Genomic DNA, 57671 nt, shown 5'->3' on the forward strand with positions numbered 1-57671 from the left:
TTCTCATCGAGAACATACGCTCTTTTTTGAGTATCTTCAACAGCTAGATAATCAGCTACCACACTGGTTCAAAAAGAAATTACTCTTCTTTAACAAATATAAAGAAGGCATTAAGAATTCGTTTCGCTTCCCTTATTCTAATGGTATTACTGAAGGCTTAAACAATAAACTTAAGGTAATCAAACGGATAGCCTATGGCTATCGAAACTTTTATCATTTTCGTTCACGTATTTATATTATTCAAGGTCTTATTTTTTCACAACAATAAAAAAAGCCTGATAAGAATGTTCTATCCTTACCAGACTTAGATTTCTATTCAGTTTTTTGTTCACCAACACAATTTGACGTAGAACCCTTTTTTGCTAATTAATTTTACGTAATTGGAAATATGCAACAATTTCGCCAATTCCCATAAAAATCAAAATACCACCAAATAATTGGAAAAGTACCAGTAAACTACTAAATGGATTAAACGTTAATACTAATCCAGCAATAATCAAAACTACACTATAAATCAACATCGGCATCCAACTAACATTGACATATGTTCGTAAGTTTACGGATTGAATCGCACGAGTCACGCCAATAATCACGATCATAAGACCTAGGAAAATCGGTAAAATACTTACGATTCCCTTCGCAAAAACAAGCACGATTCCTGCAATCACTAATAAGACGATTCCACCTAGAAAACTCATTCCATAGGTACCGGTTGCTTTTTTGACTTTAACACCATCGTAAAGATTTAATACACCGCTGATTGCAATATAAGCTGATATAAAGTAAACAGCGACTTGGAACACACTCCTAGGATTGATCACAATCAACAATCCAAAAATCATATAAACAATTCCTCGTAATAATGCATATTTCCTTAATTGTTCCATCACGTTATTCATTCATTTCCCTCCACTACCGTTTTACTTGTCTCCATTTATATTGTATAGAATTTTTTTAAATAAGACGAGCAATATGAATCAGTAATTGTTATTTTGGAATCTTAGGTAGTGTCTAGCTCTATACAGAGCTAGACCTACAGCGACATTAACCCACGAAAAACCCCTAGAATTTCAATCCACTAGCTCTATACAGAGCTAGACGTTATGTACTCGGACAAAGCAACACCTTACTCATACGATTTCAATCCACTAGCTCTATACAGAGCTAGACCTCAAAACGTACAATACCGCTCTTTCTTTCATTATATTTCAATCCACTAGCTCTATACAGAGCTAGACCTCAAAACGTACAATACCGCTCTTTCTTTCATTATATTTCAATCCACTAGCTCTATACAGAGCTAGACCTCAAAACGTACAATACCGCTCTTTCTTTCATTATATTTCAATCCACTAGCTCTATACAGAGCTAGACACGCAACCACTGAATCCAACGGCTGAATAGCTTATTTCAATCCACTAGCTCTATACAGAGCTAGACGCCCGCAAGGTGGTTGTGGACGAGTTCCCAATTTATATTTCAATCCACTAGCTCTATACAGAGCTAGACAAGGACAAAACAACAGTGTTTACTATTCAAGTGACATTTCAATCCACTAGCTCTATACAGAGCTAGACATTACCGATAATACCAATCGCTAAAATTGGTTTATTTCAATCCACTAGCTCTATACAGAGCTAGACAAGGCGCAAATCGCTTTAAATAAGTCACAGACAATTTCAATCCACTAGCTCTATACAGAGCTAGACGTATATCTATGATGATTGGGAGCGTGCTGAGCAGTATTTCAATCCACTAGCTCTATACAGAGCTAGACGTAAATATAAACACTTATACAATAAAATTAATAATTTCAATCCACTAGCTCTATACAGAGCTAGACCATGATTACATATTCTTCCGCATATTGTCCGATATTTCAATCCACTAGCTCTATACAGAGCTAGACCTATTTATCCAAGTGAGACAGAAATAGACAAAGGATTTCAATCCACTAGCTCTATACAGAGCTAGACTGGGAATATATTGAGGGATCAAAAGAATGGAATATTTCAATCCACTAGCTCTATACAGAGCTAGACCATTAAAAAAATCAGTATGGGAGATACGTCCGTATTTCAATCCACTAGCTCTATACAGAGCTAGACGGGTCGGACTTACTTTTTCTAGCAGAATCAACTGATTTCAATCCACTAGCTCTATACAGAGCTAGACGATTTAGGTTCTACAGCTCCTATCCACTGCCCGTTATTTCAATCCACTAGCTCTATACAGAGCTAGACATCTTTAGTGAGACTATCTGTCATAGTTTGTAAATTTCAATCCACTAGCTCTATACAGAGCTAGACAAGGCAAAATTAGGCGTTGTGTCACTTTAAGCGAGATTTCAATCCACTAGCTCTATACAGAGCTAGACTGCTATTTAATCATGAATGGGAGACTTTTGACAATTTCAATCCACTAGCTCTATACAGAGCTAGACGGAGTATTTATGGATAAAGAATTTACTGGATTTTTATTTCAATCCACTAGCTCTATACAGAGCTAGACCGCGCTGCAGTGTTTGATCATATGCTATTTTAAGTAATTTCAATCCACTAGCTCTATACAGAGCTAGACATTCACTATCTTCTATCAATTCTCTATCTTCTATTATTTCAATCCACTAGCTCTATACAGAGCTAGACACTATCCAAAAACAAAGCGCGTTAACATGTATATATTTCAATCCACTAGCTCTATACAGAGCTAGACCAACCGACAGCACTATCAATCGGTATATCTTGCATTTCAATCCACTAGCTCTATACAGAGCTAGACTTCAAACGATTTTCAGTTTATACAAATGCATGCGATTTCAATCCACTAGCTCTATACAGAGCTAGACGAGAACTTGCGGGAGACATCAACAATCCTAGTTTCATTTCAATCCACTAGCTCTATACAGAGCTAGACCGTGAAAACAGCAAAAATATATGACATATTTTTACTTTCTTACAAAAAAATTCTTTGAAAATTAAATTCACATGAGAAAAAAGCTTTTTATTGATCAAAAATGACGAAATTATGGTGCGGATCCCCCAGTGATTTCATGTGCACTTGGGGTTCGCACCAATTTTACTTAAAATATCAAAGGAGCTTCTACATCAAAGCTTTCTTTTGCACCAATATGCTCTACTTTATTTTGATAATTATTTCCCAAGCGGTAAATACGTAAACTATCTAATTCTTCATCAATTAAATCAACTAGTTCTTTCTTCAACTTAGTTAACTCCGTCGCATCAACAACACACTCAAAAACAGAATTCTGAACACGCTGTCCATAATCTTGGCATTTTTTTGCTACCTTTCTCAAACGGCGAGTTCCATTCTTCGAGCTTGTCGCGACATCATAAGTGATCAACACTAACATACTTTTCACCTACTTCCATAAGAACGGTGGATAACCATCTAAATCATCTCTTAAAAAGCGACTTAATAACAATGCCTGAGCGTAAGGAACTAATCCCCAATTGATTTTCTCACCTAAAAATGGATGCTGAATTTGTTCTTGTTTCTTCTCTTGCCATTTTTGAAAAAAGATACGCCTACCATCATCCGTCAAAATGACTGCACCACTTTCTTTTTTGACAAAATGCTTTTCGGTCACCATTTTCTTATTAATCAACGTTAAAACAAAACGATCCGCATAAATGCCTCGCAACTCTTCCATCAAATCTAGTGCTAAAGAAGCTCTCCCCGGTCGATCTTGATGCATAAAGCCAACATAAGGATCCAGTCCAACCGTTTCCAATGCAGCAGCACATTCTTGCGCTAACAAAGTATATGCTAAAGAAAGCATAGCATTTACATTATCCAAAGGTGGTCGGCGGTTTCTACCATAAAAACCAAAATCACTTTTTTGCTGTAAAATCATTTGATCAAACAATAGAAAATAACGATTTGCTGCTTGTCCTTCAATTCCTCTTAATGTTTCTAAATCCCCGACTTGGCGAATATCTTCAATGTATTTTTTTAATTCTCCAGAAATTTGTTTAAAACGCTCGACATCAATTCTCATCGGGTTTTCTCTAGTCATTCGCTCCAACATCCAACGTTGATTGTACAATTTACCAATAATAAAATGACGAGCAATTTCTAAGCTTTCTGCTTCTGTATCCGATAGACGGTATTGCTTTTTCCGCAATGTGACATTACCAGTTGTGCCGCCAGTCACTCGACATGGCGGTAGTTATGTCGCACCAGAAACACCAACGTGACATTACCAGTTGTGCCGCCAGTCACTCGACTGCCAAACTTACCAGAAGTCGTTAAAAAGGTTATGCCTATATTTTTTTCAGCGCATTTACGCATCAACGCTGGACTAGCACCTAAATAACCAGAAGTGACAATCGCTTCTATATTATGAAGTGGAACTCTATTTTTCTGTTCATCAATTTTGACCACAATATTCTCACCGTCTAAAGCTAAATAGGCATCTCGGGTTGTTACAAATAAGGTATTCAACAGTTTTTTCACTCGCATAACCTCCGATCTAAGTAACCTTTAACGGTTTGAACATTCATTAATTTAGGTAAACAAATATTTTGTAGGGAACATTTTTTGCAAAAGTTTCCAGTTTTTACCTTTGGTGTATAGCGTCTGGTCCAGTACTGATGCATTTCTGCTACATTTTTTTGTAATTCTTCTCGTAAAGCAGGTGTAATTTCGATTTCTTCTCGGCGTTTCGTTTCATGATAATATAAATATCCTTTAGGTACTTCACAGACTAACATTTCTTCTAAGCAAACGGCTTGAGCTGTTAATTGTAATATATCACTAAGCTCTTGTTTGGGTTTACCATGCTTGTATTCAACTGGTACAGGTAAATAAGTTCCCGTTTCTCCGTTTAAAGGTACACCATTTGGATCTTGCACAAATTCCACCACATCACAGATTCCAGTGATCCCTAAAGTTGGTGAATGGATCGGCAATGCGCGAACAATCAAACGATCTTTGCGCTTTTCACGAATTGTTGGTTGATCGGCTTTTTCATGTAAATATTGACCTTCCAACGTCAGCACATTTTCTTGCCATTGCTGCTCAATATGAATCAATGCCCACTGACGACGACAAAAGAGGAAATGTTGAATCCCTGAGATCATCAAATAATCTTGTTCATCGTACATGTCACAAACCTTCGATAACCGTTAACTCGATTCCTTCTAGTGGTTCCACGGTGACTGTATAATCGTCAAATGATTTTGCACGATCAACTTCAGGAATTTTTTCGATTTTTACTGAGCGATGGACTTTCGCGGATGATGCTTTGCCCATTTTGCTCGGATGTTCCCACCAATAAACCTTTTCGACTGCCATACTGCCATCTGGACGAGCGGATGATGCATCGTTTTCGAAAAGAGTGGTTAGGGCTTCTTTGATTTTTTCTGCATCTGCCTCGGTAAAACCTGTTTTTTCTGCTAGTTGGACGTTGATACTGCCGTTGAAGACATAGACGCCAAAATCTACGAAATGTTTGGTTCCCATGGTGTCAGAGCTTTTTCCGCCACCCTCACTGACTGAATTGACACTTTTTGTGATTTGCATTGTATTAATGTCGATTGGTTCAAGGCTGACTGCAGTTTGTATGGAAACTGGACCACGAACACCTACAGAAAGTTCCAATCCTTTAAATGCAAATACCTGCCCAAAACTACGCGTATCGATCCACGTTTCACAAGCTACTTCACTAAACCGGTTCACATCTGCTTTCTTTTTATCAGCAGCAATTTTATTTAATTCTCCAATTGAATCCACACGATCTTTCAAGCTTTTTAGTCCATCATCTGCTCGATCATCTGACTGGACAAAAATTCTTTCCCCCATATCTTGTAGACGATTGCGGATTTTACGTTTGATTGCTACATCCGAAATCTCGCCATAGCCTTCAAAATTTTGGCGTGGTCGGTTTCCGTTTAGTGGATCACCATTTGGATTAGCATTTGTCACTGATGTGATTACTTTAAAGTCGATTTTGTGTGTTAAAACTGTCATGATTTATTCCTCCGTTTTCTCTTCTGTTTTTTTCTTCAAATCTGCTCGTTGGCTGTAATAACCTAATAAATATTTCCCGTCTAAAGCCTTATCTGTATAATGTTCAAACTCAAAAGACTCACCAATTTCGTCTAATAATTTTTGATAATAACTTCCTTTTCCTCTTAGCCTTGCTTGATACGGAATCAAATTTTCTTGAATGATCCTCCAAGTTTTTAACGGATGATTACTAAAAGCATTCATATAGCGAATCGCATTTGTACTTCTATTAATACCTGCTTTATATAAGGCACGTTCTTCCAACACATCAGCAACTGCCAACATTCTTCCAAATAAGTAACTTCTATCTTTCTGATTTTTATCTAGAGCCACATTTTTTTCCTCCTTTTTAAAATTAAAGTGTTTTTTCATTACTGCACAGGCAATACTTAATGTTTTTTCCCATTCCCATTTTTCCATGCTTACAGGATTTGACGCTCTTTGTAGGAGATTTCGAACTAGATTTATTGGAATCCTTTTTCCATCTACAACACAAGGAAATAGTTCATGAATTGTATTTTTTATCAGCGTATCACTCGCTCGTGAACCATAGGCTGCTTCGGCGATATCCCTCAAAGATGGCGCTCCCCAAAAAGTATAACGCTGCTTATTTTTACTGCCATAAGTATGTCGCCAGAAACAAGTTTGATGCCAGTCTTCAATTCGAGCAAAGTATTGTTCTTTTTCAATCGAACGATAGTACAGAATCCCCATTCTGCCTGGAGTAGCTGCATCTAGAATCATGATGTAAATTGGTTCGTGATAAGCAAGCTTTACACTATAACCATTCAAGGCTTTTTTAAACAACTCAGAAAATTGTTGATGGGTTGTGTCTGGGTTTAGTAAAACTTCCGCTTCTTCATCCTTTGCAAAAATAGCATCAAAATCAAGAAAATCAGCACTGGATTCTTCTGGATTAGGAACCTCTGTTTCTTTTTTCCCCCAGGTTAAAAAGACTCGTCCATCTAAAATAAACGCTTGTTTGCCAATCAGCCATTTTAAGGCGTTATGGCCTTTTTGGGAGACTTCGTAACTGATCGAAGCCACTTGATTTTTATCTGTAAAACGACCTTTATACGTGAAATTCACCGAATCATTACCCGAAATTATTTTCGCCATATCACCACCATAACGTACCTTTGAAGGGTGATTTTCTGTCAGAGGTAACATTTCGCCCGTCACATAATCTAGCCCTTCGTTCGTCAGTTCGTTTGTATAATAAGCGACAAAGGAGTCAATGATTTCTGAATCTCCCCAGAGTGGTCGTTTTCCTGTCCCTTGTTCTTGAACAGCAAATCGAATAAAAGAGGTTGCTTGTTCACCAACTACTACACTGAATAATGCTGGTTTCTCGCCAAATTCTGCTTCTAGTTCCTTTGACCATTTGGGAATAAGTTGATGATTTTTCTCAACTATTACCTTTGCCTGTATTAAATCTTCAATTAGTTTGCCTTTTTTTAAATAACTTAAAACACTTTTAACGACTGGCTGAGAATAATCTGATTCACACCAAGCCTGCAAGTTTTCTAAATACATCTGATAAGAATTTTTTCCAGCTTTATTCTTTTTGTAAACACCACCATAGTGCTCAAAATCACCCGCAACATAAACTAAATTGTCATGGATTAAATGTGGTGCAGACGTTGAACCAGCTCTTCCAGCAGACTCAATCGTTACTGGAATCATTGTTTGTGCGTCTTCTTTTGGAACGACGCTTGCTGAATAAAATTCACCTTCTGGCGTTATCGTTACTTCGATTTGAGCATTTTGATACGCATGTGCAATGGGTAAAAGTACAATTTCTTTTCCAGCCGAAGTTCGTTGGACTTTTCCTACTTGGTCGGCATTTTCTCTGTACGTTTCATATAAGTCATTCAACCAACTCATCATTCGACCTCCTGTTCCAAGGATTCAAATAACTGATCGACGGGTTCTATTTCTGAAAGTTCAAATGTTTTAGCTTGCATCGTTCTAAGCGGTCGAACTAAGGTACATGCTTCTGGGCGAGGAAACAGAATAATCCCTTTTTCCATAATCGGGTGCCACAAACGAACAGCTAGTTCGTCTCTCCCTGTTTCATCTGGATAGGATAACCCATGCACCATTGTGCCAAAATGTAGCTCACCTTCATACGCATCATAGTCTCCTTTTGCCACACCAAACTCAACAGGTTCCACATATCCCTGACATTCTCGCGTACCTAGAAAAATATCTCTTCTTCCGCCAGCTTTGATTGAACGTTTTAAAATTTGATAATGTTTATCTTCATTCCAATCGCCTTTTAAATCAGGACGATGTTGATTAAACTCGAAATGGACTTTCACTTCATAAACAGGCTTTTTCAAATACGTATAATAAGCTAAATCACTTGCACTGCTGTCATTGTATTTCATCGGGCGCATGCCTTTAGATTCCATTTGAATTGATTTAATTACACGTACTTCATCAATGTAATAAACAATTGATGGTTTCCAGTAGATACTTTCGGTAATTCCTTTTAAGGCTTGATAGGTAGGAACTTGATAGGTCATCTTTTCTCCACCCATTTTTGTCAAAGGATCAGTAAAAAGAGCATACTCACCTTCAACTCTAAAAGAAATTTGATTTTTATATTTCATTGATGCTTCCTCCTTTTTTAAAATTCTAAATAACCGCTCGCAGCTTCTGCTTCTAAATCGATTCCAAATTTCAAATCGTATGCATTGCTCGTCAGAGCTAAAACATCTCCATTTAGAAGTGGATAAATACTACCCGTTTTTTGAAGTTCCATCAGTTCGTGCTGAAACACATTGACCATATATTGTTGCGCTTTTTTTAAAGTAGGGGCATACTCTTCTGGTCTCAACTCTCCATTTAAATCAGCGATTAGATCGTTACCTTTTTTATACGGAACAAGTACTGATGTTGTTGGGCTATCAATGACCTGAAAATATTTCCCTACTGTTTTAGGACTACTTCTAAAAGCCAATAGAGGAGCAGAGCCATGTGTTCGTTTGTAGTGCTCTAGAGCATTAGCCCCTTCACCTAATAAACTAAATAGATTAAGGGATGTCTTTTTTACGGGATAATTTAATTCATCCTTAAAACAATCATAATATCGATCAAAATACCGTTTCTGAACATCATGAGAAAGTAATTCCTTTTGTTCTAGTTCACTGCTTTCTTTAAGAATATCTAGCGTAATTTCTTGGCCTTGTTTAATTTCTGGTAAATGGGTCAGATTTTCAAGGTCTGCTGAAAGATTGATTAAGTAAACTGGTTGTGGCTTGGTTTCACCATGTCGATTACAACGTCCTGCCGCTTGAGCAATTGAATCTAAACCTGCTACTGAACGAATAACGGATTGGAAACTGATATCCACACCAGCTTCAATTAATTGCGTTGTGATACAGATGAGTTTTGTGTCGCTATTTTTTAGCTTTTCTCGTAGTTCATCCAATAAATTTTTCCGATGCTTGGCACACATTGAGGTGCTCAAATGATACAATTCAACCTTTTCTAATTGCTTATTCTCTAAATATTGATAGAGACTTCGAACAGCTTTTTTTGTATTTAAAATAATCAGCAGGTTTTCTTTTTCTGCTAAAATTTCTTCGCTAAAATCTGCTAACTCTTCAAGCTTCCATGCTTCATTCGTTGTCCGATCAATGACCTCTACTCGTTTAAACTTTGATTCTACTTCTGATAAGTTGGCGACCATTTCGCCATCGGATTCTTTGGCTAATGCTCTACCGACATTTTCTAAAGATGGCTGAGTTGCAGTACATAAAACACTTGTCGTTGTGCCGTAATTTTTTAAGAAGTTCAAGCTTTCATTAAATAAATGAGTGCAGTTTGTTGGAACACCTTGTGCTTCATCAAAAATAATCACCGCATTTGTTAAGTTATGAAAACGACGTGGATTTCGGGTTCCTCGGCTGTATATCGTATTTAGAAACTGCACCATCGTAGTAAAGATTACAGGGCTTTCCCAATTGTCTTTCATTAATGCTTGTTTCTGCTCTAAGGCTTCTTTTTCTGCTTCTGACTCCTCTGTTTGTCTTTCTTTCGTTTCTTCCTGATCCGTAAAAACGTTGGAATGATGCTCTAGAATATTTACCTCATCTTTTAAAATCTCTCGGACTGTCGCAGCATTTTGTTCGATAATCGTTGTGAATGGCACGACATAAATAATGCGTTCTTTTCCATGTTTGATAGCGTGATTCAAGGCAAAACGTAAACTGGCTAACGTCTTCCCGCCTCCTGTTGGAATCGACAGGGTGTAAATCCCTATTTTTCTTTCAGCAAAATTTTTACACTGTTCTGACATTTGACTACGAAGTTGATTGATTGGCGTGTCAGCTGTAAATGTTGAGATAAATTCTTCTAAGCGTTGACTATAAGATTGAAGTAAAACGTCATTTTCATGTTGTTTAAATGTTTTATTTTCTTCAAATAACATCGTATTCGTTCGGTCTGCATCTAGAAGGCAACTATAGATGAATTTTAAAAGAAAAAAGGTGTCGTTTTGTTTGACTCGGCTCTTTCCTTCAGCTTGATAAAACCTTCTCAATTCTTTTGTTGCTTCCAACAGTAATTTCTGAAACTGTTCTTCTGACATCACTTCTTGGAAAAAACGACCTTTGATTAGTTCATACTCAACAACCTCTATTTCATCTACTCGTCTGAGATAATCAGAAGTCGCTTCTCCTTCTGGGGTAAAAAAGTCTTGTAGACCTCGACTGCTATGATGGGAAATAATTGCATTACCTACTAATTCAGCAAGAATATATGAAAATGGATCACGACTATTTTTGTGGCAATAATCAAACAAAAGCATACCGCCAGCTGTTGAATGATCAACACTGCCTCGTGTCACACTTTTAGGATCAGCCACTGCTTTTTTTAAATACACTTGGAATTCATTTGAATATTTTCCTAGATCATGAAGTAAACCAGCTAAATAGCTAGTTTTTCTTAGTCCTATTTTTCCGCCCCAATCGGCGCTTAGTTCGGCGCATTCTGCTAGATGATCCTTTAAAAGTTGCTTTTCTCCATCATATTTTCTCACATGGGCTATATACATACTTAAACTCCTTAATTGATCTCTAAATGTCTTAAATACATTATATCATTTCTAAAAAAAAGAACTATCTAAAAATTTAAATAGTTACGTTAATTTTTTGATTGATAAAGAAAAAAGTAGACGACTAATAAAATTACTAATACTAGTATAAATAAATCAGAAAGATTAATTTGAACTGCCCAAAGTTTATCTACTAAAACTACGATGAGTGCGCTAATAATAACCAATAACAATTTTTTACTATTTTCTCTATCAATCATTTAATTAATATCCTTTCTGATGTATCCGAAAAATTATTTATGTAATAAACACAGAATTGAATAAATATGATATTCAATCGACTTTATTGTACAATTGGAATTATATATTGTCAACTATTTTTCATAATTAGATAAAGTTAAAAAATTATGATATAATTTTTTAAAATAGGTTCTCTAGATAACCTGTCACATTTTGAATGTGTGGATTGAAATAATTCTGTGTTTAGTACTTAATGATATCATCAGCCTAAATTCTAGAATTTAGGCTGATTCTCATTTATATAGATAAATTTCGTTTAGGTAAATAAAGCAAGAAAAACTTGACTATCCAATTTTTTTCATGTATCTTATACGTATAAAAGAAGAATGGTCATACACCAAAGACCCCATCACTTTCGGAGAGTGATGGGGTTTATTTTGGCTTCTAGTCGCTTTCTAGCCTTGTCGATTATCAAGCCAATGTTTGAACAGCCCTAAGACCACTCCGACAATAACCGGACCAATGATCGTTGTAAATAACAGAAGAATGGTCATGCACCTCCTTTCTGCGATACGTATCGCCATCGCAAAAGAGAAAGCGACCATTTTCAGCTTATCAAACTTTTTATCCCTCGCTACTTTTTCCTTATAAATAATTCCGATTTTGTCAAACTTGTCCTATTTTTTGGACTCATTTGATTATATACTCTATTTTACGCTCTGCAGAAATAGTCAGCCAACTCAAAAAAATTTTGTTATTTTTTCTTATATATAAGGGACATGTTTTTCGTGTTATTTAATCCCTTCCCCCAAAAAATTTCGTTGTGAACAAGCCACTCTTTCTGTATAATAAAACGCATAGGATAGAAATAAGTAACATTAAAAATAAATAAATTGGCTCTTCGTGGTCTGGCGCCAACCAAACCAGAAGCCTTGTTTAAACAGTAGCACCTGTCAAACAACTTTGCCAATAGCGTAAGGATCGATCTATTTTTGTTGTACACTTCCATAGTGACGACACATTTTATAGTTTCTTTATCTTGCCTATTTGTAGACGATTACAGGTCACCTGTGGATCGTCTTTTTTTATTTCTATCCTACACATTTTGAGAAAAAGAAAAAAGGCACTTCATTGTTCGGCGCCAACCGTTCAATGAAGCCCTGAATAGAAAGTAGCACCTCTCTATCCAAGTTGCCTATTTGCCAGTACCGTAGCACTAGCTTCTTTATTGTACCTAATTCTTGTAAGAATTTCTAGACACTTTTCGAATTTTTCTCTGGTTACACAAAGAAGTTCCCTACAAACTGGCTTAATTCAACCATAGAGACGAACAGCTTTCATTTTTTCTTTTGTTCTACATCCCAATAAGAAAAGGAGAACTATCATGAAAAATTCCGTCATCTGCATTAAAACTGTCCCGTATCAAGAGATTCTAAATCTTCGAGATTCACTGGAACGCTTAGAATCTTGGAAAGAACCATTGGAAGTTCTTGAAAAGTATTTTACCAATCCAACGACACCAATCAATAAAAAACAGGTCGTTAAACAGTATTACGCTAGTGCCAAATTGTTTGAAATATTTAATAAAGAATTTGAGTTATTGATAGCAGAGTCGCAAAAACAATTGGCTATTATTACACAAAATCAAAATAGTTGATTAAAAAAATGAAAGGAAGGATCTTTTGCGTATTTAGATAGTGTCAGGAACAAAAATATGATTGGACTATTTTAAGTCACATTAAAAATGGGAGGGATTATGTTGGATTTACTAAAAGCAACAAAACAAGGAGAGAGAATTGTTATTATCTTTCCAAAAAAATTAGCTATAAAAGAAAATCAAGAATTCTACTACTATAAAAATAAAGAAGGGATTATTTCATTTATTCCAAAATAGAACGTCTTTCTCACGAAACAATTCATTAAAAATTTTAATAGGCGCTTGTTTTCAAGTAGTTTTCGTATAAAAGCGAAAGACCTAGAAATGAATACTATTTTCTAAGCCTTTCGCTACTATTACTGATAAAGAGTTTTTCTATGCAAAATCACTGTGATAAAAATCGTTATTGTCTTGTTCTATCACAATAAACAACCTGTTCACTTATCATTAAATAAGCTCCTGCATCATTTCAGCATGAGAAATACTTTCGTCATTTATTTGATGCTTTTTCATCAGATTATTGTATGTTTCTAAATCAATCTGATTTTCTAGGCTTTCCAAAATTGTTGTCTTAGCAAGTTCAGATAAGGATATCTCTTTAGAGTCAGCCAGCCTTTGCATAAAATCTTTTTCATCGTTAGATAATCTAAATGACACTGTATTCATTCAGTTACCTCCTCTTCAAACATTCGTCTTACTGATTATCGTAATACATTTACATACATTTTTCAATTGTACTAAAACTACATTTTGGATTGTTCCGCTACTAATAAACACTTTACTTCTCAATCCCATAATCAATCTCAATAACCAAGTTGTCTCCATCTAAAAAATACTTGCCCGTACCTTGAATTCCTGAAAGTTCTTCCGTTCCAGTGTTCTCTTTTATCACTAATTCATTGTGCGGAAGTCCCTTTTCAAAAGTCCCTCGTTCTTCTAAGACAAACGTGCCTTTGCGACCTTTTAGCACCCCTTCAAAGAACAGATACCCTAAATAGGTTGCTTCTGATAGATGAGGGTTTTCTTGATTGTACTGCGAGTAATGCAACAAATAATCTGCTTTGAAACTGCCTGTAATTTCTTGTAAGGCTTTATACCAAGCAGAAGCTTTCGCCACTGGTTGTTCAGTCGGGATATCTGCCAATAATTCTTCCTCCCATGAAACAAGCTCAAAGGTACTTTTAGCCAACATGATCCTCACCAGCAGTTCTTAGTTCTTGTTTGATTGCTTCATAGTAGCCTAACTTGTAAAAGTTATACCATTGTTCCACTTCTTTTTCAGGCATTACTTGAAGTGCCAACAAAATTTCTTTCGCAAACTCTAAATGCCCAGTTCCATTAGCTGTAATCAGGTTGTTTGCTCTTATTACTTGAACTTCTAAATAGTGATTCCCACCAGTATAGCGCTCGCCAGCGTAATCTTGTAAGTCTTGTAGTTGGTTGCTCGTATGCTTGTGATCATTTAGTAACTCTAGACTTCCCAAATAAACAGTCGCATCACAAATCGCTGCAATCAAAGCACCTTGTTGTTCCGCTTTGGCTACTAAAGCATCGACTTCTTTGGCTTTATCCGTTCGCCAAGATTTTCCACCAATTAAAATCAACGCAGCAAACTCTTTTTGACACGCTTCGGCAAGCGTATAATCTGGTAATGTCGAAAAACCACCCATTGAATGAATCGCTTGTTTTTCATTTGAAACAGTTTTAACCGTGAACCCCTCTTGCTGATTCAAGACTGCTGCGATCGATGCTGCTTCCCAATCTGCATAATCTTCTAATAATACAAAAAACACTTCTGTCATGATTTATTCCTCCTTAATTTAAAAGTGAAGCGGGCTCGTTTAACTCTGACAGGAAAATAGGAAAATCTAACTGAGGTGCTTTTTGCCTCATTTAGATTTTATCTTTTTCCCGAAGAGTTAGCCCGCGTAACTAGATAACTTACGGTAACAACGTTCCGCTATGCTACACCTTGTACTTTTCAACATCTTAATAACAAGAGGAAGCAACGTTCCTTTCAGTCACCTTGTACCAATCAATATCAACTCATAACTTCGTTGTATTTCTTGGCATGTTTCAAAGCAAAAGCGAAGCGAGCTCGTTCAGCTCCGACTGGAAAATAGGAAAAATCGATTGTGGTGCTCTTTACCACAAACTATTTTTATCTTTTTCCTGAGGAGCTAGCCCGCATAGCTAGATAACGGTAACAACTTCCCGATTTTATGGAAAAAGGATAAGCTAGATACCTGTTGGAGTTCATCATACAACAGAAGTGTGACAACTGATTGTCAGCTTTTGTAAAGAAAATACATTTCTTCGATTTTCGCTTTGACTGCCTCTACTATGCTCGGCGGTTCAACAACTCGTACCTTATCCTGTAAACGTAAAATGAAATCGACCGATTTTTTATGATTTATCAGTGGAAATACAATCGTTCCAGTAGTTGATTCCTTTTCATGCTCCTGAAAAAATTCTGCCCCTAGTTTATCAATCAAATATAATTTATCTTTTTGCTCATAAGTTAAGACGATTTGCTGCACTTCTGGTGATACCATCGCTTCTAAATAATCAATTTCAGACTCTATGGTTAGCTCTACAGGGTCTAGTGGTCTAGATTCAAATATCTCGCCTAACAGCGCGTATGTTTGAATCCTTGTCAGTTTAAATAAGCGAAATGCCTTTCTTTTTAAACAAAAACCATACAGATACCAATGTGAAGCTTTAAAAATAAGCTTATAAGGTTCTATTTTCCGTTCAGAATAGCCTTTCTTGGAATGGTATTGAATCACAATGATTTGCTGCGTTGCTATCGCTTGTCGTAAATCATCTAATTTATTTTTTCCGTCATTTGGTTTATACCAAGAAGATAGATCGATCAACAAATCACTTTGCGGCTGTTGTACCTTCATATTAGGGGCAATTTTTGCCAGCAAAGGACTAATTTCAGAGGATGTTGAAATACTTTGAATCGCTGAAAGTCCTGTCATAATCGTCGAAATATCCTCAGTTGAGAATACATGTTTACTTACTTTGTAACCATCGACAATACCGTAACCGCCATGAATCCCCGCATAAGAAATAATCGGAATCCCCGCTAAATTTAAGGTTTCGATATCACGATAAATGGTTCGTTTAGATACTTCCAGCCGTTCTGACAACCCTTTGGCGGTCATTCGGTCATTTTCCGTCAATAAATTTACCAAGCTGAGCAAGCGATCTATTTTCATAATTTCTCCTTTTCACTATATCTATACAGATAAAAAAGGAATCCATTTGCTAAATGCTCATCGATTCCTTCTTTCTTGATTTTTCTATTATCATTATACTTCGTAACAGATTATCACACAATTTAATCCAGTAAACAAACAGTCCAAAATCAGAATTTATCTACGTGGCTCTATAAAATAATATTATCCTTCAAAATCTCCAGATCCGTAATCACAATCTTCCGTTCCAGAATCTTGATTGCGCCTAAGTCCTTCAACTGCTGCATCATTCGATTGACGCTACTAGCAGAAGTAATGCCACAAAAATGAGCAATCTCTTCATTTGTCACCACAAAATCAATCAATAATCCGTCATCTATTTGCACACCAAACGTATCATATAACTCATAAATCTGAGTGCAAACCGCACCAAATTTCCCATTCATCAACATCTGCTGCATCTTCTTCATCGAATACATCAAACGCACGCGATAATAATCTTTCACATACATCTGCAGGTCTTTACTCTGGTTGATATCCTTCCAAAACTGTACACGATCGATTTGATACAGCTCTGCCTGGTCAGACTCAATTCGAATGTTAAACGGCGCATCAATAAACTGAGAATATTCATCCCGTAAAAGCGAAACGATTTCCAAGCTATTGATATATCTAAGATTGAATTCTCGTCCATCTGGCGAAATAACGCTAGTTTTGATAATGCCGCTTTTTAAAATATAAGCATAACGGTCTTGTAACCCTTCATAAGTAAGATACGTTCTCTTTTTCTTCACTACGACTGGAAACGAATGATCGTCTAAGTATTCTTGCAACACGTGGCTGTCCATTTAGTAACTCCTCACCATTTATATGAAAATTTCCTGTAAAAGCTATTCTTATTTAAGATGATAACACATCGAAAAGCAACAACAAATGTATATGACTTTTGTTATGCTTTTTTGTTAATAACTTTTTTTTAAAACAAATCCGCATTTTTTTTACTCATTTTTTTCGTATAGTATCTATACAACTAGCTTTCAGAAAAGAATTGTAACTTGCAATTTAAGCTTATCCTAACAAGAAAGAAGGAACGTGCAACAATGACGGAACATTCAGAAGAAAAATTATTCAATAAAGGGTTTATCAGCATTACGTTGATCAATTTTGTGGTCTATCTCGTTTATTACTTATTGATGGTAATCATCGCAGTGATTGCGCAAGATACCCTTCATGCTTCATTAGGTCAAGCCGGTCTGGCTTCTGGTATTTATATTATTGGGACTTTATTTGCTCGGCTATTTATGGGAAAAATGTTGGAGTTACTTGGTAGAAAAGCGGTCTTGCGATATGGTGCTTTATTTTATCTCATCACAACGATTGCTTATCTCTATATTCCAAGTATCGGGATTCTTTATTTTGTTCGTTTACTTAATGGCTTTGGTTATGGAACGGTGTCGACTGCGACAAATGCGATTGTGACGGCCTATATTCCTAAATCAAAACATGGTGAAGGAATCAATTATTATGGATTAAGCACTAGTTTAGCTGCAGCGATTGGTCCATTTATTGGGATGATTTTATTAAATACAACGAGTTTTTATTTTATTATTCTGTTTTCGATCGTGCTGATTTTCTTGACAACGATTGCTTGTTTTATCTTCCCTGTAAAAAATATTCAATTAAGTGCTGCTCACAAAGCTAGTTTATCTCGTTGGACAGTTGATAGTTTTATTGAAAAAAAAGTGCTATTTATTTCGTTTATTGCCTTTTTGATGGGACTTTCTTATTCCAGCGTCCTTTCATTTCTTTCCTCTTATGCCAAAGTGATCGATTTAGTCAGTGCTAGTTCTTTTTTCTTTGTGGTCTATGCGTTGGTGATCACAGCGACTCGTCCAATGTCTGGCAGAATCTTTGATGCGCGTGGTGAAAATGCGGTCATGTACCCTAGTTTTATTTTTCTAACGGCAGGATTACTCTTATTGAGCGTGACCACAAGTGGTTGGATGTTGCTCGTTTCAGGTGGATTGATTGGTTTGGGATATGGTACGTTTATGTCAAATGGCCAAGCGATTTGTTTGAAAGCCAGTCCTAATAGTCATCGAATCGGCATTGCATTGTCTACTTACTTCATTGGTTTAGACCTTGGTTTAGGTGTTGGACCGTACGTTTTAGGCGAATTACGAAGTCTACTTTCCTTCCAAGGGTTGTACTTCGTTGCAGGGTTGATCCCTGTGGTTTGTACGGTTCTCTATGCTTTATTTTACCAGTCAAAAGCACCCACTTACGAAAGTAAATGAAACGAACAATAAAAGGAGCGATAGTATGAATACAGATGAACATATGCTAGAAATGTTACAGCAAACTTTAGTAAAAATTGATGAATTGAATACTCGAATAGGTCATATCGAAAAAGATCTTACATCGATCACTATGCACCAACTAGCTATGGATCATTACGCACAAGCGATTCAAATGGCTACAGAAAATAATAACATCATGGGTTAAAATCAGAGAAGATCAAACGCTCATTGACTCTACTACTTAGCTTTGTTGCATTATCATAAAAAATAAAAATCAGCGTCGCTTATCAGGGTTAACCTGTTGGCGACGCTGATTTTTTAAAATGCAGGTGTTAATGTTTCACTGTATTTTGTTTCCAGTAATTCTCGAACTTTATCGCTCGTCATCGCTTTTTTCAGCGCTTTGATTTTATCTGAATCTTTGTTGTCTTCTCTGGCAACCAAGCTGATTGCAAAACGATCATCTACTTTCTTCTCCAATAAAATAGCATCTTTTGGTGTCAACCCAATTTTCGCAATATAGGTTGGATAATTGTAGACCATCGCAATATTATTTTCGTTATACGCTTCAGCTAGATTTAATAAATCAACAGAAACCCATTCCAATTTTTTCGGGTTTTCAACAATATCTTTGATTGTTCCATTAAAGCCAACGCCATCTTTTAATGTGATCAGACCAGCATCATCTAGGATCGCCAAAGCCCGACCTTCATTTGAAACATCACTTGGCAAGGCGATTTTTGCTCCTTCTGGAAGCTCTTTGATATCTTTATATTCCTTAGAATAAAACCCAACTTTAGCATTGTATATTTTTTGTACGACAACTAAATTACCGTCTTTTTCCTCATTGAATTTTTGCATAAACGGTTCATGTTGCGCAAAGTTCGCGTCGATTTCTTTGGCATTCAATAATTCGTTGTATTGAATATTATCATTTACTTGCACTAATTCTACTTTGTAGCCAGGTTCAACTTCTTTTGCGGCTAACTCAACTACTTCAACGGTTGAGGGAATATGTGAAGCAACTTTGATCACTTTATCTTCTTTTTTCTCTGTATTTGCTTCTTTTTTCTGACCTCCGCACCCGACAATTGCCACTCCAGCCAACACTAACATACTGATCCATACTTTCTTTTTCATGATTTTGCTCCAATCTATTATTTTTTGTTTATTTTTTTAGCTAACCAGCTACCGCTGATTTGAATCACACTGACAAAAACGATCATCAAGACAATTGCCGTATACATGACGGCATATTCATAACGTTGATAGCCATAACGCAAGGCAAAATCGCCAATTCCGCCACCACCGATCACACCCATTACAGTCGAATAAGAAACCATACTAATAATTACTGATGTCAACGCTAGAACTAATCCAGAGCGTGCCTCCACATATAAAAAACGAAAAATCAATTGAACCTTGGTACTGCCTAAAGAACGTGCTAGTTCTAAACTATCGTTTGGCATTTCTAAAAGCACTTGCTCCACAAGTCTGGCATATATTGCAACTGCTACAAAACTTAATGGTAACGCTGCTGCATACGTCCCAAATGCCGTTCCTAGTACAAAGCGAGTAAAGGGAATCAGTGCCACTACAAACAATAAAAAAGGGAATGAGCGAACAATATTAATATAGCCATTCAATAAAATCCCTATCCACTGACTGGACTTACTCGGTAATATTTTCGTTAAATACACAAAGGTTCCAAGTGGTAATCCCAGAGCTACCGCAGCGACGATTGAAATTAAAATCATGATGCCACTTTCAGAAAGAGCTTTTGTAAGTTCTGGAAGGTAGTAACTAATTTTATCTATATATGCTGTCATCATCCCAAACTCTCCCGAACTCTTTCATAATATGTGCCAAATTGTAGCTGTTGTTGCTCTTTTTGAATCGCTAGAGTTTCTAGCACTTTGCCTTTTTCCAAAATTGCCGTTCGATTACATAATTGCTTGATCAATGTTAACTCATGGCTAACAATGACCATCGTTGTCCCAAACGTTTGATTGATTTTTCGTAATAATTCCATGATGTCATAGGCATTTTGGCCGTCTAACGCGGAAGTTGGTTCATCACAGAGTAAGATTTTAGGTTGTGTAATCAACGCTCGCGCAATCCCCACACGTTGCTTCTCACCACCGCTAAGCTGTCTGGGATACTGTTCTCCCTTCTCTGACAGACGTACAAAATCCAGCACTTCCTGCACCCGCTTTTGATCATAGGTTTTATTTAAACGTAAAGGAAGTCCTATATTTTCATTCACCGTTTGATTGTAAAGTAAATTGAATTGCTGGAAAATCATGCCGATTTGTTTTCGATTTTGACGCTGTTCTGCTTCGCTCAACTGCATCAAATCTACTCCCGCAACTTTGACTGTGCCTTGACTTGGCCGTTCTAGGGTATTGATCATACGCAATAGCGTTGATTTCCCAGAACCACTTTCACCGATCACACCAAATAATTCATGGTCGTTTATTTGCAAATCAACATTATCTAATGCTTTGACAGTCACTTTCTTGTGGCTATAGCTCTTTGAAACTTGTTCAAAACGAATCATGTTATTCCCTCCAACTTAATCAACCAATAACTGAATAAATTCTGCTTTCGAAATATTACTAAAATAATCGTCTACAGTGATTTCAGCTAAGACATGTTCCAGTGCTTCTCGATCATACCTACAGCCAATCAATAAATCAGCTATTTCTTTCGTATCTTTTTGGCTAAAATAATCACCATAAATCGCAATTGCTGAGATACGTCCTTTTTCCACAGAAATATTGGCTTCCATTAGTCCACCTGTGAACTTCTCTTCTCTTTTTATTGTATACTTCGGTTCCTCACCAAATACCCAATCATCATTTCCATAAATGTCTAACACCAATTGGTCGATAGCTTGCTCATCTTCTTGTGTAAGTTGATACTCTTGTGACTTGATTGATTCCATCGTTTTCGCGTTAAATAAATGCAGCAATAATCGATCTCGAAACGCTTCTGTAGAAATCCCTTGATATTCTTTCGCCAGATATGGTTTGAGATTAGTTACTCGGCTTCTGACAGATTTTGTCCCTTTTGATGCTAGCTTTTTTTCGGAAACAGTCAATACCCGGCTAACTTCGTCTAAGTCAACATCCAACATCAATGTACCGTGAGAATACATTTTTTTATTTTTCGTATACATAGCATTTCCAGAGAATTTTTTCCCATCAATCAACAAATCATTTCTACCACTGACTTCGGCCCCCGTTGCGCCCATTTCATGTAAGGCCTCAATGATTGGTTGTGTGACTACTTTAAAGTTCCCAAAAGATTCATGATCTGCATTCACAACAAAGCTAAAACTCAGATTCCCCAAATCATCATACACCGCACCACCGCCAGATAATCTTCTGGTAATTGTGATTTGATGTTCTTTTGCATAAGCCAAATCAACTTCCGCTCGCACATTCTGATTGCGTCCAACAATGACACAAGGTTTTTGAATATAAAACAAAACAAGTGGCTCGTCAAACGTTGATTGGTTCAGTAGATATTGTTCTGTCGCTAAGTTTCGGCGAATATCGTGAGAGGGCATCCTTACATAATACATTCTATTCCTCTTTTCTTATTTTTTCGCTTTTTTATAAAAGTGCTTTCAATAGAAGAAATAAAAACTTTCTGATTATTCCAACAACAGATTCAGTCTATCATTCCTAATTATAATATTACACATATTTGCTCAAAAAAGCTCTATATTATGAGGAAAATAGATATTTTATATAACAGAAATTTCCGTTTACGACAGATTTTAGTACACAAGAACTCTGAGAACTTTAGAATTCATAGAGCTAAGTAAAATAAAAAACCGCTCCAATGATCTGAAGATTCTGATCATTAGAGTGGTTTCTTCTTATAAGAGATTTAATTTTCTGGTGAGGATCTCAACCTAATTAGCGAATCTCTTCCCAATTATTTTTTTTCTACTAATCGAACTTGAAGAGCTTCCATACGCAATGATTTGCCAACAGTACCAGCAGTTGCGCCGTTTGAAACATATTTTTGCCAGCCATAGTTACGTCCATGAACACGATACTGAACATCGTATCGTTTAGCTAATTCACCCGTCAATTTGATTTGGATAGCTTCCATTTGACGAACTTGCCCAACAGTTCCTGCTACGGCGCCATTTGAAACGAATTTTTGCCAGCCAATGTTTCTAACGTGTGCACGGTATTTGATACCACCTGCAACTGACTTAGCCGATTTAGGCATTTCAACGTCTGATAATGTTAATTTTACAGCTTCCATTTGTAAAGATTTTCCAGTTGTCCCAATCACTTTATTGGCTCCAACAGGTTTCATCCAGCCTTTATTACTAACATGAGCTGATCCTCTGAATGTTGGTACTACTTTTTGAGCGTTCTCTAATTGTTTTTGCAATGCAGCTTTAGTATCCGTATCACGGATTTGTTCAATGGTTTTCGCTGCTTTGGCAAAGTCTTTTCCTTTGATTTGTGCTTCTGCCAACTCAATCAGTAGCTTATCGTGAACAAGGTTATCTGTTTTTACGAGTGCCTTAACTTCCTTTTCAACTGCAGCTTTTGTTGTTAATTTAGAGATTTTTTCTTTTGCTGCTGCTTTTTCTTCAACAGATAAGTTTTCTAAAGCATCGATTTGTTTATTCGCATCAGCTTTCGCATCCGTCAATGCAATACTATCATTAAGTTTCTTTTGGTATTGTTTACGAGTAGCATCTGATTTTAATTGGTTGATTACTTTTTGAGCCTCTACATAAGAGCCAGAAGCAATCAATGAGTCAACGTCATTTGTCTTTTCTTTATCAAAGATACGGATATCTTCTGCTTTTGCGGATTCATAAATTTTTACTGCCGCAGCTTTATCTTTAGTAACTTCAACTTCTTTTTGATAGGCCTCTTTTTGTCTTTGAGATAAACTTAAAAGACCATCAATCGCCTTTTTAATTACAGTTTTATAATTATCTGCTGCATTTGATATCTCACGGTCTAGGCATAGCTGAGCAATTTTTTTACTTAATGTAGTAACCTCATCTACAGATTTGCAATCAAACGTTTGTGAGATAAATTGTTTTTTCTCTGCGTCCGTTAATTCTTTGTAATTTTTAATCTTGTTAATGAGCGTGTTTTTTTCTTTATCTAATTCAAATTTGTCTTGTTCAATTTGCTTATTCGCCGCACTGGCTTTGTTAAATACGTCATCCACTTCGTCTCTATCTGTAGCTAAATTGATTTCTGCTTTATAGCCATTTTTTTCTTCTTTGGATAAAAATTCTAGTGTATCGATTTCGGCTTTTTTATCCTCTTTATATTGTTCTAACTCTTTGGCTAATTCATTTGCTGATGCATTGCCTTTATCTAATTCTTTGGCTTGATCTAATGCATCAGTAATTTGTTGTACTGTAGTTGCCTTATCAATATCTTTAAATGCCACTGTTTTTTCAGCTGCAGTTAGATTTTCCAATTTATTTATAACTTCCTTAGCTAAACCTTTGGCATCTGCTAGATCAGCATCATCGATCGCGCCAACTCCAGCTTTGTAATCAGCATAGATTGCATCATTCAAAATTGCTGTGATTGCAGCTGAACTTTCTGCTTTATCAATACTATCAATAAAAGGTTTTTGCTCTTCCTCTGACAAATAGTTAAACTTTTTGATTTTTGATTTTGCCGTTTCTTTTTCGTTGTTTAATTGAACGGTCGCATCTTCTGTTTTAGCACTAGCAAATTGCTCTGCTACCTCAGCTATGTTGATTGCTTTGTCTACATTCTCTATCAGTGTTATTTTGGCGTCTTTTGATAAATGTTTCAATGCGTTAATCTCTTTGATTGCTTGCTCTTTAGCAGCTTTTAGCTCTGCTTCATTTTTTTCTTTCCATTCACGTGCAGCGTTTTGTGCTTCGACCACTATTTTTGCTATTTCTGTTGTATCATTCGTTAATCGAATAGATTCTAAATAATGATTTTTTTGAACCTCATCTAATTCTAGCTTATCGACTAAATCCTTCGCTACTTGTTGTGCTTTTCCAGTATCTTGCTCTTTTTCAATGTCTTTAACGGCAATAAGCGCCTTCCACTCTGATTGTACTACACTCAGTTCTTCTAGCGTCTTACTAGCTTCTACACGAGTAGTGAATTTTCTCACTTCTGCATCTGTAATCAACTCATTTGCTTTTTTATCATTCAAAATAGTTGTTTTTAAAGCTGTTTTTTCCGTTTTTAGTTGTGATGCAAGAGCACCTTCTAGAACGTCCTTCACTTCTTTGGCAATAACCGATTCTAGCGAGATTAATTTACTTAGTGTTTCAGCGTTGGTTTCTTTTCCTACACCGTTGATCATCGCTATTAATTCATCATGTTTTGTTGAATCAACTTCTTTAATTTCTGCTACTTTCGTTTTTAACTCAGCAATTTTCCCTGTTATTTCCTCACTTAAAAGAGTAGTATTTTCAGCTGTTGCCTTTGCTACAATAGCGTCAATCTCCACTTTTGTTTCTACCGCATCAATTCCTTTATTATAGTTATACTTTTGTAGTTCTGAAAGGTACGTTAGATTGTTTATAACTGCTTTTTGTTCTATTTTGTATTGTGGAATGTTCGCAAGTGCAGTGTCTTCTGCAATCGCTTGTTCCATAATTTCATTTGCAGCTACTTTGATTTCTTCTAATTGTGTGTCAAAACTTGCTTTAGCTGTCGCATAATTTTCATCCACTACTACTTTTTCATATGTTTTTATTAATGCATCAAACCCAAGTGCTGTAATCTTGTTGATATATGTTGTTTTCGTCCCATCAGATAAGAAACTCAATGCATTGATTTTACTCGCATATTCCTCTTTTTCATTCGCAACCGACTGAACTACATCAGCTTGGCGTGCCTCTTTAAGCGCGATTTTAATTCCGCTATCGTTCGTAGCATCCTTAACCGCTTTGATAAATTGGTCTTTCACCTCTTTTGTTAGTGAAACTAATACTAAAATATTGGTTTCAGCCTCTGCTTTTAGTGCCTCTAAATCATTAGTAGATACCGCTCTTGCTTGCTCTGCTTTAAGAGTTGTATCAGTATCTGTTACCGCTAATGCAGCTACAGGACTAAGTGCATTAATCAATAATCCAAATACGACAGGAGCTACTACCCATTGTTTCTTTCTCTTATACATCTTGTAAATTTTTTTTGTGTTACTTTCAAGACTTAAATCATCTTTTCTGACATTTTTGTTACTCTTCATGAATCCTTACCCCCATAATAATTTTTTTAAATACCACTTTGAATTAATTCTCACTCAAAGTAAAATAATGGACACAGCCAAAAAAATCCATATAATAAAGTACATAGGCTATTAGATTAAGCCGTATCCAAGTTGTTTTCCATTTCTTCTTTTTTGAAGGAACAAGAATTGGCTTTTTATTATGGGTTCCATGCGCTTTATAATTTGTTTGACGGCTCAGTTGACGGTTATAGATCGATATTCTAGGGCAATATAAAAACCACTTGAGGGCATCAAGTGGCTTCTAATCAATTTTTGAGCATGAGCAACTAAGTTAAAGGGTAGATATTTTTTCTATTGCTTGTCGCTCATCTTTCATAAATGAATTGGTGTATACATCTAACGTCATTTTTGTTGATGTATGTCCTAGCATTGAACTGATTGTCGCAATGTTCACACTTAACTCTAAACAACGAGTTGCAAATGTATGTCGCAAAGCATGGAAAGGCAATTGTGCTATTTGAAGTTGGTCCAACAGTTTTTTAAACCGATACGTGATCGTTCGTGGTTCTGTACAAGATTCTGCTAACCCTACAACATACAAACTTTCTGATGTTTGTTTGATTTTACTTAAATAAGCTTCTAGTTGCTTTGACAAGGGTAAGATTCTCTCTGATTGGAATGTCTTCGGCGTTCCTTCGATAATAGCCGTTTTGCCTTTATCCACCTGCAAACGTTGCAGCGTTCGCTTAATGTGGATTGTTTTTTCTGAAAAGTCTATATCTGTCCAGCGTAATGCACTGATTTCTCCTATTCGCATACCGGTTTCCAAGGCCAGTATAATAGGTAAATATCTTTCGTCTTTTCTAGCGGCTTCTTTGATCTTTTTTTGTTGTTCAATAGAAAAAGCACGGACTCTTTGCTTTTCTAATTTAGGTAAATCAATATTTAGAGTGGGATTCTTTTTTAGCAAATCCTGTCGCTCCGCTTGAGTTAACGCAGTTTTTAACACGCGATGAACGGCATGTACAGAGCTTGGTGATAGCGTTAAGCTCAATTGTAAAATCCATTGATTGATGTCTGCGGGCACTAATTCATGCAGGCGAATATTCCCAATGGTTGGGGTAATATGCAGTTGAACTTTACTTTTATAACTATTGTACGTACTTAGTTTAACTTTGGGTTTAGCAATTGTATCAAGCCATACTTCTAGCCACTCAGTCAGCGTTCCAGCATAGTAGGATTGGAACGCTATATCTCTTAAGGAGTCCGCTTTTAACAACATTAGCTTATGCTTCACTTCTAAATATTTTCTGGAGTAAATGTAACCATAACGAATTTTCCCATCTGTTTTTCGTTCTTTTATATACCGGCCTTCCCATCGGCCATCTTTTCTCTTATAGATATTTTCCCCTCTTTTTGCCATGGCAGTCCCTCTCTCATTTTTTATTTGTGACGGCGCATTTGACGGCGTTGAAACTGAAGCACTGAAACGTTGATTTTCCAGTATTTTTCCAACTAAATAGACGCTTTCACACTTTGTAAGGGAGAATTTTTTGTTCATAAACGATCAAAGGAACTGAGCCTGTTCTTTGATAAACTGTTTTTTTACCTTTGATAAAATAACATTATGAACGTTTTTTTAATAACAATAAGAGATAAAGACTTTTTTTATAAAACCAATTACACCAATACCTATTGACATTGAACATACTTAAATAGTACAATACTAGGTGTTGAATGAGTAAAGCTGTTTCTACAACCAACATTTTTATTCATCAAAATTTCATTTTCTCATTTCTTGTTCCTTCAAAGAACAAGAAAATCTCCAATGAGTGTTATCTCTAAACTAGACGTGATCAAACCACATACATCTATTGTTCATTTGTCACTTTTCATAGCTGAATAGCTACTCCCCCTGTACCACACAAAATAATTCTTATTCAAAACTTTTTAACCAACACAAATTCCACCTAATTATTTAATTATCACTCACCTTTTTTACGATTTCTTTTGAGGATCCCTTTATGACCCTTAAATTAAACTATCTAACATGATATACAAAATTATGATTATGAATGTTATTAATTACAATGTTATCGTATTCACACCAAATATACCAACTATTTTTTACTTTTTTACTAAAAAAGTAAAAAAACAGTCTATTCTTTTACATATTCAATTTAGTTTTCAACACAAAAAATGGACCAAAACGTCTCTCGTTTTGGTCCATTCTCTTGCTTTTCACTACAATTTTCTATACTTTAAATGTTGGATTATTTTGTATGACTTCTTGATACCAGGTAAATGATTTTTTCTTTTTCCGTTCTAAGGTTCCTGTCTGATCGTCATTTTTATCTACATAGATAAAGCCATAACGTTTTTTCATTTCACCAGTTGTTGCACTAACTAAATCAATGGGTCCCCACATTAAATACCCAAAGCACTCAACATAATCTTCGACGATTGCTTTTTCCATTTGCTCTAAATGTTTTTGTACATATTCGATGCGATAATCGTCTTGAATAGTGCCATCTGCCTCCAACTGATCAACTGCTCCTAATCCATTTTCAGTGATAATGATCGGCAAGCCATATCGTCTATAAATATAGTTCAATAGATATCTCAATCCAGTCGGATCAATTGCCCAGCCCCATTTGCTTTGCTCTAAATAAGGATTTTGGACACCACCGAATAAGGTTTCTTCATTGTCATCATCCCCCTCATAATGAGCCACACTAGAGGAGTAATAATTCAACCCAATGAAATCTAATTTTCCTTCTTTAAAAGCTAATTGGTCTTCTTTTGAAACAGTTAAATCGATTCCTTGCACTTGATATTCTTTCAGTTTATACTCAGGGAATTTCCCCATACACATAGCATCGATCTGATAGAATTCGCGGTCTGTCTCTTTCAATGAATTCATGACATTTTGCGGATCACAATTTAAAGGATAAGCAGGTGTCAAACCAAATACACAACCAACCTGATTAGTAGGATCGATCGTGCGTGCTAATTTAACAGCCTTAACACTGGCTAATGTCATATTATAGCTGATTGTTGCAAGTGTTTGTTTTTTATTGTCCATTTCCGTATACTTTAGTCCTGCAATAATGTAAGTAAAAATGTCTGAAGCTTCTGTCTGTGGATCAATATGATTCATTTCATTGAAAGTAACCCAGTAACGGACCTTACCTTTTAAGGCTTCAAACATCGTTTGACAATAATTTAAATAAAACTCGATCACTTTTGGATTCGTCCATGAACCATATTCTCTAACCAGGTGAACTGGCATCTCGAAATGATATAACGTCACAATCGGCTCAATGTCATTTTGTAATAACTCATCAACAACCTTTTGATAAAACTGAATCCCCAATTGATTTGGCGTTTCTTCATCGCCCTTAGGATAAATTCTTGACCAATCAATTGAAATACGTAACGCTTTAAACCCCATTTCAGCAAACAATGCAATATCTTCTTTGTATTTATGATAGAAATCGATGCCGTCATGAGAAGGATAATATTTCCCTGATTCAATCGTTTTGCAAATTTCTCGTGGAACTTCATGAGAGCCTTGTGTAACAAGATCCATGATTGCTACACCTTTTCCATCTTGGTCAAAAGCCCCTTCACATTGGTGAGCAGCAATACTGCCTCCCCATAAAAATTCGTTTTTATTCATTCTAAACCCTCCTTGATTCCTTAGTAACATTAGACCAGAAAGAGGCTGAGTAAATCCCAATCCCCTTTCTAGTAATTCTTCTATAAAATAACCGTTAAACATTCATCTCCAACAGTTACATCTTCTTGTACTGCTGGAATCACATCTAGATAATCCATTGTATTCGTAACGACCACAATAACAGTTGGATCATAACCGTCTTTTTGAATTCCTTCAAAATCAACAGTAGATAACAATTGTCCTTTTTCGATAATCGCGCCTTGCTCTACGATCGTATCAAAGTGTTTGCCGTCCAATTCTACAGTATCAATCCCAATATGGATCAACACTTCAACGCCTTCTTCTGTTTTAATCCCAATTGCATGTTTTGTTGGGAAAACAGCTGAGACTTCACCAGAAACAGGTGCAACAATTTTATTGTCTGTTGGAATGATTCCTAGTCCTTTACCTAATGCCCCGGTTGAAAATGCTTGATCGTTGATTTCAGCTAACGGCACTGCTTTTCCTTCAACGACAGAGTTTAAAGGAACTTTTTTTAATTCACTCTTCTTTTCACTCGTTGCTTCTTTTGATGTTTCTTTTGGCTGAGCTGCTTTTTCATCTTGAGGAATCCCTAAAATATAAGCTGCAACTGCCGCTGTAACAAAACCGATTACAACACTAATGACCATAAAAATTAAGTTAGAAAAATCTTGGTTGTCGGCATACGATGGCAAGCCCATCAATCCCCAAACAATGGAATATGTTTTAACGTTCATTAACCCTGCAAACAACCCACCAAGACCACCACCGATCATAACAGCGATGAACGGTCTTCTAAATTTAATAAATGCACCATAAATAGCAGGTTCTGTCACACCCATCAACGCACTGAAGCTGACTGTCCCAAATAATTGTTTTTGTTTAGAATCTTTCGCTCTTAAAAAGTATCCTAGCATTGCGCCAGATACAGCTAAATCAGAAATTGTAGCTGCTGCTAAGAAAATTGGATCATACCCCATTTTATTCACAAAGTTCAATGCTAACGGCATCATAAAGTTCCCAGCTCCCAACATGATCAAGAATGGTTGGAATGCTGCATAGAGCATCACTACGATCCAACTACCAAAAGTATTATGCAGGACTTCAAAGAACCACCCAATACCGTCACCGATCCAAATACCGATTGGACCAAAAATCAACAATGTCACGGGTAAACAAATCACCATGATCAATAATGGGTTTAAAAAATACTGTAAAAACTTAGGTACATATTTATTTAGCAATACAGTTAATTGCCCCATAAACCATACCGCTAAAATAATTGGAATAAATGAGTTCGCATAAACCATTTGTGGTAGCTGAATACCAAAAATACTTAAACCAGCTACATCATTGATTGACGTTGATACAAGCGTTGCAGCTAGTGCCACTGCTAGATAAGGACTAGCTTTTAAACGCTTTGCACAAGACATCGCAATAAATATTGGTAAAAAGAAGAAGACGGCTGAACGAATCGAATCTAACAATTGATACGTTGGACTATCTGCAGAAATTAGCCCTGTAATTGAAAATAACGATAAAAATCCAGCAAGTAATCCAGAAGCAATAATCGGTTCGATTACCGGTGTCATGGTTTCAGAAAGTAAATCCATTGCTGCTTTCAAAGGATTTTTCTTCTCTTTTACTTCCGTTTCCTCATCTGTACTAGATGCTAATCCGAGCATACTGATTAATTCAGCGTGCACTTCATTGACATGTGTCCCAATAATCACTTGATAGGCCACATTATTGGAAACAACATCGATCACACCATCAAGTGCTTTCAATTCTTCTGTGTTCGCTTTTTCGCGGTCCTTCAAGGTAAAGCGCAAGCGAGTCATACAATGTACCACTGCTTGGATATTTTCTTTTCCGCCCACTAGACGGATGATTTCTTCATTAAATGATTGATAGTTCATTTTTCTTATGTCCTCTCTTTTTGACTCCGATTCGTCACTCGATGAATATGGAGCATAAGATAGGTTTCTTCATCGATCGTTAGATCACAGGCGTACTTTTGCTTAATGTAGACTCTGATTTTCTGCACACATTCAAACGAACCTGCATACATTGATTTTATTTGTTCATTTAAAATCGTGTCGCTTTCTTCATAACTATTTTTAGTCATGATTCGTTGAATAAAGTATTGCAGATGGGTCATCAGTCTCATATAATTCATAGAACCTTCGTCTAATTTGAGTTGAAAATGGTACTGAATGATCGATAAGATATCTCTTAGACTTTCCATTGAGCGGATCGTTTCGTCCAAATTGTTCTTATCCTCTTGCAGATTGACAAAGTGTAAGGCAATTGAAATGGCTTCGTCTTCTGGAAACGTTAGTTGAAATTGTTCATTGATCAAGTTCAATGCATACATGCCAATGTCAAAATGTTGCGGATAAAATTTCTTTACTTCCCAAGTTAATGGGCTGCGGATAAATTGTCCTTTGGCTGCACGTTTCAATGCAAATTCAATATGATCCAGTAAGGTCAAACTGAGGTAATCATTTGATTTTTCACCCAACATTTCTTCTCCGTAAGCAATGATTTGATTGACTAAAGTAATATGATTGGCGTCAGAATGGGACAACAAATAACTAAAATGCTCCAGCATATCATTAGAATCTAGAACATAGGTCTTTTCGATTTCATTTTCGTAAATGACCTGTCCAACTTTTTTTCTAAAGGTCAACCCTTTAGCATAGACAATGACCTCATTATCTCCTCGACTTACGATTGCTACGTTGTTGTTTAAAATTTGACTTACTTTCACTTGTTTTACTCCTTTCCAGAAAAAAAACTCAAACTACCCAGGAAAGGACATTCCTAGGTAATCTGAGTTCTGCCTGCATAAATTCAGTAACATACTCTATAAAATGACTGCTTCGTCATTAACGTTTTTTTTCTTGCTTTCAGTATAAGCCATTCAATTGAAATAAGCAACGCTTACATGACTATATTTCGGGATTATTTACTTAATCTATGTTCGCGCCATTTGTTTCAATCACTTTTTTATACCAATAGTAAGAATCTTTTTTCGAACGAGCCAATGTTCCTTTTCCTTCATCGTCTAAATCAACATAGATAAAGCCATAACGTTTGGACATTTCACTGGTGCTTGCACTGACTAAATCGATACAGCCCCATGGTGTATACCCCATCAACTCTACTCCTTCGTCAATTGCTTGTTCCATCTGTTCAATATGACTTCTTAAATAGTCGATTCGATAACTATCATGGATACTTCCATCTGCTTCAACAACATCTTTTGCGCCTAATCCATTTTCTACAATAAACAACGGTATTTGGTAACGATCATATAATTTATGCAATGTCACTCGAAGTCCCACTGGATCAATCTGCCAGCCCCAATCACTTGCGTTTAGATAAGGATTTTTCTTGGAAGAAAGTAAGTTTCCACTTGTTGTGTCTCCCTCTTTTTCATGTGATGCGATACTACTCATATAATAGCTAAAGGACATAAAGTCAACGGTACCTTCACGTAAAACTTGATCATCTCCCGCTTCTTTTTGGATCGTAATAGAATGATCACGGAAAAACTTGTTCATATAACGTGGATAGTCTCCACGAATTTGAACATCTGAATAAAACAAGTTATTGTGATCACTATTGATACTTTCCATGACATCTAGCGGATTACAGGTTTCTGGATAAGCTTCCATGCGAGCTAACATACAGCCGATTTGAGCATCTGGAATAATCTCATGACAGGCTTTGACTGCTAAGGCACTCGCAATAAATTGATGGTGCGCTGCTTGGTATTGCGCTTGAAGCATATTTTTTTCCCCATCCGCTAAAATACCACCGCTTAGATATCCGGTCATCCCGATGATATTGATTTCGTTAAAGGTTAACCAGTATTTCACTTTATCTTTATAGCGATTAAACAGAACACGAGCATAACGTTCAAATGCCGCAATCGTCTCACGACTCTCCCAGCCATTTTGTTTAAGGGCTAACCCTAAAGGAAACTCATAATGAGAAATCGTCACTAAAGGTTCAATATTGTATTTCAAACATTCATCGAACACTGCATCATAAAAGGCTAAACCTGCTTCATTTGGCTCCAACTCATCACCGTTTGGAAAGATACGCGGCCAAGAAATCGACAGACGGAACGTTTTAAAACCCATTCCTGCAAATAATGCGATATCTTCTTTGTATCTGTGATAAAAATCGATGCCGTGACGTTTAGGATAAACCCCTTCTTTGTCCTTCATCGCAAATTCAACATCTGCTTTTGTTGTTGGTTTTAATAGCTCTGCCATGCTAATACCATTTTCCTTGATAAAACGTGCTGTATCCGCTGTTGACCAGCCTTTACCGTCTTCTAAAAACGCCCCTTCAAATTGATTTGCTGCAGTTGCGCCACCCCATAAAAAATTTTGTGGAAATCCGCTCATATTTCCCATCCTCTCAGTCATTGATTTAGTGTATAATTGACTTATTAAACTTATCTTAACATGAGAAAATGCAAAGGTATTTTTATCTTTCTTGCATGATTTTCATTATTTTTGTTCATTTTCATCTTTATGAAAATGAAGTACTTTAAAGGAGTTTTTTTATGCTAGACCTATTCGATTTTCTCCATTATTTAAATACAACCAAACGAGATGCGACGTATTCACGCATCATCATTTACCTCTTTTCACATCTCAATGAAATTCGATCATTGACGATTACTGAAATTGCCGAACGCTGCTTTGTTTCCCCTGCAACGCTAACACGATTCTGCCGTCATTTTGGTGTCTCCAGCTTTGCTTCTTTACGGGAATCATTAGTTTCTTTAGGAACGATGAAAAAGCACAGTGGTTTACGTATGAAAGAACAAGAATTAACTGATCTAAAAAATGATCCTAAGGGCTATCTTACTTCATATAGTGCTGAGATTATCACAGCCATAAATGATGTTCTACAAACACTCGATATTGCACAAGTCGATCAAATTTTAGCAGATATCCACGAAGCAGAGGAAGTTGTTCTTATTGGATATAGCTCCACAATGGAACTAGCAAAAGAGTTGCAAACTTCTTTTCTGCTAAGTCAAAAGCTGATTTTTGTAGGTGAAACAGAAGAAACCCAAGAAGCCTTCGTAACAGAGCTCAGCGAAAAATCAATCGTGATCGTCATTTCATCGTATGGCTCATTACTTAATCGCAGCAGTGAACTAATGAGGAAAATCAGTGATAGTCCAGCCAAATCAATTCTTTTAACACAACATACACAAAATACGTTGACCAATCAATTTGATCTGTCCGTTAACGTGACCACGACAAATTATGTACGTATTGGTAATTATCCACTAACATTTTTTCTGGATTACTTTGCACGACGATATGCAAGTTTGTATCAACCAATATAGCGATGATCATGTGACTATTCACTAAAAAAAGGAGAACAAAATGGGCTTATTTAACTTTTTTAAACAGAAAGAACCGAAAGGGGTAGTTGATTTAGATAAGGAACTAGCTAAAATTATTGCAATTTATGCGTCATATCCTGAATTTCCAGTGATGTCAGAAAATCGGAACGTTGATGACTGGCTAAAATCAATTGCGAATGGCACAAGTAACCTCGTACCCAGGGAAAGCATGATTCGTAATGAAGATAGTTTACTTCCGGGGGAAGTGATCTTACTTGATTGGCTCAATGAGAAAGAGTCAACTATTATCGATTTTCCAGATTTTTTTGAAATGGAGCTTGGAATTGATCCTGTTGCAAGTACCAATGAGTTATTGTTTGCCGATTATCTAACTATTGTAAACGATACCTCGGTTATTGATTACTGGTCTTTAGGTCAATTAAATAGCGTTTTTGAAGATAATGGACTAAATACATGTACGACTAAAGAAGAAGCAATTAAATTGCTGAAAACAGAATTCACTACGGATTATATTGTCAATATGGTCGATCCTGGTATTTATATTTTGATGAAAAAAGGACAAATGATTGTTGAAAAATATGCGGCGCTCATTCATTACTATTTAGATACACCGCCAGAATAGAAAAAGAAGCTAGGTAACAATCGCTGTTATGCCTAGCTTCTTTTTTGTTTTTCTAGCTATCCTATTCCCACGGCCCCCATTGTTCTGTTCCTGGTACATTTCCTTGTGTCCGCTATTTTGCTTTATAGGTTTTGCCTTGATACGTCACAACGTCTCCACCGTTGTATGCTTTTGCTACATCCCATGCGTTAGTTACAAGAGATGTTGTACTTTCTTTTGTTTTCACTGCACCCGTTCCAACCAAGATGCCATCACGGTATATCTTATCCCCCACAAAAGGTAGTACTGTTTTCGGTAACAATTTCTGTCATTGTCGGAGTAGTTGCTTCTGTCCACCATTTATTCAATTTCTATGTTTAGCTTACAAAGGAATGTTCTAAGCATTTTTCTGGTTATTTGTCTATTTTAATAAAGGGTAGCGCACCATCCGTATAAATTTCATCCCCACCACCGTTACGGCCATGATAACTTGTTGTAAAGTGTTCTACTATTTCAATCGATACGGCTTCAGTCGATTGTTTAAATGTCTCTAAGACAAAGTCTCGTTCTTGATCCACATCTGAATTGATTTTATGTGTCACTTGGCCTGTAAAAAAGGAAAAGCCAACTTTTTTATCGTACGTTGCAGCACCGAGCCAACCAGCTTCTCTTCCTCCAGGTAAATACCAGTTATCTGGTGTTTTCCAAAAACGGACATGATGTCTCCGTCTTGGATTATTGTTGATTTCTTTTTCAAATGCTAGATCCTGTTTCTTATTGAATAAGAATAAGGAACTGACTGGCGCGCTAGGATAAGATTGACCAAACACGCTTGCCGTGACCATGTTTACACTTGAACGTAAGGACAAAGGTTCTGCTTTTGTCCATCCAGCACTTAAAAAGAGTTGTTCCAATTCCGCTGGTGATCCTGTAAAAGCAAGATTGATAGGATCACCAAGCAATCCATCACTGGTTCTAGAACGACCGATGAAATAATCAGGCAGATAGCGCCCGGTCATTAATTTATTGATAAAAGGAATCACTAGATAGGAGCTAAACAGCCACAAAATAATGTATAGAAAGAGATGAATTTTTCTTGTTAAAATTTCTGAGAATAATGACTTATAAACTAAATACCCTATTACAACAATAAAAATAAAGCGAACTAATCTAAAAATACTGTTCAGCAATGTTTGTTTTTTCATATAAACCTCCTACTTAAAATGACTATTGTACTTTTGTCTCTGGATCATATGGAACATATTGACTATAAACTTCAAATACATCGTTCACAATACTACCATAGGAACCTACATCCATCGTTCCTAGATCAGCACTTGTTTCTGCCGTATTATTCATGACTTTTTCTTGGTATTTCACACCCGTGATGACAGCTCCTGTTTTGAGGTTTTTATAAAATTTAGTCATTTTGCTTCATCCTTTCTTAGATAAAGTCCAGTTACTTAATTATACTCACATCTCAAATAAAGTCGCCTAATAACATTTCGCTCCTAAAAAAAAAACGACTGAGACATCACTCTTAGAGTCATGTCTCAGTCTCAGCTGAAAACAGGATAAATGACAGGAAGAAGCATTTCTTTAGAAATAGACTGCTGTCCCAATTTTTACTTTTGAAGCTTTCTAGAATACTAATGAAGGAACTATTTTGCTTAGTACCAACCGTTAGCCATCCAGAATGCTTGTGCTGCTTCCCATGAGCCATAACGTCCAGCCACATAACTATCTGCTACACTTTCTTGATTGGCTTCAGAGTAATCTCCATTTAAGTAAGAAGCATCTAATTGATACCTACCAATGTATCGACCATTTGTAGCACTGTAAGAACCACTAGATTCTTTTTGTGCGATCCATTCTTTTGCAGATGAAGTAGTCGCAGTTGTTGCTGGTACTGCTGATGCTTCTTCTACAACTGGTGCTGCTTGCTCTTGCGTTTCTTGCACAGGAGCTACTGCTTCTTGTTGGGCTGGCGCTGGTGCTGCTTCATCAGCAGTGCGGATCGTTAACTGTTCTCCCTCAAAGATCATATTTATATTAGAAATATTATTATCTTTTGCAATTAAATCGATCAGGCTATTGTCTCCATTAAATTGGTGAGAGATCGTAGATAATGTATCACCAGTTTTTACTGTATATAAGCTATCAGCGTGCGCGTCAGTCGTTCCCATAAAAATGCCAAATCCTGCAGTCAAAGTTGTTGCTAATAAAATCGTTTTAAGTGATTTCATGTTGTTTCTCCTTTGTAAAAAGTATTTTCGTCGTTTATTTATCGACTTTGCATACTTTAACATCTAAAAATATTTCATAGGTGAACATATAGTGACAATTCGTTACGAGTGTTTTCATTACGTAACAGTCTGTAAAAAACATTCAGAAAAACACTTGTTCGTACTGGATTTGCGTTTCATTTATAGAATGTAAAAAATCATGTTTTTTTCTGAAATTTTCTTCTTTTTCATTTTATAACAATCGTAATGTTACAAAAAAATAGAATTGTTACAGCCTTTCTACTCAAATTTTCTTTGCATAATGTTTTTCTCTAACAAAATTGATCGACAAAAAAACAGAAACACATCTAGCTTCCTAGTGTTTCTGCTTTCTCATTTACGATCATGTATTGAGTTCTTTTTGTTCAATCACTGACTCTAATAATCTATTTTCAGTTTGAATGATATCAAAAAAGGCACTGATTTTCTGTAATTGTTCATAGTCTATTTGATATAACTTTACCCTAGGCTTCAAAAATAAGAAACCTGGACGAATTTTAACCCGTTCATTGATTAGATGGCATTGTTCCATCATTGACCGTAAATCCATTTCGGAAACACTGTTTTTGATTTTTTCAATACGAGCTCGTTCATACACCCATTGATCTTTGGTTACGGTCATTTTTTCAGTGGTTGTTACTAATTGTCGATTCAAGCGCCATGATTGCTCAATAAACTTCGCTTTTTTATAGAGATCATCATACTGAATCAGATCAATATAAACAGGTTTATACCAATCTTCTTCATCAATTGACGTTTTCTGATGCTTCTTGAACCGTTTTAATCCACTAACGAGTAAGCTGTTTTCTATGGCGAGCAGCTCGTACTCTAATTTTTCTTTTGCTACCCGCACACGTTCCTTTGACGCTTTCTCTCGCTTTAAACTTTCTTTTAAAAAGCGGACTTCATTTTCTTCTGAACGAACAATAGGCATTTGTTCAATTTCAACTTTCGGTTCAAGTTCAAGTATTTTCTCATTTTTCGATTCTTCTTCATCTAAAAATGAGTAAGTAGGCTCTACTTTTTTTTCAACTGTTTCTTCTATAGACACTTCTACGGGAAAACTAAGTGTTTCATCAGAAAAAGGGGCTTCTTCTTCTCTAAAAATAGATAAAAGTTTTGCCTCCAAAATGCTGCTGACAGACTCACCTGTTGAATACCCCATCTGCTTTAAGCTAGCAGAAACCATAAATTGGATTGGTTCCTCCTTCGAGCTAAACGCAACAGGTATCAATTCACAAAAATATGTACTAAAAATACCATCGACCTCTTCGACTAGTTTCGTCCATACAAACTGTGGGAAAAGTTCCTTCAATTCTTCCAGTAAAACCTCCCAATTTAATTGAGCCTGAAAAAATTGAATTTCTACATGTTTTTTAATAGACGAAGAAATGACTTTTCGGGAAACTTCATCGTTCTCCCGAAAAGTAAGAAGCTCACCTGTTGAACGTTCATAGAGTGTTTCACACGCTTCAACAATTTCTTCCGTGTTATCTTTTTGATAGAGAACGGTTCCCGCAGTGAATGGGATTGCTTGTTGATGAAAAAACACATCGAAATAATCATTCATTAAACCGTTCTCCTCTCTTGTTTTTTATGATTGAAGATCATAAACTGGCGCTAGGATAAGCTGCTGCCCTTCAGTTAAGAAATACTGATCTAGATCGTTCCACTCTTTTAACGACCAAACTGAAATACCAGTTTTTTTAGAAATACTTGCTAGAGTATCTCCTTTTTTCACTTCATACGTTTCTTTTGTCTTCTTACGCGTTGCGCTTACTTTATACTCTTTTGCTTCTTTTTTAGTCGTTGCTTCTTTTTTAGCCGATGAAGTTGTTTTGGCTGCTTTTTTTACGTTTGTTTGACTCGTTTCTTGATCATTAAACGCATTCGATAATTTTTGAACCATATTTAATGAACGATCTACAGCATCTTCTTTCGCTACAGTCGTCACTTTTTCTTCTTGTTTAGGCACACTCAATTTTTGGCCAATAAATAGCATACGTCGATCTAATTGGTTTTTTTCCAAAATAGCCAGCGTAGAAATATTATACAGCTCACTGATTGATTTAAGTGATTCCCCTTTTTTCACGATGTGAGTAAGGTATTCGATATTTTGATCTTTTTTATCTTCTTTCTTCTCTAATTTATCAAAAGAAGTATTCAACGTGATTTTTTTAGCTTTTTTCGTTTTCTTTTTATCTTTTAACGTATCATATTGCGTTAAGTCATATGCATCGATCAAGCCATTCAATTTTGAATTATAGCTAGTATCTGTTGCATAACGTCCAGTTAAAAACTTGGTCGCATCTTTATAGGATTTTGTGTTACTTTTCCAAGTACCACTATAAAATCCACTGCTAGCGTCGGTTCCGCCTCTAAGAAGTTTTACGTAATCCCCTAAAGATTCTTTATAGGATGGATATTTTCTAAAATTAGAACGAATCGTAAACATACTACCAGATCCATTGTCTTCACTGGTCAAGAAATTAGCGCTTGCGCCTTCATAGCTACCTTTGATCCCAAATAAATTGTAGTTTGGTGCTGAAGCTAACGCACTGTTTCCAGAAGCACTTTCCAAAATTGCCTGCGCAATCATTACTGAAGCATATAAATTATTCTCGCCAGCAATTGAGCGGGCATCTTCGCCAATGACTTTTACAAAACTTTTAGTCGTCAGATTAGGACTGATATGAAATACCTGATCTGAACCGCCCGTTGAAGTACCACTGGCAGTATTTCCAGTGACCGTTCCAACGGTAGGATTAGGCATAGGTCTACTTGGTTGCGGAGTTGGTACACTCGGCTGTTGGATCGGTCCTTGAACTGGCAGATTTGGTTTGCTTGGAGCTGGTTTTGGTTTGCTTGGCTTTGGTTTCGGTTTACTTGGTTTTGGTTTAGGCTTTGGCTTACTTGGTTTAGGCTTTGATGGTGCTGTTGTCGTACTCGTTGTACTTGAGTCGGTACTGCTACTTGTTGTACTTGTCGTTGTATCTGTCGTTGACGTATTTGTCTCAGATGTACTTGTTGAGTCTGTTGGCTCTTGAGTAGAACTCGGATCATCCGACGAATTGGACGACTCACTACTCGTTTCTTCAGTCGGATCATCGGTTGAAGAAGTTGTGCTATTTTCGGTAGAAGAACTATATTCTATCTCTTCTATTGTACTTTCTGTTGTTTCATGTTCCTTCGTTGAAGATAAAATTTCTACACTCTCTTCTTCTTCCGATCCTGAAGTTATTTGATCCTCAATTTCTTTGGCAACAACTGGTTGAACATCGCTAACAGAAAGGACAGCACTTGAAGTAAGCAACCCTACACTTAATAATCGTAAATTTTTACTGTTTAGATTTCTTTTTTTCATTTTGTGTCCTCTCTTATTTTATTGATACGGATCTTCTTTCACCAAATTGATGATTTGGTTGAATGCTTGTTCCGATTCTTCTTTCACATCTTTGATGCGTTTGTAGTAATTTTGGTATTCTTGTTCTGCACGTTCTAAGCGTTTTAAGACACTCGCTTTTTTCTTCGTTTCTTCATTGATAAGTTGCGCACGTTGATTTGCTTGGTTGATGATTTCTTTTGCCTGTCTCTTCGCATCCAATAGCACTTCACCGATATCTTCTTTAGACAATTGTTGATCGACATCGATCGTTTTTTGAGCAAGTTGGCGTTTTGCCGTTTCTAATTCTTGACGAACTTTTGCTAACTCTTCATAGGCACCTGTATCTTGTGGTGTATCAGATGCCATAATTACGATACGATCTTCTGCAAGTTTATCGATTTCTTCTTGTTTCGCTAAAAGTTCTTGTTCGTACTGTCTGATCTTATTCGCAAAACGCTCTGCTTTTTTACGGTTTAAATCAGTTTCGTCGATTTGACGATTACTTTCACGTAGCAAGCTGTTGTATTTACTTTTTACTTGTTCAAGTTCTGCCATACGCGCGTCGTAATCTTTTGGTACAGCTTGCACCATTGATAATTCATTTTCTAATGATTCACTTATTTCACGTACCGCTTCTATTTCGTTTTGCAATTGAGAATTTTCTCTCTTACTCTTACGTAGTTCTACTTTTAGCTCTCGAAGTTCATTTTGAAGTTGTTCATTTTCTTCTTGAAGTTCTTCTAATTCATCATCATCGATCACTTCATTGACTGGCGGTCTCTTTCTCTTTGGTTTAGGCTTTCTCGGTGCTGGAACCTGCTTTTTCTTTTTCAATGAGAATTTCGGACGTTCGTCTTCGTCATAATCGTCGTCATCTTCATCATCGTAGTCTTCATCATCGTCATAATCGTCGTCATCTTCGTCATCGTAGTCTTCATCATCGTCATAATCGTCGTCATCTTCATCGTCGTCGTAGTCTTCATCATCATCATAATCATCGTCGTCGTAGTCTTCATCATCATAATCATCGTCGTCGTAGTCTTCATCATCATCGTAATCATCGTCGTCATAATCTTCTTCATCATAATCGTCGTAATCGTCATATTTTTTTCTTTTTTTACCTTTGCCAAATATTTTTAGCATATGCTCACTTCCTTCTATAAAAATCGGGCTACCTCATTCATTTTTCTAATGTACTGATAGTAAATACTAAGTAAATTATGTGAATTGTCTATATATGTAAATATAGTGACAAGTGCAGGAATTTTTTATTGTAAAAGTAATCACCCTCACTTTTAAGTATGTTTTTCAGCAGATGAAAAGTTTCTCATTCAACTTTTAGTTCACTTGATAAAAAACAATGCAAAAAAGGAATCAAAAACATGCCTACCTTTTTCTATTTTATCAGATAAAGCTTAAACAAACAAACTGAATTAGCTGTTTATTTTTATTTTTAAGAAACTAAAATCAGCTTTAACTGTGTCTCTCAAACATATTCAGCTAAAACTCATTAAATAAATGTTTTTTTATCATAATATCATTAAAAAATATCACTTTTTTTTGATTTATATACCATAATAGGTAAATTTAAAAAGACATTCAATACTTCATCCTCTCTCTTTTAATAAAAACAGCCTTTCGTTCTTTCCCATTCAAAAACATAATACCACCTTCTCTTATGTTAAATAACCTCATTTTCTACTCTATGATTACACAAAAAGAGAAGTGCTTTCTAATAAAAAAAGAAACCACTTCTCTTAAATATTAATTTTCCCATCCCTTAAATTATGATTATTCAAAAAAATCAAAATTTAAAGCATTGTTTTATTTGTTATTTTTTTATTTTCCGAATATCAAGCTCTTGCAATTGTTTTTTTACGATTCATTATTTCTTCACATAAAATCCTCATTTTTTTCACACTTTATAAAGGCACTTCTAACTAAATTTACATCCACCTTGATTGCACTAGCACCCTCAGTCTTTTGAGCCCCTTTATTAATCAAATCACCTCTAGTATGAACAATTCGAGTCAAGGTGTTTTTTCAATCTTATTTAAAAATCAACCAAGACTTTCCCCATTTGTTGCAATAACTTCTTTATACCAATTAAAACTTTTCTTTTTGTATCTATTCAGAGTACCTGTTCCGTCATCATGTCGATCCACATAAATAAATCCGTAACGTTTTTTTAATTCCGCGGTTGTAAAGCTGACTAAATCAATACAGCCCCACGAAGTATAGCCCATGATCTCAACGCCATCTTCAATCGCTTCAGCGACTTGGACTAAGTGATCATTCAAATAATCGATACGATAATCATCATTTACAGTTTTAGTCCCGTCTTTAAGCTCTATCAACTCATCCACTGCGCCAAAGCCATTTTCAACAATGAAGACGGGCTTTTGGTATCGATCATATAAGATATTCAAATAATATCTCAACCCTTCTGGATCGATTTGCCACCCCCATTCACTCGCTTTCAAATATGGATTAGGTACTCCGCCTAAAATATTTCCTTCTCCTGTTTCCAGTGACGGATCTGAAGATTCACACGTACTCATATAGTAACTAAAGGATATAAAATCTACTGTCTCAAGTAAATCTTGTTGATCTTGCATTGTAATGTCCAAACAAATATCATGTTCCTTGAAAAATCTCTCAGCATACGTTGGGTAAGTTCCTCTTACTTGAATATCAGAAAAGAAAAAGTTTTCTCTTTCTGTCTGAAGCGCCGCTAGTACATCAGCAGGTGCTGGTGTCAACGGATAAACTGGCATCCCAAGAATCATACAACCAATTTGAGCATCTGGGAGTATCTCATGACACGCTTTTACTGCTCTGGCACTCGCTACTAATTCATGATGAATCGCTTGATACAAGTCTTGTTTTGAGAGTTTTTCTTTCGGTGTATAGATCCCTCCGCTTAAAAAAGGCGCATGTGTAATCGAATTGATCTCATTAAATGTTAACCAATACTTTACTTTTCCTTTGTAGCGCGTAAAAACAGTTCTGGCATAGTGCTCAAAAAAATCAATCGTTTTGCGATTACGCCAACCATCATAGGTTTTTGACAAATGAAGCGGCGTTTCATAATGCGATAGTGTAACTAATGGCTCCATTCCATATTTATGACATTCATCAAAGACTTTATCATAAAATTCCAGCCCTTTTTCGTTCGGTACCTGTTCATCCCCTTGTGGAAAGATTCGTGACCAAGCAATTGATAGTCGGAAAACTTTAAACCCCATCTCAGCAAATAATTTAATATCTTCTTTATATCGATGGTAAAAATCGATACCGACTAGTTTCATGTTATCTGAGGTTGGTTCGCTTGTTGGCAGCCCCTTCCAGCCATGGGGGGCAACATCTTCTACGCTTAGCCCCTTCCCATCTTCATTATACGCGCCTTCACATTGGTTAGCGGCAATAGCACCACCCCACAAAAAATCTTTTGGAAATTTAGACATAATTGATTCTCCTTTATTCTTTTTATACAACATATAAAATCGTCTCTTGACTCTTCGTTTTAGTTATTTCCTTTGCTACAATATCGATATATGAATCAGTGTTCGTAACAACAATTGGTGTTGTTGTGTCATATCCAGCTTCTTTCACCTTGGCAAAATCGACTGCCAGAATTTTTTGTCCTTTTTTTACTTTCTCTCCGGTTTCAACAAAAGCGGTAAAATGCTCTCCTGCTAATTCTACTGTATCAATTCCTACATGGATCAAAACTTCGATGCCATTTTCACTTGTTAAACCAATAGCATGTTTTGTCGGAAATAACGCAGTTACCTCACCATCAAAAGGTGCTGTGATCGTGTCTTCTTCTGGGATGATCGCAACGCCTTCTCCCATCATTTTTCCTGAAAATGCAGCGTCATTCACTTGTTCTAGAGGAATCACTTGTCCTTTCATCGGTGCATAAATTTTTTTTGGGTCGTTACTACCTGTTTCTACAGCTTCTGAAATCTTAACTGATTGTTCCGTCTCGTGTTTTTCTACTTCATCAATTCCAAATATCCATGTTAAAACGAATGTTAATACAATTGAAATCCCTGCTACCACGATCGCATTGATAATATTTCCGTTATCTTGTCCCCCGATAAATTGAGGTAAAGCGACCAATGATGGCACAGCGAATGCATAGGATTCTAACCCAGTAATTCCCATATACACGCCACAAATTGCCCCTGAAATCATTGCAGCATATAATGGTTTTTTGTATTTTAAGGTTACACCGTACAGTGCAGGCTCAGTCACTCCCGCTAGTAACGCTGAAATACCAGAAGCCGCAGCCACTTGTTTTAAATTTTTATCCTTTGTTTTAGCAGAAACAGCTAAAGCTGCCGCCCCTTGCGCTAAATTTGCCGCCAACATTGCTGGAAGAATCAAAATATCAGGAGTTGCTGGGGAAGCAATTAGGAAAATCGGGGCAAAAGCCCAGTGCATTCCAGTCATGACGATCAATGGCATAAAGGCCGCCATTAAACCTAGCGCTAACCAACCAGCTTTTCCTTGGATCCAAATGATAGCAGATGACAGTAATTGTCCTGCAAATGTTCCTAACGGTCCGACTACGACCAACGCTAAAAGTCCTGAAATCAATAAAATAAGTAATGGTTTTGTGAAGCTTTTGATCACATTAGGAATAATTTTGTCAAAGAAACGCTCAATATATTTCATTAACCAAACCATGATCAAAATTGGAATCACCGAGGAGCCATATGATGCAAGCGTTACTGGTAATCCAAAAAAGTGGACTGGATCACCAAGATTGACCATCTCAACAAAATTCGGATGTAGCATAATTCCAGCTACTGTGACCGCTAGCATTGGTGTCACATTGAACTTTTGCGCTGCTGTAAAAGCCAGCATGATTGGCATAAAGTAAAATGGTGCATCACCAAAAAACGATAGAATCGCAAATGTTTGACTGCTGTCATCTAAAATCCCTATTAATGGTAACAAGATCAATAATACTTTGATCATTCCGCCACCTAACATCGCAGGAATCAGCGGTGACATACAACCTGAAATTACATCCACAAAGGCCTCAAATAAATTCTTCTTTTCCCCACTATTTTCAGTTGGTGCTTGATTGCTGAAATGTCCTAATTTTTCTAGCTCTTTATAATAAGATGCAACATCGTTTCCCATAATAACTTGATATTGACCACCTTTTCTCATCACACCCATCACACCTGGAACTTCTTTGACCTGGACATCTTCAACGGAACTTTCATTGCGTAAAACAAAACGTAAGCGTGTCATACAATGCGTCACTGACTGTACATTTTGTTCCCCTCCGACTAAGTCGAGAATTTGTTTTGCTGAATCTTTATAGTTCATTTTTTTCATCCTTTCTAAGTAAAAAAGACCTAAAACAGCCCCGCTTTTGGGTACTGCTTTAGGTCATGCTCCTAATGGATAACAATCCTATTTGGTTATAAATTTTTCGTAATTCTTCTGATATGTGCAGTAAGATATACTAACTCTGTCGAACTTAAGCAGTAATCAAACGCCTTTTGAACATATTCGCTGATTTTTAATGAACAGCGATATTCCAGTTCATACTTTTTCTTGAGTGTATCAAGCAACTCAGAATCCTCATCTTCATAATGTTCTCCAATTAATAACCTTTGGGCAAAAAATTTAACGTGGGTTATAAAGCGATAATAGTCTAAAGAGGATTCATCAAATTCTGTATTGTATTCCTTTTTTACGATGTCTTCGATAGTTTTAGTAATTTCTGCGATTTCATACGCTGAATCAAAACTTTTAGATTGCTCAGCATTCACAAAGTGAATAGCAATAAACGCAGCTTCGTCAATAACAAATTCGACACCTAGTTCTTTCCGAACGATTTCCAGCGCCTTTTCTCCTACCACGTATTCATCTGGATAAAAACGCTCAATATCCCATCTCAAAGGATTTTTCAAGATGATTCCCTCTCGATAACGCTCAACAGCTGAATGAATATGATCGGTCAGATTAACGTAAATTGTTTCACTTAAATTTTTTCCGAGCTTGATTTTGCCGAAATTAATAATTTTTTCCGCTACTAGGATATGCTCCATCGGCACATCTATCAATAGCTCTGTAAATTTATTTTGTGTAGCCTTATCTCTTAATAAGAAAGTTTTTTCAACCCGCTCCAGATCAACAGGTTGACCTTTTTTCTGTCCAAAAGCGATTCCTTTTCCCATTAAAAGAACTTCTACACCCTTACTATTGCTCGAAATAACTGTATTGTTGTTTAGTACTCGTTTTATGATCATAATAAGTCCCCGATTACAAAAAAATCCCATTTACCCGTCGTCAAATAACGGTGCAAATAGGTCTTGCTCACTTTCGTGATAACATCCAGTTAAAAAATTAAAGAGTTGCAACATGCTTACCCAAAGTAATAACATCTGCTACTTGAAACCTAGCATAACAAATATTGGAAGGGCTGTCAATATAAAAAATGCCCTCTTTTAAAAAGAGAGTTGGACATTCATTTCGTCCAACTCTCTAAATACGAATAAACAGTATGCCGCTTCAATCATAACGAATTCAATGTGCTAAATTCGGAAATATGCTTGAATCTCCAAGACATATTATGAAGACTGAATTAACTTTGCACAATCCCTACTTAGTTCTCAGAATTGAGCACTTTTGTCTCACCTTTCTTTTCTCTAGTCTTTTGACGGAATCAACAAGCGTAATCCATTTAAAATCACGAGCAGTGTACTTCCTTCATGTGCGATAACACCGATTGTGATATCCATTTTTCCTAGAATATTCAACGTAATCAATAGTACAACTATCAACATGGAAAAGAGGATATTTTGCCACACCACTCGATCTAACCGTTTAGAAATTTTATGAGCATAGCTGAATTTGGTCAAATCATTTTGCATCAATACCGCATCTGCTACGTCGATTGCTATATCTGTCCCTTCACCCATTGCTACACCGATATCCGCAGTGACTAAAGCTGGGGCATCATTGACACCATCACCTAGCATCGCTACGTTGCCAAATCGCACTTGTTGGTCTTTAATGATTGCAGCTTTATTTTCTGGTAAGACATTTCCAACGACTTCATCGATCCCAATTTGACGTCCAACCGCTTGTCCTGTTAATTCTGCATCTCCAGTGATCATCGTGGTATGGATCCCTTGTGTTTTTAGATAGCTGATTACATTTTTCGCATTTTCATTTGGTACATCCATCATAGCGATCAGTCCGATCACTTCATTATTTTTAGCAAAATAAACAACGGTTTTCCCTTCTTTTGCGTATTGTTCATTATAAGCATTAATTTGTATACTAACTTGACCGAAAATTTCAGGTTTACCGATTTGATAAGTATCACCTAGGTATTCTGCTACCAAGCCTTTCCCAATTTCATTCTCAACGGTTAATGTCAAATCGGCTGTCGCATTAAATCGGCTTAAGATTGCATTTGCTAACGGATGATTGGCTGTTTTTTCCATAGCAACAATGATATCGATACACGTTTGCTCAGATAATTGTGCCAATTCAGTTAAGAAATAAACGTCCGTAACGGATGGTTTACCTTTCGTCAACGTGCCTGTTTTATCAAAAGCGACAGACTTGATTGTAGCTAAGTTAGCTAAATATGAACCACCTTTAAATAAAACACCTCTTTTAGCTAAGTTAGAAATTCCTGATAATGTTGCGGGTACAGCACTCGCTGCTAGTGCGCATGGTGATGCAGAGATCAAAAATACCATACCGCGGTAAAAACTTTCATCCCATGTCCAATTAAATAGGGCAGGCCCCGCTACTATAAAAATCGGTACGACAATCAAAACGATCGTCACGTAATAAGGTTCTAGTTTTTGGATTTTAGTAGCCGTTTTGGATAAATTAGATTGCGATTGATTGACTAATTGAAGAATTTTAGCAAATACGGTATCATTGCTGTCTTTTGTCACTTCCATGGTAAATGTACCACTGCCATTGATTGTACTCCCAAATACTTCGTCACCAACTGTTTTTTCTCTTGGTATGCTTTCACCATTGATAGAAGATTCATCAATAGACGTTTGTCCAGATAGTATAATGCCATCTGTCGCAATTTGGTCACCGTTTAGCACTTGCAGTTGGTCCCCGACCTTCAATGTTGCCACGTCGACAATTTTCACAGTCCCATCTGTTTGAATCAGACGTGCCTCTGTTGGATTTAGTTTAAGTAAATTGGTAATCTCTCGTTTACTGCGGTCTTCTGCATATTCTTCAAGAAAATGTGCTGCTGCGAAGATAATAATCAGTAATGCCGCTTCTTCATAATTCCCAATAATGGTCGCACCAAAAGCAGCTAAGGTCATCAAAATATGAACATTAGGTACAAACTTTCGTTGCTCTTTGGATTCAGTCATGGTATCCACTATACCTTCTACCATAATGTGGTACCCAGATAATAACATTGCACTGACAAAAAGAATGTTCTGTACTAAAGATCCTTTATTGATAAAGAACGCGATACTAAAAATAGCTAATCCTATAAAAAATAAAATAACGGGGGATTGTCCGTGGTCGTGATCGTGTTCATGCCCTTTTTCGTTTGAGCAATTGTGATCGTGTGCTTTCATTGTTTCCATTATACTCATCCTCCTTTTTGGTTATTTTCTGAAAAGATACATCTTGTCCTTTTCAAATGAATAACCGTTCATATATCATACAGCTATAATACATGAACAACCACTCATGTGTCAAGAGAAAACCAAAATTTTAGTGCAAAAAAAGACTAAAACAAAGGTTCCATCCCTTTATTTTAGTCTTTTAGTTATTTTGATTCGTCTACTTGAATGTATTTAAAGCTGTATGGTGAGCCAAAACTATGTTTTACTACACCGCTGATATTTTTCTTTTGCAACAATGCTGTTTGTTGTTGGTAAATCGGAGCAATCGTGTAATCTTTTGCTAATAGAAGCTGTTCCGCTTGCAATAGATCCGACCAACGTTTTTCTTCCTCTGCCGCATCTGTATCTGAAGCTGCTTGAATCAAACGATCATAGGTAGGATTTTTGTAATTGACATGGTTTAAACCTGATGTGGAAGCAAACATATCTAAAAAGGTGATTGCATCTTTGAAATCAGGCATCCACTGACCAAACGCAATATCATAGTCGCCAGATAAATAGCGTTCCTGCAAGTTATTACTTGGTAAGGTTGTGAGTTCAAATTTAATGCCTGGTAGTACTTCAGCGATTTGACTCGCTAGATATTCAGCTGTTTTTTTCTCTGTATCTGTATCTTTTGTTAAATAAACGAGTGTGATATCGGTCTTATGCAGCTCTTCTTTCGCTTGTGCAAATGCCTTTTGTGCTGTATCTTTGTCAAATGTTTGTTGCACACCATTTTCTTTGCGAAAATCTTCACCAGTTTTGGGATTTTGAACAAAATTTTTCGGAACAAATCCCGTTGCTGCAATAGAGCCGTCTCCTAAAACATTTTTTACGAACGTATCACGGTCGATTGCTAAAGCGATTGCTTTCCGTAAGTTTTGATTTTCTAATAGCTTGCCTTGCGCTTGGTTAAAGCGCAGGTACCCCATTTTTGTATCATTTTGATTTTGAAAATCTAAATCATTTTTATATTGTTTCGAGAATTCTCCATCTAATATCACTCGATCAAGTTCGTCTGTTTGATATAAATTGACTGCTGTACTGGTTGATTTTACAACGGTCGTTTGGATTTCATCGACGTGCACATTCTTTTTATCCCAATAGTTTTGATTTTTGACATAGGTCCACGTATCGGAATTTTGTTCCCACCCTTCCAACACAAAGGGACCATTATAAAGCGTTGTTTTAGCTGACGTCCCATAGCTACTCCCTTGTCTCTCCGCGAACGCTTGATTGATTGGGAAAAAGGTTTCGAATGTCAATAAGGAAGTGAAGTAAGGAATCGGTTTGATTAGATGGATCACCAATGTATGCTCGTCAGGTGTTTCTACCCCAAGTTGTTCTGGAGCCATTTTTCCTTGATAAATGGCATCGGCGTTTTTTATAGAAGAAACGAACAGACTAGCATATGATGGAGCCGTTTCTGGTGTTACAGCTCTTTTAAATGCGTATAAAAAGTCTTTCGCCGTGACCGAATCCCCATTTGACCATTTCGCATCCTCTCTCAAAACAATTGTATACGTTTGTTTGTCCTCACTGATTTTTGGGAGTTCTTTGGCCACAGCCGGTATCGTTTCATCTTTTTCATTTAATTGATAAAGCCCTTCCAAAACCTGATTTTGAGCATTAAAGCTAGTGAAATCCTCTTCTTGTGTTGTATCAAGCGTTAGCAGTTCAGCTGGCTCCGTAAAATGAACGATTGCTTTTTTTGATTCAGCCGATTCTGTTTTCCTAGCTGAGTTACAACCTGTTATAAAAACTAACAGTGCCAGAGTAGTAATCGTAATGAACTTTTTCATTCTGTTCCTCCTTGTATCACTTAAAAGTGTCATGCGTTTATTTAGCCGAAAATAGCCAGTGAAACGCAATCAATCAACTAAACAAAAATCACATGTTCAACCACCGTTATTGCTGGATCTAACGATTGCATGACTGGGCAATTTTTGCCAATCAATTTCAAGGCGCGCTCTGCTTTTCCTTGTGCTTCATCTGAAACCCGAATCGAAAAAGCAATAACGACGCGACTCAAAGGTTTCGCTGGTTTTTCTTCTGCTCGTTCATAAGAGATTGCTACTGTTTCAATAGAAAAATCAATATGAGAATTCGTTAATATCTTTTCATAAACGTACGCTCCGCATGCACCAATAGATGCCACTAACATTTCAACTGGAGAAAAACCAATCTCTTTTTTTAATACCCAATTCCCACTGTCATGTACCAATTCAAATCCTTTTTCGCCTGAAATCAATTCCATTTTTTTGCTCCTCTACTTGAAGTTATCTTCATTTTTTTAACCTTTGCTTTATCTTATTATGATAGTACAAAATCTAAGAAACGGATAATACTTTATTCCCAGGTATGATAACCAAAAGCTATCAATAAAAACATTCTAAACACAAATTAATCAAAATTTTTCTTCAATCGATTGTCATTTTGGTTTGTATCTTGGATGATCGAATCGATGTATTCTTTTAAAAATGTGCTATTTTTACTGATAATTTGATAACCCATTTCCGCTTTGATTTTTTCTACTTCTTTATCCGTTATAAAATCATTACCTGAGAAAAAGCGATAATTTACTCGACCAACGAATTCAGCAGCAATGTCTAAATCTTTACTATCTGATAATCCTGCATCAATTAATTGGCTGTAGCCTAAATGCTCTCCATCCTTTATAAAACGTTCTTTTATGTATTGTGGATACTCTTTTATCTCAGAAACCGAATGTGCGTTTTCTAATTTTTGGTACTCAAATGAGTCATTTTTTAAATTCACTACACCATAGCCTTGAGGGGCAATCGAAAAAGAGCTGGACGCAATTTCCGTCAATTGGTGCTCATCGATTGTTTCAGACATAATATCTTGCGCATGAATATGACCAGAAAAAACAATAGGCACTTGGTAGTCTACTAAAAGTTGTTTGAATTCTTTTGCATTATTGAGGACAAAACCGCTTGATAACAATTTATTATGAGCAAAAACATTGTGATGCACGAAAACCAATGTTTTTTTCTTTTCTTGCTTAGCTATTTCTAGTTGTTTTTTAACCCACTTCATTGTTTTCCCACGGATTGTTCCTCCCGTCGTAGGTCTTGTTTGCGGTTGTTTGTCATCGGGGTATATATTCGAATCAAGAAAAAGAAAATTGTATGTTTGATTGACTGCTACGGAGTAACTTAATGAATTTTTGTCGTAGTTCATAGCATTTTGATACCCAAAATCGGCAAAAATTTCTTTAAAATCAGCGATTGAGATGGACTCCGTTTTTTCCTGCTTCTCCTCAACAAATCTTCTAGCCCAGCCATCATTGACATCGTGGTTTCCTGGAATTACAAATACCTTGATCCCTTCTTTTGTCAGTTGTTTGAGTTGTTCTGCTAGCTTTTCCGCACTGATTTTTTCCCCATTTAAGGTTAAGTCGCCCGTAATGACCAGCATATCTGGCTTCTGTTCAATTGCTTTTCCGATGAAGGCTTGCCAGCTTTCTTTTTGATGATCCAATTCTTTGCCTGCTGCCGTCTGTTTGATTTTTTTGAAGGCTAAACCTGTATCTGTTAGGCTTTTATCAATGTAATGAGGATCACTTACTACCCAAAATTCAATGGCTTCTTTTTTAAATAGCCTTTCTTCACTTTGTTCTGTCTCTTTGCCAAAATAAACGATTGCTGTTGTTATCGCTATTACGCTGAGTAAAATAAACGCCAGCCTTTTTTTCATTCATCCGTTCTCCATTCTTTATTATCCAACTTGATTTTATGCAAAAAAGCTCTCACTCTATTTAGTTGACTAAAATACAGTGAGAGAGAGTAATAAGAGCTTTAATGGATTTCTTCAAAGGAATAAATCTGCTCTATTGCATTAGCTAATTTTTTAAACTGAACAAATTTCCCCTCACGAAGATATTCTTTTCCATCGATAAAAAAAAGGGACGTTGGTGCTGAAAAAATCAAATATTCAGCTGAGATCGCTTTGACTTTATCTGCTTCCACTTCTCTTACTTTGATTTTGGGATAGCTTTTTAAGAGCTCCGTCACTTTTGGCCTAAGCGCATGGCACACCGAGCAGTCTTCTTGTGATACATATAAAAATGCAAAGTGAGTTTCATTGATAAAGGTTACTACGTCTTGAATTGTTTGTAATTTTTCCAATGATATCATCCTTTTGTGATTGGCTAAATCATAGCACCATTTTAGCAAGTTTACGATATTTATGCCCGATATCCCCTACTTACTTCGACCCACGTTTTATAATAGTCTCTATAACATCCATCTTGATCCTCTGCTGTCATGATATAACGCCCAATCATTGTGCCTGTTTGATACCCTTGTTTTTCTAATTTCTCTTTTATTGATTGAAAATTATTTTCTAACGGATCATCTGACTTAATTGTGAGTAGGAATTGTTTGTATTGGTATTCCACTTGCTCTGTTTGTTGCCAAATCGTCTCTTCTTCCATAAATTCTTTGGTGGTTACCGCAAATCCATATATGAGCTCTTTTTCATGGCTAGAGTCGCTATAAACGACTAAGCTTGATGGCGTATCAATGTAGGTCTGTAATTCGTTTGGATCACTTAAATCAATTGGGATGATCCGTTCTACATCTAATGGTTCGTCACTAAACTCTTTCTCTTTTAACTCGATCAAACTCAACAGTTGATCTTTTCTATGCTTTATCCCTTGCTTTTTTTTCTTTAGTTCTGCTAATTCTGCTGCAACACGTGTTTCAGTTTCATCTAATATCGTCCATAATTCCTCTGGTGATTTTCGATAAAGATTCGTCATTTTATTAATGGGAATGTCGAGCCTACGGTAAAAATCAATATCACTGATCGTCAGGATATCCTCCATATCAAACAGCCGATAGCCGTTTTGTCTATTTCTGGAGGATGTCAGTAAGTTCATATCGTCCCAATAACGGATTTTTGATTTTGGTAACTTCATGATTTCAGCTACTTGCCCCACAGTTAATAACTTCTCTTTTTCCATACCCTCACCTCCGATTTTAATTATAAACGAAAATCATTGACATTCAAGTAACTTGAAGGTGTAGAATTCCCTTTGAGTCTTTAAAAGGAGGAATTTAAATGAAGATCATTCATTTTTTCATTAAAAAGAACCTGACACTTATTTTAGCGACAGTTCTTTGTTTATGTTTACAAATTATTGGAACACTTGGTGTACCGTTACTAGTAGCGCAATTGATCGATGTAGGGATTGCAAGTGGTGATGAACAATCCATCAAAACGATTGGGCTTAAAATGTTCGCAATGGCTTTATTTGGTGCGCTCTCAGCGATTGCCGGCAGTTATCTTTCAGCTAAAGTAGCCGCTAAATTTGGCTTAGAAACACGGGAGATGTTTTTCAGCAAACTACAAACATTTTCTATTAAAGATGCTGATTATTTTGGGACTGGTTCCCTATTGACCAGAATGACAAATGACGTTGACAATATTCAGCAAATGATTGTGTTGTTTCTACAATTGATTTTACCGGCACCAATCATTGCAGTCTTTTCGCTTTATATGACATTTGCTTACTCAGCAATGCTCGCTTTAGTTCCACTGATTGCCATTGTAGCGTTTGGCTTGATTGTGTATATCTTGATGAAAAAAGGGACTCCTCTTTCACTGTCGATTCAGCCAAAAATGGATACGATCATTGTGACGTTACGTGAATTCTTTACTGGAATCAATATGATTCGTGCGTTTAACAATCAAGAGTATGAAGAAGAACGAACGAATAAAACATTTTCTGACTATGCAAACGGCATGATTCGAGTCAATAGCATTTTTGCGTTTATTACGCCAGTTGCTTTCTTGTTAATGGGTGTGGTTTTTTCTTCAATCTTATGGTTTGGCGGAAACTTAGTGGCACTTGGCACGTTGCAAATTGGTACGGTTTCTGCCGTTGTTGAATACTCTTTACTAACTCTTGCTTACTTAATGATCGCTGCAATGGTTTTAGTAATGTTGCCTAGATCACTTGCTTCAGTAAAAAGAATTGAAGAAATTTTAAATACCCAAGATCAAATTCTCGATACTGACCAACCTGTTTTGTTTGAAGAAACTGACCTTAACGATACTTTGATCGCGTTGAATCATGTGACGTTCAGTTATGATCAAGCAGATGAACCTGTTTTGGAAAATATTCATTTCAACATTCCAAAAGGCAAAACAACTGCCATTGTCGGAGGAACTGGCTCTGGTAAAAGTACGGTTGCCAAATTATTGTTAAGACTGAGCGATGTCTCAGAAGGGGCGATCTTATTTAATGGCGTGGATATCAGAACGGTTACACAAGAAGAATTACGCTCTAAAATCAGTTATGTTCCTCAAAAAGCCTTTTTATTTAGTGGAACTATTAAAAGTAATTTATTGATGGGGTATCCTGAGGCAACGAAAGCTGATATGGATCGGGCAGCTGAAATTGCGCAACTTTCTCCTTATCTCAATACATTAGAAGACGGTTATGATTCGTTTGTGGCACAAGGCGGAACCAACTTCTCTGGAGGGCAAAGACAGCGGTTGTGTATCGCTCGCGCATTGATCAAACCTGCGGATATTTATATATTTGATGATAGTTTTTCAGCGCTTGATTATAAAACGGATGCTGCATTAAGACTGGCATTAAAAGATGAAATGTCCGATAAAACTCTACTGATCGTCGCTCAACGACTAAGCACGATTCAACAAGCCGATACGGTCATCGTTTTAGATGAAGGGAAAATCGTTGGACAAGGAACCCACGATCAACTATTACTAACGAATAAAACGTATCAAGAATTTGCCCGCTCACAAGGGATTATCATGGAAGGAGCACAGTCATGATGGAAAAAGTAAATAAACAAACACTGAAACGATTCTTTCAATTGATTCGACCTGAACGCCCTATATTTTTCGGTCTAATTCTATGTAGTTTAGTTGGGAATGCCTTGGTCATTGCTATGCCTTTCATTATGGGGATTGCTATTGACGATTTGCTTATGCTAATCAAGACTCATGGAGTTAGTCACATCACATTTCCAATGGTGCAAGAAGCGTTATTGATGCCTGTTTTGATATTGGTTGTCTTTTCGATCATCAGTAGTTTGATGTCTTATACGCAAGAACGTGTAATGGCTTCTTTAAGCGAACGGATCACATTAAGAGTCCGAAAAGAAGTCACGAAAAAATTTAAATCATTACCGATGGCGTTTTTTGATCAACATCAGGTTGGGGACATTCTCAGTCGAACAACGACCAGTTTAAATCAATTGTCACAAGTTTTCCTAACAGGGATCAATCAATTCTTCACTTCGATTTCAACGATTGTCTTTGCTGGGATCATGTTGTTCTACATTGATGTAAAACTAACCTTGGTTGTCGTGGTCCTGATTGCCGGAAGCTCATTCTTAACTGGTAAAATTGCCAATAAAAATAAGAAACTAGCCGAAGCAAGTCAGTCAGAACTTGGGATTTTAAATAATAAAACAGAAGAGTTTTTATCTGGGAATTTAGTGACAAAAACCTTCAACCAACAAGAGCACGCAAAAGACATTATTTCTGAAACAAATCAAAAACATTACAACGCATTTTTGAATGCTCAATTTATGAATTTTGCGATTTATCCCGCGATTCGTTTGATCAATCAATTAGCCTTTATTGTCAGTGCAATCATCGGAGCACTCTTAGTGTTACAAGGTGGTATCACGATTGGGCTCCTTCAAGCATATCTACAATATATCAATCAAGTTTCTGAACCAATTTCTACAGCATCTTATGTTATTAACTCCATTCAAGCAGCGCTAGCAGCCGTCGATCGGATTTTTGAGATTTTAGATGCAGAAGATGATGTTCCAGAAAAAGCGAACGTGCAATCCATCGATCACCCAACTGGTGCAATAGCTTTTGATAACGTTCAATTTGGTTATACCAAGGAAAAAATTT

At 36.5% G+C, this 57671-nt stretch carries 47 protein-coding genes, 2 pseudogenes and 1 CRISPR repeat array (1 of these 50 running past the window's edge); of the genes and pseudogenes, 9 read left to right on the forward strand and 40 right to left on the reverse strand.

Annotated elements, in window-relative coordinates; translation table 11 throughout:
- Nucleotides 1-268 (forward strand): transposase (locus BCR22_RS15560; protein ID WP_141706539.1); only part of this gene is annotated, 268 nt, incomplete at its 5' end.
- Between the two features lie 94 nt (nt 269-362).
- Here BCR22_RS15560 and BCR22_RS05530 read toward each other — a convergent pair.
- From BCR22_RS05530 to BCR22_RS15220, 9 genes and pseudogenes are all read right to left on the reverse strand, one after another.
- Nucleotides 363-899 carry an HdeD family acid-resistance protein gene (locus BCR22_RS05530; protein ID WP_069653989.1) on the reverse strand — a complete coding sequence of 179 codons (537 nt, stop codon included), beginning with the start codon at nt 897-899 and terminating at the stop codon, nt 363-365.
- A gap of 168 nt (nt 900-1067) precedes the next feature.
- Nucleotides 1068-2916: a CRISPR direct-repeat array (repeat unit 33 nt; unit sequence ATTTCAATCCACTAGCTCTATACAGAGCTAGAC).
- A gap of 166 nt (nt 2917-3082) precedes the next feature.
- Nucleotides 3083-3373: a CRISPR-associated endonuclease Cas2 gene (cas2, locus tag BCR22_RS05535; protein ID WP_069653990.1), complete on the reverse strand. Its 291-nt coding sequence runs from the start codon at nt 3371-3373 to the stop codon at nt 3083-3085.
- 9 nt (nt 3374-3382) lie between these two features.
- A pseudogene (cas1, locus tag BCR22_RS05540) lies at nt 3383-4479 on the reverse strand (CRISPR-associated endonuclease Cas1).
- The gene (cas4, locus tag BCR22_RS05545; RefSeq protein WP_069653991.1) at nt 4476-5129 is read right to left on the reverse strand and encodes a CRISPR-associated protein Cas4; all 654 of its coding nucleotides are present in this window, start codon (nt 5127-5129) and stop codon (nt 4476-4478) included. The pseudogene cas1 and the gene cas4 overlap by 4 nt, the downstream one beginning before the upstream one ends.
- Nucleotide 5130: 1 nt before the next feature.
- A complete protein-coding gene (cas7c, locus tag BCR22_RS05550) occupies nt 5131-5994 on the reverse strand; it encodes a type I-C CRISPR-associated protein Cas7/Csd2 (RefSeq protein ID WP_069653992.1) in 864 nt (287 codons plus the stop codon).
- A 3-nt stretch (nt 5995-5997) separates the two neighbouring features.
- On the reverse strand, nt 5998-7920 hold the full coding sequence (gene cas8c / locus BCR22_RS05555; RefSeq protein ID WP_069653993.1) for a type I-C CRISPR-associated protein Cas8c/Csd1: 1923 nt from the start codon (nt 7918-7920) through the stop codon (nt 5998-6000).
- Nucleotides 7920-8651 (reverse strand): type I-C CRISPR-associated protein Cas5c, encoded by a 732-nt coding sequence (cas5c, locus tag BCR22_RS05560; RefSeq protein ID WP_069653994.1) that lies wholly within the window; start codon nt 8649-8651, stop codon nt 7920-7922. Before cas5c ends, cas8c begins: the two co-directional genes overlap by 1 nt.
- A 17-nt stretch (nt 8652-8668) precedes the next feature.
- Nucleotides 8669-11098 carry a CRISPR-associated helicase/endonuclease Cas3 gene (locus BCR22_RS05565; protein WP_069653995.1) on the reverse strand — a complete coding sequence of 810 codons (2430 nt, stop codon included), beginning with the start codon at nt 11096-11098 and terminating at the stop codon, nt 8669-8671.
- Between the two features lie 695 nt (nt 11099-11793).
- Nucleotides 11794-11892 carry a type I toxin-antitoxin system Fst family toxin gene (locus BCR22_RS15220; protein WP_111248477.1) on the reverse strand — a complete coding sequence of 33 codons (99 nt, stop codon included), beginning with the start codon at nt 11890-11892 and terminating at the stop codon, nt 11794-11796.
- 830 nt (nt 11893-12722) lie between these two features.
- On the opposite strand from BCR22_RS15220, the gene BCR22_RS05570 reads away from it, so the two are divergent.
- Complete coding sequence (locus BCR22_RS05570; RefSeq protein WP_069653996.1) at nt 12723-12995, forward strand: hypothetical protein; 273 nt, start codon at nt 12723-12725, stop codon at nt 12993-12995.
- A 102-nt stretch (nt 12996-13097) separates the two neighbouring features.
- The gene (locus BCR22_RS15830; protein WP_276205049.1) at nt 13098-13232 is read left to right on the forward strand and encodes a hypothetical protein; all 135 of its coding nucleotides are present in this window, start codon (nt 13098-13100) and stop codon (nt 13230-13232) included.
- 210 nt (nt 13233-13442) lie between these two features.
- Here BCR22_RS15830 and relB read toward each other — a convergent pair whose 3' ends face one another.
- The 5 genes from relB to BCR22_RS05595 form a co-directional block, all read right to left on the reverse strand.
- Entirely contained in the window at nt 13443-13661 is a 219-nt protein-coding gene (gene relB / locus BCR22_RS05575; RefSeq protein ID WP_069653997.1) for a type II toxin-antitoxin system RelB family antitoxin, read from the reverse strand.
- 112 nt (nt 13662-13773) lie between these two features.
- Complete coding sequence (locus BCR22_RS05580) at nt 13774-14187, reverse strand: DUF3224 domain-containing protein (RefSeq protein WP_034683529.1); 414 nt, start codon at nt 14185-14187, stop codon at nt 13774-13776.
- Entirely contained in the window at nt 14177-14797 is a 621-nt protein-coding gene (locus BCR22_RS05585) for a DJ-1/PfpI family protein (RefSeq protein WP_069653998.1), read from the reverse strand. The genes BCR22_RS05580 and BCR22_RS05585 overlap by 11 nt, the downstream gene beginning before the upstream one ends.
- Before the next feature lie 486 nt (nt 14798-15283).
- Nucleotides 15284-16222 (reverse strand): helix-turn-helix transcriptional regulator, encoded by a 939-nt coding sequence (locus BCR22_RS05590; protein WP_069653999.1) that lies wholly within the window; start codon nt 16220-16222, stop codon nt 15284-15286.
- Nucleotides 16223-16392: 170 nt separating this feature from the next.
- Nucleotides 16393-17049 (reverse strand): Crp/Fnr family transcriptional regulator, encoded by a 657-nt coding sequence (locus BCR22_RS05595; RefSeq protein WP_069654000.1) that lies wholly within the window; start codon nt 17047-17049, stop codon nt 16393-16395.
- A gap of 252 nt (nt 17050-17301) precedes the next feature.
- On the opposite strand from BCR22_RS05595, the gene BCR22_RS05600 reads away from it, so the two are divergent.
- Nucleotides 17302-18498: an MFS transporter gene (locus tag BCR22_RS05600; RefSeq protein ID WP_069654001.1), complete on the forward strand. Its 1197-nt coding sequence runs from the start codon at nt 17302-17304 to the stop codon at nt 18496-18498.
- A 25-nt stretch (nt 18499-18523) separates the two neighbouring features.
- Nucleotides 18524-18706, forward strand: a complete 183-nt coding sequence (locus tag BCR22_RS05605) for a hypothetical protein (RefSeq protein ID WP_069654002.1) — start codon at nt 18524-18526, stop codon at nt 18704-18706.
- Nucleotides 18707-18819: 113 nt separating this feature from the next.
- Here the strand turns inward: BCR22_RS05605 and BCR22_RS05610 are convergent, their stop codons facing one another.
- From BCR22_RS05610 to BCR22_RS05655, 10 genes are all read right to left on the reverse strand, one after another.
- Complete coding sequence (locus tag BCR22_RS05610; protein WP_069654003.1) at nt 18820-19641, reverse strand: MetQ/NlpA family ABC transporter substrate-binding protein; 822 nt, start codon at nt 19639-19641, stop codon at nt 18820-18822.
- A gap of 17 nt (nt 19642-19658) precedes the next feature.
- A complete protein-coding gene (locus BCR22_RS05615; RefSeq protein ID WP_083241759.1) occupies nt 19659-20333 on the reverse strand; it encodes a methionine ABC transporter permease in 675 nt (224 codons plus the stop codon).
- Nucleotides 20330-21061, reverse strand: coding sequence for a methionine ABC transporter ATP-binding protein (locus tag BCR22_RS05620; protein ID WP_069654004.1), 732 nt, complete (start codon nt 21059-21061; stop codon nt 20330-20332). Before BCR22_RS05620 ends, BCR22_RS05615 begins: the two co-directional genes overlap by 4 nt.
- 15 nt (nt 21062-21076) lie before the next feature.
- Nucleotides 21077-22090 carry a lipoate--protein ligase gene (locus tag BCR22_RS05625; RefSeq protein ID WP_069654005.1) on the reverse strand — a complete coding sequence of 338 codons (1014 nt, stop codon included), beginning with the start codon at nt 22088-22090 and terminating at the stop codon, nt 21077-21079.
- 359 nt (nt 22091-22449) lie between these two features.
- Nucleotides 22450-25743: a KxYKxGKxW signal peptide domain-containing protein gene (locus BCR22_RS05630; RefSeq protein ID WP_069654006.1), complete on the reverse strand. Its 3294-nt coding sequence runs from the start codon at nt 25741-25743 to the stop codon at nt 22450-22452.
- A 313-nt stretch (nt 25744-26056) separates the two neighbouring features.
- Nucleotides 26057-27148, reverse strand: coding sequence for a tyrosine-type recombinase/integrase (locus BCR22_RS05635; RefSeq protein WP_069654007.1), 1092 nt, complete (start codon nt 27146-27148; stop codon nt 26057-26059).
- Between the two features lie 831 nt (nt 27149-27979).
- A complete protein-coding gene (locus tag BCR22_RS05640) occupies nt 27980-29407 on the reverse strand; it encodes a family 1 glycosylhydrolase (protein ID WP_069654008.1) in 1428 nt (475 codons plus the stop codon).
- An 80-nt stretch (nt 29408-29487) separates the two neighbouring features.
- The gene (locus tag BCR22_RS05645) at nt 29488-31347 is read right to left on the reverse strand and encodes a beta-glucoside-specific PTS transporter subunit IIABC (RefSeq protein WP_069654009.1); all 1860 of its coding nucleotides are present in this window, start codon (nt 31345-31347) and stop codon (nt 29488-29490) included.
- A gap of 5 nt (nt 31348-31352) precedes the next feature.
- On the reverse strand, nt 31353-32201 hold the full coding sequence (locus tag BCR22_RS05650; RefSeq protein ID WP_069654010.1) for a PRD domain-containing protein: 849 nt from the start codon (nt 32199-32201) through the stop codon (nt 31353-31355).
- A 202-nt stretch (nt 32202-32403) separates the two neighbouring features.
- Nucleotides 32404-33852 carry a glycoside hydrolase family 1 protein gene (locus BCR22_RS05655; RefSeq protein WP_069654011.1) on the reverse strand — a complete coding sequence of 483 codons (1449 nt, stop codon included), beginning with the start codon at nt 33850-33852 and terminating at the stop codon, nt 32404-32406.
- A 161-nt stretch (nt 33853-34013) separates the two neighbouring features.
- On the opposite strand from BCR22_RS05655, the gene BCR22_RS05660 reads away from it, so the two are divergent.
- A complete protein-coding gene (locus tag BCR22_RS05660; protein ID WP_069654012.1) occupies nt 34014-34811 on the forward strand; it encodes a MurR/RpiR family transcriptional regulator in 798 nt (265 codons plus the stop codon).
- Between the two features lie 40 nt (nt 34812-34851).
- Nucleotides 34852-35454, forward strand: coding sequence for a hypothetical protein (locus BCR22_RS05665; RefSeq protein WP_069654013.1), 603 nt, complete (start codon nt 34852-34854; stop codon nt 35452-35454).
- Nucleotides 35455-35566: 112 nt separating this feature from the next.
- Here BCR22_RS05665 and BCR22_RS16005 read toward each other — a convergent pair.
- The 16 genes and pseudogenes from BCR22_RS16005 to BCR22_RS05745 all read right to left on the reverse strand — a co-directional run.
- Nucleotides 35567-35647: pseudogene (locus tag BCR22_RS16005) on the reverse strand (carbohydrate-binding protein); the annotation flags it as partial.
- Between the two features lie 199 nt (nt 35648-35846).
- On the reverse strand, nt 35847-36638 hold the full coding sequence (locus BCR22_RS05675) for an LssY C-terminal domain-containing protein (RefSeq protein ID WP_069654015.1): 792 nt from the start codon (nt 36636-36638) through the stop codon (nt 35847-35849).
- A 22-nt stretch (nt 36639-36660) separates the two neighbouring features.
- The gene (locus tag BCR22_RS05680) at nt 36661-36861 is read right to left on the reverse strand and encodes a hypothetical protein (protein WP_069654016.1); all 201 of its coding nucleotides are present in this window, start codon (nt 36859-36861) and stop codon (nt 36661-36663) included.
- 242 nt (nt 36862-37103) lie between these two features.
- A complete protein-coding gene (gene apf / locus BCR22_RS05685; protein ID WP_069654017.1) occupies nt 37104-37679 on the reverse strand; it encodes an aggregation-promoting factor in 576 nt (191 codons plus the stop codon).
- A gap of 382 nt (nt 37680-38061) precedes the next feature.
- Nucleotides 38062-39288: a hypothetical protein gene (locus BCR22_RS05690; RefSeq protein ID WP_069654018.1), complete on the reverse strand. Its 1227-nt coding sequence runs from the start codon at nt 39286-39288 to the stop codon at nt 38062-38064.
- 24 nt (nt 39289-39312) lie between these two features.
- On the reverse strand, nt 39313-41082 hold the full coding sequence (locus BCR22_RS05695; RefSeq protein ID WP_069654019.1) for a glucosaminidase domain-containing protein: 1770 nt from the start codon (nt 41080-41082) through the stop codon (nt 39313-39315).
- 18 nt (nt 41083-41100) lie between these two features.
- Complete coding sequence (locus BCR22_RS05700) at nt 41101-42246, reverse strand: coiled-coil domain-containing protein (RefSeq protein ID WP_069654020.1); 1146 nt, start codon at nt 42244-42246, stop codon at nt 41101-41103.
- Nucleotides 42247-43163: 917 nt separating this feature from the next.
- Nucleotides 43164-44570: a glycoside hydrolase family 1 protein gene (locus tag BCR22_RS05705; protein ID WP_069654205.1), complete on the reverse strand. Its 1407-nt coding sequence runs from the start codon at nt 44568-44570 to the stop codon at nt 43164-43166.
- Nucleotides 44571-44592: 22 nt separating this feature from the next.
- Nucleotides 44593-46455, reverse strand: a complete 1863-nt coding sequence (locus tag BCR22_RS05710) for a beta-glucoside-specific PTS transporter subunit IIABC (protein WP_069654021.1) — start codon at nt 46453-46455, stop codon at nt 44593-44595.
- A gap of 95 nt (nt 46456-46550) precedes the next feature.
- Nucleotides 46551-47384, reverse strand: coding sequence for a BglG family transcription antiterminator LicT (gene licT / locus BCR22_RS05715; RefSeq protein WP_069654022.1), 834 nt, complete (start codon nt 47382-47384; stop codon nt 46551-46553).
- 399 nt (nt 47385-47783) lie between these two features.
- The gene (locus BCR22_RS05720) at nt 47784-49718 is read right to left on the reverse strand and encodes a heavy metal translocating P-type ATPase (protein ID WP_069654023.1); all 1935 of its coding nucleotides are present in this window, start codon (nt 49716-49718) and stop codon (nt 47784-47786) included.
- Nucleotides 49719-49903: 185 nt separating this feature from the next.
- Entirely contained in the window at nt 49904-51544 is a 1641-nt protein-coding gene (locus BCR22_RS05725; protein ID WP_069654024.1) for a peptide ABC transporter substrate-binding protein, read from the reverse strand.
- 77 nt (nt 51545-51621) lie between these two features.
- Nucleotides 51622-51999, reverse strand: a complete 378-nt coding sequence (locus tag BCR22_RS05730; protein ID WP_069654025.1) for an OsmC family protein — start codon at nt 51997-51999, stop codon at nt 51622-51624.
- 146 nt (nt 52000-52145) lie between these two features.
- Nucleotides 52146-53462, reverse strand: a complete 1317-nt coding sequence (locus tag BCR22_RS05735; RefSeq protein WP_069654026.1) for a metallophosphoesterase — start codon at nt 53460-53462, stop codon at nt 52146-52148.
- 101 nt (nt 53463-53563) lie between these two features.
- Nucleotides 53564-53893, reverse strand: coding sequence for a thioredoxin family protein (locus BCR22_RS05740; RefSeq protein WP_083241760.1), 330 nt, complete (start codon nt 53891-53893; stop codon nt 53564-53566).
- 59 nt (nt 53894-53952) lie between these two features.
- Nucleotides 53953-54732, reverse strand: coding sequence for a MerR family transcriptional regulator (locus BCR22_RS05745; protein ID WP_069654028.1), 780 nt, complete (start codon nt 54730-54732; stop codon nt 53953-53955).
- Between the two features lie 98 nt (nt 54733-54830).
- Between BCR22_RS05745 and BCR22_RS05750 the strand changes: the two genes are divergently transcribed.
- Nucleotides 54831-56573 (forward strand): ABC transporter ATP-binding protein, encoded by a 1743-nt coding sequence (locus tag BCR22_RS05750; protein WP_069654029.1) that lies wholly within the window; start codon nt 54831-54833, stop codon nt 56571-56573.
- A protein-coding gene (locus tag BCR22_RS05755; protein ID WP_069654206.1) for an ABC transporter ATP-binding protein crosses the window boundary here: on the forward strand, nt 56573-57671 show its 5' portion. 677 nt of this gene lie beyond the right edge of the window; 1099 of the gene's 1776 nt are visible here — the first part of the coding sequence; it begins with the start codon at nt 56573-56575; its stop codon lies beyond the right edge, outside the window. Before BCR22_RS05750 ends, BCR22_RS05755 begins: the two co-directional genes overlap by 1 nt.

This window comes from Enterococcus plantarum (assembly GCF_001730295.1).
GTDB lineage: Bacteria > Bacillota > Bacilli > Lactobacillales > Enterococcaceae > Enterococcus_L > Enterococcus_L plantarum.

Coding starts and splice junctions, on each gene's coding strand:
- BCR22_RS05595 (WP_069654000.1), bottom strand. CDS start 17,049: ATGGACAGCCACGTGTTGCAAGAATACTTAGACGATCATTCGTTTCCA.
- BCR22_RS05745 (WP_069654028.1), bottom strand. CDS start 54,732: ATGGAAAAAGAGAAGTTATTAACTGTGGGGCAAGTAGCTGAAATCATG.
- BCR22_RS05680 (WP_069654016.1), bottom strand. CDS start 36,861: ATGACTAAATTTTATAAAAACCTCAAAACAGGAGCTGTCATCACGGGT.
- BCR22_RS15220 (WP_111248477.1), bottom strand. CDS start 11,892: ATGACCATTCTTCTGTTATTTACAACGATCATTGGTCCGGTTATTGTC.
- apf (WP_069654017.1), bottom strand. CDS start 37,679: ATGAAATCACTTAAAACGATTTTATTAGCAACAACTTTGACTGCAGGA.
- BCR22_RS05710 (WP_069654021.1), bottom strand. CDS start 46,455: ATGAACTATAAAGATTCAGCAAAACAAATTCTCGACTTAGTCGGAGGG.
- cas4 (WP_069653991.1), bottom strand. CDS start 5,129: ATGTACGATGAACAAGATTATTTGATGATCTCAGGGATTCAACATTTC.
- BCR22_RS05530 (WP_069653989.1), bottom strand. CDS start 899: ATGAATAACGTGATGGAACAATTAAGGAAATATGCATTATTACGAGGA.
- cas8c (WP_069653993.1), bottom strand. CDS start 7,920: ATGAGTTGGTTGAATGACTTATATGAAACGTACAGAGAAAATGCCGAC.
- BCR22_RS05605 (WP_069654002.1), top strand. CDS start 18,524: ATGAATACAGATGAACATATGCTAGAAATGTTACAGCAAACTTTAGTA.
- licT (WP_069654022.1), bottom strand. CDS start 47,384: ATGATCATAAAACGAGTACTAAACAACAATACAGTTATTTCGAGCAAT.
- BCR22_RS05630 (WP_069654006.1), bottom strand. CDS start 25,743: ATGAAGAGTAACAAAAATGTCAGAAAAGATGATTTAAGTCTTGAAAGT.
- BCR22_RS05625 (WP_069654005.1), bottom strand. CDS start 22,090: ATGTATTATGTAAGGATGCCCTCTCACGATATTCGCCGAAACTTAGCG.
- BCR22_RS05635 (WP_069654007.1), bottom strand. CDS start 27,148: ATGGCAAAAAGAGGGGAAAATATCTATAAGAGAAAAGATGGCCGATGG.
- BCR22_RS05735 (WP_069654026.1), bottom strand. CDS start 53,462: ATGAAAAAAAGGCTGGCGTTTATTTTACTCAGCGTAATAGCGATAACA.
- BCR22_RS05580 (WP_034683529.1), bottom strand. CDS start 14,187: ATGTTGGCTAAAAGTACCTTTGAGCTTGTTTCATGGGAGGAAGAATTA.
- BCR22_RS05585 (WP_069653998.1), bottom strand. CDS start 14,797: ATGACAGAAGTGTTTTTTGTATTATTAGAAGATTATGCAGATTGGGAA.
- BCR22_RS05590 (WP_069653999.1), bottom strand. CDS start 16,222: ATGAAAATAGATCGCTTGCTCAGCTTGGTAAATTTATTGACGGAAAAT.
- BCR22_RS05640 (WP_069654008.1), bottom strand. CDS start 29,407: ATGAATAAAAACGAATTTTTATGGGGAGGCAGTATTGCTGCTCACCAA.
- BCR22_RS05620 (WP_069654004.1), bottom strand. CDS start 21,061: ATGATTCGTTTTGAACAAGTTTCAAAGAGCTATAGCCACAAGAAAGTG.
- BCR22_RS05610 (WP_069654003.1), bottom strand. CDS start 19,641: ATGAAAAAGAAAGTATGGATCAGTATGTTAGTGTTGGCTGGAGTGGCA.
- BCR22_RS05600 (WP_069654001.1), top strand. CDS start 17,302: ATGACGGAACATTCAGAAGAAAAATTATTCAATAAAGGGTTTATCAGC.
- BCR22_RS05720 (WP_069654023.1), bottom strand. CDS start 49,718: ATGGAAACAATGAAAGCACACGATCACAATTGCTCAAACGAAAAAGGG.
- BCR22_RS05700 (WP_069654020.1), bottom strand. CDS start 42,246: ATGCTAAAAATATTTGGCAAAGGTAAAAAAAGAAAAAAATATGACGAT.
- relB (WP_069653997.1), bottom strand. CDS start 13,661: ATGAATACAGTGTCATTTAGATTATCTAACGATGAAAAAGATTTTATG.
- BCR22_RS05655 (WP_069654011.1), bottom strand. CDS start 33,852: ATGAGCGGATTTCCACAAAATTTTTTATGGGGTGGCGCAACTGCAGCA.
- cas5c (WP_069653994.1), bottom strand. CDS start 8,651: ATGAAATATAAAAATCAAATTTCTTTTAGAGTTGAAGGTGAGTATGCT.
- BCR22_RS05750 (WP_069654029.1), top strand. CDS start 54,831: ATGAAGATCATTCATTTTTTCATTAAAAAGAACCTGACACTTATTTTA.
- BCR22_RS05570 (WP_069653996.1), top strand. CDS start 12,723: ATGAAAAATTCCGTCATCTGCATTAAAACTGTCCCGTATCAAGAGATT.
- BCR22_RS05675 (WP_069654015.1), bottom strand. CDS start 36,638: ATGAAAAAACAAACATTGCTGAACAGTATTTTTAGATTAGTTCGCTTT.
- BCR22_RS05695 (WP_069654019.1), bottom strand. CDS start 41,082: ATGAAAAAAAGAAATCTAAACAGTAAAAATTTACGATTATTAAGTGTA.
- cas7c (WP_069653992.1), bottom strand. CDS start 5,994: ATGACAGTTTTAACACACAAAATCGACTTTAAAGTAATCACATCAGTG.
- BCR22_RS05690 (WP_069654018.1), bottom strand. CDS start 39,288: ATGAATGATTATTTCGATGTGTTTTTTCATCAACAAGCAATCCCATTC.
- BCR22_RS05730 (WP_069654025.1), bottom strand. CDS start 51,999: ATGGAATTGATTTCAGGCGAAAAAGGATTTGAATTGGTACATGACAGT.
- BCR22_RS05660 (WP_069654012.1), top strand. CDS start 34,014: ATGCTAGACCTATTCGATTTTCTCCATTATTTAAATACAACCAAACGA.
- BCR22_RS05615 (WP_083241759.1), bottom strand. CDS start 20,333: ATGATGACAGCATATATAGATAAAATTAGTTACTACCTTCCAGAACTT.
- BCR22_RS05725 (WP_069654024.1), bottom strand. CDS start 51,544: ATGAAAAAGTTCATTACGATTACTACTCTGGCACTGTTAGTTTTTATA.
- BCR22_RS05705 (WP_069654205.1), bottom strand. CDS start 44,570: ATGTCTAAATTTCCAAAAGATTTTTTGTGGGGTGGTGCTATTGCCGCT.
- cas2 (WP_069653990.1), bottom strand. CDS start 3,373: ATGTTAGTGTTGATCACTTATGATGTCGCGACAAGCTCGAAGAATGGA.
- BCR22_RS05645 (WP_069654009.1), bottom strand. CDS start 31,347: ATGAACTATCAATCATTTAATGAAGAAATCATCCGTCTAGTGGGCGGA.
- BCR22_RS05565 (WP_069653995.1), bottom strand. CDS start 11,098: ATGTATATAGCCCATGTGAGAAAATATGATGGAGAAAAGCAACTTTTA.
- BCR22_RS05665 (WP_069654013.1), top strand. CDS start 34,852: ATGGGCTTATTTAACTTTTTTAAACAGAAAGAACCGAAAGGGGTAGTT.